Raw genomic sequence first — 57,671 nt, 5'->3', positions numbered from 1 at the left:
CAAAAGACATGTTTCAACCATTAAATGGTGATGAAAAACAATTAAAACAAATACCTAGACCGACAGTTACTTATTGGCAAGATGCATGGAGAAGATTAAAAAACAATAAAGTTGCACTTATATCTCTATTAGTGGTTATATTTATAACTTTGATGGCTATTATTGTACCTATGGTTTCTCAATATACTTACGATAAGAACAACTTACAAACAACTAATTTAAGCCCTTCTGCAGAACACTGGTTTGGTACAGATGCATTAGGAAGAGACTTATTTGTAAGAACTATGTATGGTGCAAGATATTCTCTTATTATAGGATTAGTTGCGGCTGTAATTAACCTATTTATAGGAGTAATTTATGGAGGAATATCTGGATACGTTGGCGGTAGAGTAGATAATATAATGATGAGAATAGTAGATATATTATATGCTATACCTACTACTATATATGTAATTTTACTTATGACAGTAATGTCAAAGCCAGGGCAAGCGGGAAGCGGACTTGGAAGTATAATTCTTGCTATATCAATAACTTATTGGCTTAATATGGCTAGAATAGTAAGAGGTGAAATTCTTCAACTTAAGAGTCAAGAGTTCGTTCTTGCAGCAAAAACTCTTGGTGCATCAGGAAAAAGAATTATATTTAGACATCTAGTTCCAAATGCTATGGGTTCAATAATGGTTACACTTACATTATTAATACCTCAAGCTATATTTACTGAAGCATTCTTAAGCTTTATAGGTTTAGGGGTTGCAGCGCCAAGGGCATCTTTAGGAACATTAGCAAATGATGGTCAAACAGCAATATACACTTATCCGTATCAGTTGTTTTTCCCATCCTTGATTATATGCTTAATAATCTTAGCGTTTAATCTTTTTGGTGATGGACTAAGTGATGCATTGGATCCTAAGAAGAGAAAGTAGGAGGAATTAGATATGGAAAAGATATTAGACGTTAAAGATTTGAGAACCTCTTTCTTCACTCATGTAGGAGAAGTAAAGGCTGTTAGAGGAGTTTCTTTTTCCTTAGCAAAAGGAGAAGCTTTAGGAATAGTTGGAGAATCTGGTTCAGGTAAAAGTGTTACCATGATGAGCATAATGAAATTATTACAAGAAAATGGTAAAGTTGTTGGCGGAGAAGTTAACTTTGATGGTAAAAACATTAAAGATATGCCAGAGAAAGAAATGGAGAAAATTAGAGGAAATGACATAGGGATGATATTCCAAGACCCAATGACAAGTTTGAATCCAGTTTTCACTGTAGGTCAACAATTGACTGAACCATTAATTAAACATAGAAAAATATCAAAAAAAGAAGCTGAGAAGTTAGCTGTTGATATGCTAAATTTAGTTGGAATACCTTCCCCAGAACAAAGAATGAAGCAATATCCTCATGAATTCTCTGGTGGTATGAGACAAAGAGTTATGATAGCGATGGCTTTAATCTGTGATCCTAAGTTCTTAATAGCTGATGAGCCAACTACTGCTTTGGATGTAACAATTCAAGCACAAATACTTGAGCTTATGAAAAAACTTAAAAATGAGTTAGGAACTGCAATTATATTAATTACTCATGATTTAGGAGTAGTTGCAGATGTATGTGATAGAATTAATGTAATGTATGGTGGAATAATAGTTGAATCTGGAGATGTTAGAGACATATTCTATAGAGCAAGACATCCATATACTTGGGGTCTTTTAGGAAGTGTTCCAAATCCAAAGGAAATTATTAGAGAAAAACTTAAACCTATAGAAGGTCAACCACCAGATTTACTTAACCCACCAGTTGGATGTCCTTTTGCAGCAAGATGTGAATATGCAATGAAGTTATGTATAGAAAAACAACCACCACTACTTAAAATTGGTGAGGGACATAGTGCAGCTTGCTGGTTAAATCATCCTGATGCACCTAAAGTTGAAGCACCTATTAAGAAGGGGGAGTAACAAATGAAAGAAAAGAAAACAATTATAGAAGTTAATGAACTAACTAAATACTTCCCTGTAAATAAAGGGATGTTTTCAAAAAAGAGCTATGTAAAAGCTGTTGATAGAGTAAGCTTTAATATAAAAGAAGGCGAAACATTAGGACTAGTTGGAGAATCAGGATGTGGTAAAACTACTACTGGAAGAACGGTTCTAAAGTTATATAAACCAACATCAGGTAATATAATATTTGAAGGGAAAGATATTACAAACCTTTCAGATTCAGAAATGTTACCATATAGAAAAAAAATGCAAATGATTTTCCAAGATCCTTATGCATCATTAAATCCAAGAATGACTGTTGGGGATATAGTTGGGGAAGCTTTAGATATTCATAACTTACTAAAAGGTAATGAAAGAATAGATAGAGTTAGAGATTTATTGAATAAAGTTGGATTGAATGGGGACCATATTAATAGATACCCACATGAGTTCTCAGGTGGTCAAAGACAAAGAATAGGAATAGCTAGAGCTCTAGCTGTTGAACCTAGCTTTATAGTTTGTGATGAACCTATATCTGCTCTTGATGTTTCTATTCAAGCACAGGTTGTTAATATGCTTGAAGAGTTACAAGAAGAGTTAGGAATAACATATTTATTTATAGCTCATGATCTTTCTATGGTTAAACACATATCAACTCATATAGGGGTTATGTATTTAGGAAGATTAGTTGAGAAAGCTGAAAGTAACAAATTGTATGCAGAACCACTACATCCATACACTAAAGCTTTACTTTCTGCTATACCTATTCCAGATCCAGATGCTGCTAAAGCAATGCAAAGGATAGTATTAGAAGGAGACCTTCCTTCACCAATAGATCCACCATCTGGATGTAGATTTAGAACTAGATGTAGGTATGCTATGCCAAAATGTGCAGAAATAGATCCTGAATTAAAGGATGTAGGAAATGAACATTATGTGGCATGTCATCTATATTAATTAATTAAGCGAATAATTGCAAAGCAATTATCATAAATAAAATTTAGAGGGGGAAAAAACATGAAAAATACTAAGCTTAAAAGAATTTTTGCTACAGCTTTAACAGTAGCACTAAGCTTATCTGTTCTTGCTGGTTGTGGTAAAAAAGACTCAGGTTCAACTGCAGCTGCTGAACAAATCGTAAGATATAACTTAGGTGCAAACCCTAAGACACTTGATCCTGCATTAAACTCTGCAGTGGATGGGGCTATAGTTTTAGTTAATGCTTTCGAAGGATTAATGAAACTAGATAACAATGATCAACCAGTTGCTGGAGTAGCTGAAAGCTATGAAATGAGCGCTGATGGCTTAACTTATACATTTAAGTTAAGAAAAGATGCAAAATGGTCTGATGGATCACAAGTTACTGCTGGTGATTTTGAATACGCTTGGAAAAGAGCATTAGATCCAGCTACAGCTGCTGAATATGCTTACCAAATGTATTATCTTAAAAACGGTGAGTCTTACAACACTAATGGTGGAGCTAAGAAAGATGATGTAGGAGTTAAAGCTACAGATGAATCTACACTTGTAGTTACATTAGAAAATCCAACTCCATATTTCTTATCATTAGCTGCATTCCCAACATATTTCCCAGTTAAGAAAGATGTTGTAGAAAAAGATGCTGATTGGGCTAACAAACCAGAAACTTATATCTCAAATGGTGCTTTCAAAATGAAAGAGTTTTTACCAAAAGATTCTATAACTTTTGTTAAAAATGACAACTATTATGGTAAAGCTGACGTTAAGTTAGATACAATCAAATATACACTTGTTGAAGATCAAAACTCAGCTTATGCATCATTAAAAGCTGGAGATTTAGATATGACTGATAGCGTACCTTCAGTTGAAATCGAAGCTGGAAAATCAGAAGGCATAGTTAAGACTTTCCCAAATCTTGGAACTTACTTCTATGTTATAAATGTAGGACCAAACGCTAAAAACATCAATGCTGATGCTGCAAAAGCATTATCTGATGCTAAAGTTAGAAAAGCATTAAACCTTGCTATAAACAGAAAAGACCTAGTATCAATACTTAAAGGCGGTCAAGAGCCAGCATTCTCATTTGTACCAACTGGAATAAATGTTGCAGGTGGAAAAGACTTCGCTAAAACTCAATACTTCAAACCAGAAGGCGATATGGCAGAAGCTAAGAAATTATTAGCTGAAGCTGGATATGCTGATGGAAAAGGACTTCCAACAATTGAAGTTCTATACAACTCAGGTGCTGGTCATGAGCAAGTTGCTCAAGCTGTTCAAGATATGTGGAAAACTAATCTTGGAATCAATGTAGAAATAAAAGCTCAAGAATGGGCTGTATTCCAAACTACAAGAAAACAAAAGAATTACTCAATTGCTAGACATGGTTGGTTAGGTGACTATGTTGACCCAATGACATTCTTAGATATGTGGGTTACAGGTTCAGGACAAAATGATGCTGCTTACAGCAATGCTAAATACGATGAATTAATCGGAAAAGCTAAAACTGAAACTGATGCTGCTAAGAGAGTAGAGTACATGCAAGATGCAGAAGCTCAATTAATGGAAGATATGCCAATCATACCATTATACTACTATACTCAAACTAAGGGTCTAAAACCATATGTAAAAGACGTACACATTTCTCCATTAGGATTTGTTTACTTCCAAACTGCATTTGTTGAAGCTCACTAAGATTAATTAAAAATAGCTGTCGCAAATTATTGCGACAGCTTCTTTTTATGCTTTAGCAAAAAACAAGACTAATAGTTTTAACTACTAGTCTTGTTTTGCTTAAAATTTAAGATTTAAAACATCATCCATATCATATAAGCCTGCTTCAGAAATATTACCCATATATTCACAAGCTTTTAATGCACCTACTGCAAAAACTTCTCTTGAGATAGCTTTGTGAGTTAGTTCAATAACTTCTCCAGCACCAGCAAAAATAACTTCATGATCACCAACAATTCCGCCGCCTCTAACAGCATGTATTCCAATTTCTTTATGCTCTCTCTTAGCAATTCCTTCTCTTCCATGAACAAACTTAGTTTCTTCACTGATGGATTCTTTTATGGTATCTGCTAAAAGAACAGCTGTACCAGATGGCGAGTCTAATTTCTGATTATGATGTTTTTCAACTATTTCTATGTCATAGTTATTATATAAAAATGGAGTTATTTTTCTTAATAGATTATTAATAAGGTTTATACCCACACTCATATTACCTGAGCGGAAAAGAGGAATTAAATTTGATGTTTCATCTATTAAATTCAAATCTTCTTGAGTAAAACCTGTAGAACATATTACAATAGGTTTTTTTGTTTTTTTAGAAAAGTCTAATAAACTTTTTAAAGCAGCTGCAGAAGAGAAATCTAATAGTACATCATAATCTACAGTACAGTCCTCTAAAGAAGTAAATACAGGATAATCTAGTTCATTAGTTTTGAACCTATCAATTCCAGCAACAATCTTTAAAGTATTAAAGTTTAGAGCGGTAGAAGATATAACTTTACCCATTCTACCTGAACAACCATGTAATAAAACTTTAATCATAATCTTCCTCCTATTTCATTAGTTTGTATTTTGATAATACATTTATAAGTGTATTTTTATTGATGTCTTCCATTTCATAAAGAGGAAGTCTTAAATCTCCAACATTCATATTTATTAAGTTTAAAGCTGTTTTTACTGGAATAGGATTTGTTTCAATAAAAAGAGTATTAATTAATTCTAAATATTCAAGTTGAAGATTCATAGAAGCATTAACATTACCGTCAAAATAGTTGGTACAAATGTCGTGAATTACTTTAGGGATAATATTTGATGCTACAGAAATGACACCTTTTCCCCCTAGAGATAATATAGGAACAATTTGATCATCATTTCCTGAGTAAATGTCAATTTTGTCTTTTAGCTTGGAGGCAATTAGAGCAATTTGGCTAATATCACCAGATGCTTCCTTAACTGCCTTGATATTGTCAAGTTCAATTAGTGATTCTAAAGATTTTGGAGTAATGTTCATACCTGTTCTTGATGGAACATTGTAAACAACTATTGGAATTGATACTTCATCATTTATAGCTTTAAAATGATGATAGAGTCCTTTTAGAGAAGTCTTGTTATAATAAGGATTAATTATAAGAAGACCATCGACTCCAATTGATTCAGCCCATTTACTCATATCTATAGAAGTTTTTGTGCTGTTGGTACCTGTGCCAGCTATAACTGGTATACGTCCATTTACAGTATCTACTGTGAATTTTATAGCATCTTTTTTTTCACTTTCGCTCATAGTTGATGCTTCACCAGTAGTTCCACATATTATTATGGCATCTGTTCCTTCAGAAATCTGCCATTCTATTAGTTCTCTTAACTTATGAAAATTTACCCCTGATTCATTAAATGGAGTAACAAGAGCAACGCCTGCACCTGTAAAAATAGACATAAATTAAACCTCCGATTTTATTTTTCTTTTGATATAATTAATTCTGCTATTTGAATAGCGTTTAAAGCGGCTCCTTTTCTTATATTATCAGCAACTACCCATAAGTTTAATCCGTTATCTATGGAGAAATCTCGTCTTATTCTTCCAACATAAACATCATCTTTGCCACTGATTTCTAGAGCCGTAGGATATTGTAACTCTTTAATATTATCATATACAGTTATTCCAGTTGAGTTGCTTAATAAAGAAAATATATCTTCTATCTTAAATTCATTTTCAAGTTCAACGTTTATACTTTCTGAATGAGAATTTAAAACAGGAACTCTTACTGTAGTTGCAGTAATTCTTAAATCTTGATTATGAAGTATTTTTTTAGTTTCTTCGATCATTTTTATTTCCTCTTTAGTGTATCCATTATCTGTGAATACATCGATATGAGGAAGTACATTACCTGCTATAGGATAAGGGAACTTCTTTGGAGCTTCACCTTTTAATCCATCCTCTAAATCTTTAATTCCTTGTATTCCTGCACCAGAAACTGCTTGATAGGTTGAATAAATAATTCTTTTTATTCCATATTTATCATAAAGAGGCTTTAAAGCCACAACTGCTTGAATTGTTGAACAGTTAGGATTTGCTATTATTCCTTTGTTCCAATCTATATCTTCTGGATTTACCTCCGGTACTACTAGTGGCACCTCAGGATTCATTCTCCATGCACTTGAATTATCAATTACTACAGCCCCGTATTTAGAGAAAATTGGAGCAAACTCTAATGAAGTATCTCCGCCAGCTGAAAATAGAGCGAAGTCTATTTTTTTGCCTTTAATATTTTCTTCTCTTGTAGCTTCTACAAGGATATCTTGTCCTTTAAATTTTAATGCTTTACCCTCACTTCTTTCAGAAGCAAACAAGTAAAGTTCTTTCACTGGAAAGTTCCTCTCTTGAAGAATTTCTAAAAACTTTCTGCCTACGTTTCCAGTAGCCCCAACTATTGCCACGTTATACAAAATAATCCCCTCCTAAAAATAAATAAAATGACTTTACTAATCATTATAATCCTAATATAGAGAAAAGTATATTAAATATCAAGGTTTTTGAACAAATAATAGCAATGATATGAATAATTTTTGCCTCTTAAAGAAAAAATATAAAGTGAAATACTTTTTATAGGGGGTTAATTATGAGTAAAACACCTTTGAAAAAAATAATAAAGTCAAAGATTAAAAACAATAAAGAGTTAACTGATGTAGAAAAATTAAGAGAAAAACTAAAATATGAAATTGCAGAAGAACTAGGTTTAAAAGATAAGGTAGATGAATTTGGATGGGGAGGACTTACAGCAGAGGAGACAGGAAGAATAGGCGGAATTATGACCAAACGTAAAAAAACTCTTAAAATTCCAAGTAATAATGAAATATTAGGTAGAAAATAGGTTGACTTATTTAACCGAAATATATAATATGTTTTAGTAAGATTTACTGTGGGGGAACTATATTATGGAATGTTATAAAGATTTATCTTATCTATATGATAAACTTATATATGATGATATAAATTATAAAGAAATATCAAACTACATAATTAATAAATATAAACAATATTCTAGTGAAAATTTATTGTATTTGGATTTAGCTTGTGGTACAGGTAATATATCAGTTCATTTAGCTAAGTATTTTAAAGATACCTTTTTAGTAGACTTATCTGAAGATATGCTTATTGAAGCTAGTGATAAGATGAGGAAGGAAAAAGTTAAGTTTAAAATTTTATGCCAAGATATGACTGAGTTAAATTTAAATAGAAAATTTAATTTAATTACCTGCGTATTGGATTCAACTAACTACATTTTAGAGAAAAACGAGTTAATAAGTTATTTCAGAGGAGTATATAATCATTTAGATAATGGAGGAGTATTTATATTTGATATTAATTCATCTTATAAAATTAAGACGATATTAGGAGATAATATATACTCTTATAATACTGAAGAGATATTTTATACTTGGGAAAACTCTCTAGAAGATGATATTGTTGATATGTATTTAACCTTTTTTGTAAAAGAGGGGGAACTATATAGAAGGTTTGAGGAACATCATACAGAAAGAGCTTATGATGAGAAGGAACTAGAGAGTATACTTAGAGATTCTGGTTTTGAGATCATGGAGAAACATGATGGCTATAGTGATGAACCTGTAAGTGAAAAAAGCGAAAGAATAGTTTATATTGTTAGAAAATAGGAGGATTAACATGGAAGATAGAATTATAAGAGCTACTGCTAAGGGTGGCATGATAAGAATAATTGCTGGAGAAACTACAAATCTTGTTAGTGAAGGTGCAAGATTACATGAGTGTACTCCTACTGCAGCATCAGCCTTAGGAAGAATGCTTAGTGCTGGAGCCCTTATGGGAACTATGTTAAAGTCAGATAAAGAAGTCTTGACAATTCAAATAAAAGGCGGAGGAGAGGCTAAAGGAGTTACTGTCACTGCATATAACGATGGCAGTGTTAAAGGATTTATTGGAAATCCTTTTGTTGATCCACTTTTAAAAGCTAATGGAAAATTAGATGTAGGTGGAGCCATAGGAACTAATGGAAATTTGACAGTTATAAAAGATTTAGGACTTAAAGATCCTTACATAGGACAAGTTCCTATAGCTACAGGAGAAATTGCAGAAGACTTATCATATTACTTTACAGTTTCAGAGCAAACTCCATCAGCAGTTGCATTAGGAGTGCTTGTAGATGTGGATTATAGTATAAAAGCTGCTGGAGGATTTATAATTCAGATGATGCCAGGAGCAGATGAGTTTTTAGCAGATATACTTATGTATAGATTAGAAGAAACACCTTCTGTAACTACAATGATGACTCAAGGAAAAACTATAGAAGATATAATCAAATATATATTTGAAGATATGGACTTAGTTATTCACGAAACATTACATCCTAAGTACAATTGTAATTGTTCGAGAGAGCGTATGGAAAAAGCTTTAATAAGCATAGGTAGAAAAGATTTAACTGAAATATATGAGGAAGGAAAAGAAGAAGAAATTATATGTCACTTCTGTAATACTTCATATAAGTTTACTAATGAAGAGGTTGGGGAACTATTAAAGAGAATATAATCAAAAAGCCAGAAGAAAACAATCCAAGCATTGTTTTCTTCTGGCTTTAATTATTTATGAAGAATAAAAAAACCTATGCTAAAATTCTTAGCATAGGATTCTAATTGGAGGCACCATCCGGATTTGAACCGGAGATAAAGGTTTTGCAGACCTCTGCCTTACCGCTTGGCTATGGCGCCATAAAAACAACTACAAAGCTATTATATGCACTTCAAATTACATTGTCAACAAAAACTATAAAAAAATAGAATAAACTTAAAAAAATATTAATATAAATTACAAAATAATCGAGAAGAAGGATGCGAGTTGGAGTTAGCAAAGATATTGATTTTATCTATAATAGGAGAGGCTATTTGGGAGACACTTAAGATGTTTTGGCAAGAAGGGAAGATATCTAAAGATAGAATAGGCGCTTTAGTAGTCTGTATAATCATTGTGTGGAGTACTGATTTAGATATCATGACAACACTAGGAATTCCAGTGAGGGACAAAATAATAGGAATATTATTAACAGGAATATTGATAAGCAGAGGTTCTAATTTTATTCATGATCTATTTAGTTCAGTAAATAACATAAGTAAAAAGTAAATATAAATAATAAAAGTTGGGAAAGGAAACTTATCCCAACTTTTATTTTATAACATAAAATTATATTCAACAAAAATGTTCTTTATACGTACTATATTATAGAAATTAGTATAAAGTGAAAATTGATCCTCTATCTATTAATGGTCCATTATATAAATATACTGGTTCAACATGATATTTTGTTAAAAACTTTTTAATTTCATTACCTTGAGGGTGAAAATCTAAATTGCCATACAAAGCTAATTTATTTTCCTCAATTAGTCCAGTACAACCGCCTATAAAACCGTAATCCAATCCTGGAAGTTCTATATTTCCTGGATTTATGAGAAGTATGTCAAAGTCATAGGATGATAGTTTGTTATAGATCCCTTTATCAGATGTAATAAGAGCTCTTTCGTTAACTATAACTGTAGAACATTTTGTATAACCTTGATTAACATTAATATTTATTTTATTTTTGGCTAAGTCTAGAAGTTTTTTATCAGAGTTATCTAAAGTGTGGATAAAAAAGTTTTTCATAAACAAACAGTTTAAAGGGATATCAAAAGGATAGTTAGATTTAAGAGAGTTTGTTGAATATTCAAAAGATACATCCAAGTTATTGATTTCATCTATAAAACTTTTATCTATGTCTTTACTTACAATTAATGAAATATCTTGTTCATTAATTAAGGTTAGTTGTATATCTGGATGTCCATTTATGGCAGGATATAAATTGGTGTTTTTAGGCACAAGTATAATTTTATCAACATATTTAGATAAATTTTTATGTTCTTCTACAGAGATTCTATAGTCGACAAAAGCTAGCTTCATAATACTCACTTCCTTATTTGGTAGTCAATTAAAGAATAATATTTTTGAAGTAAATAGGCAACAGTATTGTCGATAAATGAAAATTTATTTACTGTATATGCTACAAAAATTTATACATACTATATGTAAGAAGGGAGTGAAATTCATGCTTGTTCTTTCTTTAGCATATGATGGTGAAATGAATTTTATTCAAGATATACAAGAAGTTAGAGCCCTTTTTAAAGAAAAAAATATTAAAATAGGTGTTTCTGAGAGTCTAGAGGGAAATACACATTTTATAAAAGTGTTTTGCGATGAAGAAAATAATGATAAGATAAAAAACATTGTTCATTTATATATGAGTAATATACTTTATAAATTAGTGGTAGATACCTATAAAAGTAAGGCTTTATTTGAATATTTAACAGATACTTTTTTCTTTTTAAAACATGACGAAATACTTGAAGTAGAAGATAGAATAATGAAAACCCTAAAAGGTGAAGAGATGATAAAGGATGAAAATTCTATATACTGCTGTAATAGAATCAACAATGTAGTTGAGAAAATTAGAGCTTGTATGGAAGAAAATAATAACATCAATATTAATGGATTTATAACTTTTAGAATGAAAGAAATAGCACAAGATATTGAAAGTGTTATAGATAAAATAGTTGAGAAGTATTTAGTTGAAAAAGAGTATAAAGAGTTTATAAAACTTTTAAAATATTTTGTGGATATACAAGAAAGTAAAATAGAAGAAATAAACTTAGTAATAGAGGGAGAAGGTTCATACAAGATTAGAGATGCTTATGGGAATGATATATATTATGACTTTTTAAAAGAAATAGGAGATTTGAAAGTTGGAAGTAAGGTTAATATGGAAGACGTAATTATTAGTGGGCTCATTACAAACTCTCCTAAAAGAATCATAATTCATAAGCAAGAAAATTGTTCAAACAAAGAATTTATTGATACAATAGTAAATGTATTTGGAGAACGAGTATCTTATTGTGATAAATGCTCTGTATGTGTTTCAAGTAAAATAAAAATATAAACAATAAAAACCTTGACAAAACAAAAATATCATAATATAATTTGTTAAGTAAAGAAGAAACAGCCGTTTCTCACCTTACAGCATTGCTAGTTAGGTTATTTATCCCGTAAATATTTTTGTTTGGATAAAAAGGACGGCTATTAAGTCGTCCTTTTATTGTGTTTAGGGATGTATTATCGGAGGTGAATAATATTAATAAAAATTTTGCTGTTAATGAAGAAATAAGAGATAGAGAAATTAGAGTTATTGCAGATGATGGTGAACAACTTGGCGTAATAGCTACTAAAGAAGCTCTAAGGATTGCAGAAGAAAAGGAATTGGATTTAGTTATGATATCTCCAGGAGCAAAACCTCCTGTGTGCAAAATCATGGATTATGGCAAGTACATTTACGAACAATCTAAAAAAGACAAAGAAGCAAAAAAGAAGCAAAAAGTTATTAATTTAAAAGAGATAAGAGTTAGTCCTAAAATCGAAGAACACGACGTTTTAATAAAATCTAATAACGCACGTAAGTTCTTAGAAGAAGGGGACAAAGTAAAAATTACCGTTAGATTCAGAGGAAGAGAAGCAGAATATTCACATGTAGGAAGAAAGATTTTAGATAATTTTTATTCAAGATTAGAAGACTTATGTGTGATAGAAAAAGCAGCAAAGTTAGAAGGGCGTAATATGATAATGATTTTAGCGCCTAAAAAAGCTTAACTTGAGAGGAGGATTTTATCATGCCAAAAATGAAAACTCATAGAGGTGCAGCAAAGAGATTTAGAAAGACTGGAACTGGAAAACTTAAGAGAGCTAAAGCTTTTAAAAGCCATATCTTAACTAAGAAAAGTTCAAAGAGAAAAAGAAACTTAAGAAAAGCTGCATATGTGTCAACAGCACAAGAAAAAGCAATGAAGAAATTATTACCATATCTATAATAGAGTAGATCGTAGGAGGTTAAGAACATGGCAAGAGTTAAAAGAGCTGTCAATGCTCGTAAGAATCATAAGAAAGTCTTAAAACTTGCAAAAGGTTATTATGGTGGAAAAAGCAGATTATTTAGAACAGCTAATGAAACAGTTATAAGAGCATTAAGAAATGCTTACGTTGGTAGAAGATTAAAGAAGAGAGATTTTAGAAGACTTTGGATAGCAAGAATAAATGCTGCTACAAGAATAAATGGTCTTTCTTATTCAAAATTCATGAACGGAATAAAGTTAGCTGGTATTGATATAAATAGAAAAATGTTATCAGAAATCGCAATTAATGATCCTAAAGCATTTACTGAATTAGTAGAAGTTGCTAAAAGTCAAATAAATGCATAACAAAAGAATGTGACTTAGGTCGCATTTTTTTGTTATGTAAGTTTTTTTAGAATTTACTATTTGGTTTTGGAAATAATATTATTTGAGGTGCTTAAAATGTATTATAAATTAACAAGCAAGATTAAATTGAATGCTGTTCAGGTTCTTGTATTAGGTTTTTTTACAGTTATATTTATTGGAGGTATAATTTTATCACTTCCAATAAGTTCAGCAAGTGGAAACAAGACAAGTATTATAGATTCAATATTTACTGCTACAACATCTGTATGTGTAACTGGATTAGTGACAGTGGATACTGGAACTCATTGGAGCTATTTTGGAAAAACTGTAATAATGATTTTAATTGAAATTGGTGGTCTAGGGTTTATGTCTTTTGCAACTTTTGCAGCTATATTAATAGGTAAAAAGATAACTTTAAAAGAAAGGCTTTTGATGCAAGAAGCAATGAACACCATTAATTTTCAAGGAATGGTTAAATTAATAAAATATATTTTTGGATTTACATTTTTAATACAACTAATAGGAGCAATTATACTCTCAACTCAATTTATACCAGAGTATGGAGTTAAAAAAGGGGCTTATTTTGGATTATTTCATTCTGTGTCAGCCTTTTGTAATGCTGGAATTGATATAATAGGAGAGTTTAAGTCTCTTACTGAATATACAAGCAATCCTGTTATTATTATGACTATTAGCTTTTTAATAATAATAGGAGGTCTTGGTTTTACTGTATGGTCTGAAATATATAATACTCGATCTCTAAAGAAATTTTCAACACATTCAAAAATGGTTGTATTAGTTACATTATCTTTATTAATAAGTGGAACTATATTAATGTTTATATTTGAATTTAATAATCCTGGAACTATTAAGAATTTTTCACTTGGAGATAAGATATTGAATTCTTGGTTTGCAGCTGTATCACCTAGAACAGCAGGGTTTAATTCTGTATCAACAGCTGATATGACTGCTGCTGGAGAATTTTTAACAATGATATTAATGTTCATTGGTGGTTCTCCAGGATCTACAGCTGGGGGTATAAAAACAACTACTTTTGGTGTGTTGGTTTTAACTTTCATATGTATTATAAGAGGAAGAGAGGATACAGAAGTATTTGGGAAAAGATTTTCTAAAGATTTAGTTTATAAAGCTTTTGCAGTTTTCTTTATTGGATTTACTATTGTAGTTGGAGGAACTATGATTTTATCAATAACAGAACCTTCAGCAGCCTTTGATTACATATTATATGAAGTTACCTCTGCTTTTGGAACTGTAGGTCTTACTATGGGGCTGACACCAAGCTTGTCATGGATGGGGAAAGTAGTTATAATTATCATCATGTATATAGGTAGAGTAGGACCTATGACGGTAGCATTAGCTTTAGCAAGTGGTAAAGCAAAGCGTGCTATAAAGTATCCTGAGGATAAAATTTTAATTGGGTAGAGGTGTATTATAATGAGTAATAAGCAATTTCTAGTAATAGGACTTGGAAGATTTGGAAGAGCGGTAGCAAAAACATTATTCTCTATGGGGCATGATGTTTTAGCTATAGATATTGATGAAGATATAGTACAGGAGATATCAGATCATGTTACACATGCTGTTCAATTAGATGCTACAGATGAAAGCGCGCTTAAAACTATTGGAATCAATAATTTTGATGTAGCTGTAGTTACAATAGGCTCAAATATTCAAGCTAGTGTAATGATAACCCTTGTTCTTAAAGAATTAGGTATAAAGTTTATAGTTTGTAAGGGAGACAGTGATTTGCATGCTAAGGTTTTATATAAAATAGGTGCAGATAGAGTTATTCAGCCAGAAAAAGATATGGGTACTAGAGTTGCGCATAATTTAGCGTCATCTAATATTTTAGATTATATTGAATTATCTCCAGAGTATAGCATCATTGAAATTGAAGCTCCTAGAGAGTGGTTTAATCACACTTTGAAGGAGTTAAGCTTAAGAAGTAAATATGGGCTTAATGTTATGGCTATTAAGCATAATAGTAAGATTAAAATTTCACTTACAGCTGATGATGTTATTAAAGAAAATGATATAATTGTAGCCATGGGTTCTTCAGAGGAGTTATCAAGACTAGAAAGATTAATATCAAAAATTAAATAATGAGGTGCTTACATTTGATTAAAATAGAAAGTAAAGACAATGCTATATTTAAAGATGCTAAAAAATTAAAAACTAAAAAAGAAAGAAAAACTAGAGGAAGTTTTTTAGTTGAAGGTTTTAGATTTTTATCAGAAGCATTTTATGAAGGATGTAAGGTAGAAGCTATTTTTATAGTTGAAAAGGAAATACACAAATTACATGAATATATAAATGAAGAAAAGTTAGTTAATACCAAAGTGTATGGAATAAGTGAAAATCTCTTATCAGAATTAAGTGATACAGAAACCCCTCAAGGAGTAGTAGGAATTGTTAGTATTAATAATATAAAAAATGTAAATAATACTGATAACTTCTATGTTTTATGTGATATGGTTCAAGATCCCGGAAATCTTGGTACAATAATAAGAACTTCACATGCAGCTGGAGCTTCAGGAGTTATATTAACAAAAGGGACAGTAGACCCATATAATAGTAAGACCTTAAGAGCTACCATGGGCTCCATATTTCATATACCTATTATTGAAGACAATGAGCTTGACTTTATTAAAGAACTCAAAGAAAAAGGATACTCTATTTTAGCAGCATCTTTAGAAGGAGAAAACAACTTTTTTGAAGAAGATTTAACTAACAATCTAGTTATTTGTGTAGGTAATGAAGGCAATGGACTAAGTGATTACATATACTCACTTTCAGATATAAAGGTTAAAATACCAATGCCAGGAAATGCAGAATCTTTAAATGTTTCTACAGCAGCTGGAATTATGATTTATGAGAGAGTTAGACAAAAAAGCCTTATAAATAATAAAATAAGCTAAAAGTATTGTATTTTATTAAAATAATGGTTATAATTCTAAATGTAACTTTATATGGAAAGACTGTGAATGAGAAAGTAGATTTGAAAATCTTTTTAAGGGAGAGAAGGTCATAGACTGAGAGCCTTCTTATAAGAGTTCATTTTGAAGTTCCCTCAGGAGTCCTAATGGTGAAATTTTAGTAGCTATTAGCGGGAAACCGTTATTTGAATTAAGTGAGCTTCGGCTAATTAGGGTGGTACCACGGATACCCCGTCCCTTTATTTGGGACGGGGATTTTTTTATTTATTTTAAGATAAAGAAAGGAGATTTTAATTATGAAAGATAAGCTAATTGAAATAAAGGAAGCAGCATTATCTGAACTTAAGAACATTAATGTTTCTCAAGAGATGGAAACACTTAGAGTAAAATATCTAGGTAAAAAAGGAGAGTTAACTGGAATATTAAGAGGTATGGGAGGATTATCAGCTGAAGAAAGACCTCTTATAGGAAAACTTGCAAACGAAGTTAGAGCTGAGATTGAAGATAAGATAGATGAGATCTTAACAGTAATTAAAGAAAAAGAAAAAAATGCAAAACTTGAAAGTGAAGTTATAGATATAACAATGCCTGGAAAGAAAGCAGTAATAGGAAAGAGACATCCTCTAGATTTAACTTTAGAATCTATGAAGGAAATTTTTATATCTATGGGATTCACTATAGAAGATGGGCCAGAAGTTGAACTTGATTATTATAACTTTGAAGCTTTAAATATACCTAAAAATCATCCAGCTAGAAGCGAGCAAGATACTTTCTACATTAATGATTCTTTAGTGCTTAGAACTCAAACTTCACCAGTACAAATAAGAGTAATGGAGAAACAAACTCCTCCAATTAAGATGATATCACCTGGTAAAGTTTATAGAAGTGATGCAGTTGATGCTACTCACTCACCAATCTTCTATCAAATGGAAGGGTTAGTTATAGACAAGGGAATAACTTTTGCAGACCTTAAGGGAACATTAGAATTATTTGCAAAAAAGATGTTTGGAGATAAGGTTCAAACTAAGTTTAGACCTCACCATTTCCCATTTACTGAACCATCAGCTGAAATGGATGCAACTTGCTTTGTTTGTCAAGGAGAAGGTTGTAGAGTATGTAAGGGTTCAGGTTGGATAGAATTACTTGGTTGTGGAATGGTTCATCCAGATGTTTTAAGAAATTGTGGAATAGACCCAGAGGTTTATAGCGGATTTGCTTTTGGATTTGGTGTAGATAGAATGGTTATGCTTAAGTATGGAATAGATGATATAAGACTTCTATATGAAAGTGATATGAGATTTTTAAATCAATTCTAATTTAGAAAGGAGTAGTTTTAATGAAAGTACCAGTTTATTGGCTAAAGGATTATATAAATATTGATATAGATGGAAAAGAACTTGGAGATAGATTAACTTTATCAGGTTCTAAGGTTGAGGAAGTTATAGTTTCAGGTGATGAGATTAAAAATGTAGTTACAGGAAAACTAGTTAAGATAGAACCTCATCCAGATGCAGAAAAGTTAGTTGTATGTCAGCTTGATGTAGCTCAAGAGGAAGAAGTTCAAATAGTTACTGGAGCTAAAAATATGAAAGAAGGAGATGTTGTTCCAGTTGCACTTCATGGAGCGATACTTCCTAATGACTTAAAGATAAAGAAGGGCAAACTTAGAGGAGTTGTTTCTAATGGAATGATGTGCTCTGAGGAAGAACTAGGAATAGCAGGAGATAAAGAAGTTCATGGACTTATGATATTAGATCCAGCTACACCTCTTGGAAAAGATATAAAAGAAGTTTTAGGGTTAAACAAAGAAACTATAGACTTTGAAATAACTTCAAATAGACCTGACTGTTTAAGTGTTATAGGTATAGCTAGAGAAACTTCTGCAACTTTAGGTAGAGAGTTTAAGATGCCAAGTTTATCTTATACTTCAACTAGTACCAAGAAAATTGAAGATGAACTAAAAGTAACTATTAATGACTCTTTATGTAAAAGATATTTAGCAAGAGGAGTTAAAAATGTTAAAATAGCACAATCACCAGCTTGGATGCAAGAAAGACTTTTAGATGCAGGTGTTAGACCTATAAATAACATAGTTGATATAACAAACTTTGTAATGCTAGAGCTTGGTCAACCAATGCATGCTTTTGATAAAAGAGAGATATCAAGTGGTCATATTGTTATAGAAAGAGCAAAAGAGGGTGAAAAGTTCACAACTCTGGATGAGATAGAAAGAAACCTTGATGACTCTATGCTTTGTATTAAAGATGGAGAAACTACAGTAGCACTTGCTGGAATCATGGGTGGTTTAGACTCAGAAATAAAAGAAGATACTACTGAAGTTATATTTGAGTTTGCAAACTTTGATGGAACTAATATAAGAGTTAACTCTAAAAAGCTTAACTTAAGAACAGAAGCATCTTCAAGATTTGAAAAAGACATAGATCCAAACCTAACATTACTTGCAGCAGATAGAGCTTGTGCATTAGTACAAGAACTTGGATGTGGAGATGTTATGGAAGGAACTTTAGATGTTTATCCAGAGAAAAAAGAAACTCATGAAATGAAAGTTTCTGTAACTTGGGTTAACAAGTTTTTAGGTACCTGTATACCTGCAGAAGATATGAAGACTTACTTAGACAGACTTGAACTAAAAACTACTGTAAGTGGAGATGACCTTGTAATTACAGTACCAACTTTTAGAATAGATATTCATATAAAAGAAGATATAGCAGAAGAGATAGCAAGAATATATGGATACAACAATGTACCAACAACTATAAGCACAAGTACTACAGATAGAGAACCTAAGTACAGAAAAGAAAGACTAGATGATCTTCTTATTGAAACATTATTGTCTTCAGGAGTGAATCAATCAATAAGTTATTCTTTCGTATCTCCAAAGGTATTTGATGAGATTAACTTACCTAAGGATAGTGTGCTTAGAAATGCAGTCAAGATAAAGAATCCACTAGGTGAAGACTACAGTATTATGAGAACTACTACTGTACCATCAATGATGGAATCTTTAAAGAGAAACTACACTAGAAACAATGACTATGTAAGATTATTTGAAATAGGAAGAACTTATTTACCTAATGAAGATGTAAATGCTCTACCAAAAGAGAATAACATATTAACTATAGGTATGTATGGGGATTGCGATTACTTGGACCTTAAGGGTGTAGTTGAAAATATCTTAGATTCTTTAGGAATAACTAAGATATCTTTAGAAAGAGAAAAAGATAATGTTTGTTATCATCCTGGTAAAACAGCTGCTTTAATGGTTGGAAAACAAAAAGCTGGAGTATTTGGAGAAATACATCCTGACCTTTTAGATAACTATGGAATAGATACTTTAGGATATTTAGCTGAACTTAACTTAGATGTTTTATATGAAGCTTCAAACACAATAAAAGCTTATAAACCATTACCAAAGTTCCCAGCAGTAACTAGAGATATAGCACTTTTAGTTGATGACGAAGTTTTAGTTGGAGATATTGAAAGTACTATAGTAAAAGCTGGTGGAAGTTTAGTTGAAAAGGTAAGTTTATTTGATATATACAAAGGTAAGCAAATACCAGAAGGTAAAAAGAGTATAGCTTATGCAATTGCATATAGAGATGAAAATAAAACTTTAACTGATAAAGAAGTTAACAAGGTTCATGATAAGATTTTAAGAAGCTTAGAGTACAAACTTGGAGCTCAACTTAGATAATATCGAAAAAAGACTAAACTATTGATGTAGTTTGGTCTTTTTTTATAAACATTGAAGTCAATTAATAGAAAACTGTGGTGTAAAAAAGGTTACGAACCTAGTTCTACTTTATTCACAGGAAGAAATGTTTGTGTTAAAATTAAGTAAAGACAAATAAGCTAGAGGTGAAATATGAGTTCGGTTGTGGTTAAAGTTAATGGTATAGAGTATAATTTAAAAGGAAGAGAAAATGAAGAATATTTAAAAGGTATTGCAGAATATATAGATAGTAAAATACAAGAACTATGTGAAAAGAATCCAAAACTTAGTTATTCGGCAGCAACTGTATTAGCAGGAATAAATGTAGCTGATGAACTTTTTAAAAGTGACTTACAATGTGAAAAATTAGAGAAAGAGTGTAAAGGTCTAAAAGAGAACTACAAGAAATTAGAAGAAGAGTTTAATATTAAGGTTAAAGAAATAGAAGCTTTAAATGAGAAACTAAAAGAAATGGAAAACACAAATTCTCAAGATTTAATCAAAGAAGTAGAAGATTATAAAAGTCAATTAGATATAATGGAAGAGCAATACAAAAAGACAAAAGAGCAAAACAAGACATTGATGAGTAGAAATAAGGAAGTTAATTTTCAATTGAATAATTATAAATATAAAGTACTTGATTTAGAGAAAAAATATATGGATATTAATTTTAAGCTTGCAAGAGAAAAAAGTGGGCAAAATATATTATTAAATACTAAAAAACATAGATAAATTAAGGAGTTTAGGATACTCCTTTTTTGTCGCATGGATAAAACCACAGGAGAGATGAAGAATGAATAAAGTAGAATTATTAGCTCCAGCTGGCAGTATGGAAAGTTTATATGCTGCCATAAATAACGGAGCCGATGCCGTATACCTTGGAGGAGATAAATTCTCAGCAAGGGCATATGCATCAAATTTTGATAAAGAGAATATGGAGAAGGCAGTAGACTATGCTCATCTATATGGTGTGAAGATATATGTTACAATAAATACTCTAATAAAAGAAGAGGAGATGAATTCTCTCTTAGAATATACCAAGGACCTATATAAGATGGGGATTGATGGTGTTATACTTCAAGACTTAGGAGCCTATAGAAACCTAAAAAGGCTAATTCCTGATTTAGAGATACATGGATCAACTCAAATGACTGTACATAATCCAGAAGGAGCAGTATTCTTAAGTGAAAAAGGTTTTAAGAGAATAGTGTTATCAAGAGAGCTATCTTTAAATGAGATAGAGTACATATCTAAAGATTTAGGAATAGAAACAGAAATATTTGTTCATGGTGCATTATGTGTATGTTATTCAGGCATGTGCTTAATGAGCTCCATGATTGGTGGAAGAAGCGGTAATAGAGGAAGATGTGCTCAAAGCTGCAGACTTCCTTATACCTTAAAATCAACGAATGGTGGAAAAGAGTTTAAAGGATATTTATTAAGCCCTAAGGACATCTGCACAGTTGATGATGTTAAAGAGATATTAAAGACTGGGACTTCTTCATTAAAAATAGAAGGAAGAATGAAGAGACCAGAGTATGTTGCAGGAGTTGTATCTGAGTATAGAAAAGCAATTGATGATAACAAAAATAAAAATGGGGAAAAGCAATTAATGAAGCTTTTTAATAGGGAAGGTTTTTCAAAAGCATATCTTTATAAAAATGAAGGTAAGGATATGATGGCTTATAAATATCCTAAAAACACAGGGGTTTTTGTAGGTAAAGTAGTTGAGAATTCACTTGTCTTATTAGATGATGATATTTCACTTAAGGATGGAATAAGAATAGGTGAAGGTGGGTTTACTGTTGTAAAGATATTACTTGGTGGAAAAGAAGTTGAAAAAGCAAGTAAAGGAGACAAAGTAAAGTTAATTCCTAACCAATATAAAAAAGGTGATGTTCTTTATAAAACATCTGATAATTTACTGCTTAAGAGTTTACAATCAACCTACAACAACATTTATGATAAAAAGGTTGATATATCTTGTGATGTTGAATTCAATTTACATGGGCCCATCATATTAAGAACTAGGTATATGGGAGAGAACTTTGAGGTCTATGGAGAAAATGTTGAAATAGCTAAAAACAAACCTCTATCAAAAGAAAGAATTCAAGAAGCCTTAATGAAGTCTGGAGATACTGCCTTTAAGATAACTAAAGTAGAGTTTAAATCCTATGAAGAAGGCTTTGTACCAGTATCCTCATTAAATAATGTTAGAAGATTACTTATAGAAAAGATTGAAGAAAATGTGAAGCTTAGATATAAAAAAGATATCAAGATATCAGATAAACATGAAAAACAAGAGATTTTAGATGTTGATGGGCCTGATTTACTTTTCATAGCTAATACAAAGGCCCAACTAAAGGCCCTAGTAGATGAAAAGGCCCATGATATAGGTATCAGTATTTACAACAAAAATATCTCAGGTATAAGGTTAAAGGATCTTGATGGTATTGATGGGCCTAATTTATATTTAAAGGTTCCTAATATAATAAAGCAGGAATATAAAGCTTTAGTTAAAGAGATTGAGGAAAATCTACATAGATTTAAAGGAATAATTACGTCTAACTTAGGAATAATTAAGAAATTTCAAAACAGAATATTAATAATAAGTGATTATAAAAGCAACATATTTAATTCTTCAGTGGTGAAATTCTTTAAAGAAAATAATGTATATCCATATTTAAGCCAAGAATTAAATAGAAAAGAAATCATGAATATACTATCTAAAGAAAAAAATATAGGTATGTGTGTTTATGGCAAAACAGAATCTATGATATCAGAATATTGTCCAGTAGGAAGTATTGTTGGAGGAAAATACTCTAATAAAGAATGTTCAGCTCCATGTGTAAATGATGAATTTATGCTTGTTGATAGAATGAATAAGGACTTTAGAGTGTTAACAGATAAATTCTGTAGGGCCTATATATATAACTCTGCCCCTATTAATCTAATTGATGAAATGGAAGAACTTAAAGAAAAAGGTGTATCAAGTTTTAGATTTGATTTCATCGATGAAGGGGAAGAAGAAGTTAAGGAAATATTAAATTATTTAAAAGATAAAACTCCTTTAGAAAATAAAGAATATACCAAAGGTCATTATAGAAGAGGAGTAGAATAAAGGAGAAGTTTAATGAAAGAACGATCTATAAAGATATTAGAATTTCATAAAATAAAAGAACTTGTAAAAGAATATGCAATAACAGCTGGTGCTAAAGAGTTAATAGAAGAGTTAAAGCCTTATGATAATGTTTATGAAATTAAAGAACATATACAAGAGACAAGAGAAGCTTTAAATTTACTTATGACTAAGGGAAATCCTCCTTTTGAAGGGTTTTATGATGTTAGAGATGGAGTATCTAGGGCATTAAAGGGAGGTACTTTGAATGCTCTTCAATTACTTAGAATAGGGAATATGTTAAGATCCTCAAGAAAGTTTCTTGATTATATAAAGAGAAAAGAAGAGGAAGAAGATCATAAGATTATTGAAGAAATATGTGAAGGAATCACTCCTTTAAGAAAACTTGAAGAAAGCATAGAAATTGCTATAGTTGGTGAAGATGAGATATCAGATAGAGCTAGTAGCACTTTAAGTAACATCAGAAGATCCTTAAAGGAAAAGAACTCTTCTGTTAGAGAAAGAATAGGAGGAATAATAAGAGATAACTCTAAGTTCCTTCAAGACAACTTATATAGCGTAAGAGGGGATAGATATGTTATTCCTGTAAAGTCTGAACATAAAGGGCAAGTACCTGGTCTTGTTCATGACCAAAGTTCATCAGGTGCAACATTATTTATAGAACCTATGAGTTTAGTTAATCTAAATAATGAAATTAAAGAACTTATGCTAAAGGAAAAGGCAGAAATAGAAAGAATATTAGCTGCTTTATCTAAAGGAGTTTATAACAATAAGGATGAAGTAAAAAGAAATCTAGATATATTAATTGAGTTAGATTTTATCTTTGCAAAAGCTAAATATGGAAGTTCCATAAACGGTGTTGCACCTATAGTAAATACTGATGGTTCATTTCATATCATAGAAGGAAGACATCCACTCATAAGTTCCAAGATAGTTGTACCATCAACATCATACCTTGGCAAAGAGTTTACTTCCTTAATAATAACTGGTCCAAACACAGGGGGAAAAACTGTAACTTTAAAGACTATAGGGCTTCTACATCTAATGGGTATGAGTGGATTATTAATACCTGCTAGAGATAATTCATCTATAAGTTATTATGAAAATATATTTGCAGATATAGGAGATGAACAAAGTATTGAGCAGAGTTTGTCAACTTTCTCATCTCATATGAAAAATATAGTTGAGATTATGGAAGATGCAAATGAGAAATCCTTAGTGCTTTTTGATGAACTTGGAGCTGGAACAGACCCAACAGAAGGTGCTGCTTTAGCTGTATCAATACTTGAGAGTTTAAGAAAAAGAAACTGCAAAATAGTTGCTACAACTCACTACAGTGAACTTAAAGGATATGCACTTAGAACTATAAATGTAGAAAATGCCTCAGTTGAGTTTGATGTCGAAACTTTAAGACCAACTTACAGACTTTTAATAGGAATTCCAGGTAAGTCAAACGCTTTTGAGATATCTAGAAGACTTGGACTAAGTGATAGTGTAATTAAAGATGCTAAAGAAAGTATATCTTCTGAATCACTTCAGTTTGAAGATCTTATACAAAGTTTGCAAGAAAAGAGCATAAAGGCAGAAGAAGATGCTAGAAGAGCAGAAGTTTTAAAAATAGATGCTCAAAAACTTAAAGAAAAGTATAATAGCAAGTTAGAATCCTTAGAAAAGATGAGAGAAAATGCTTATTCAGAGGCAAGAAGAGAAGCCAAACAGCTTTTAAGAGATGCTAAAGAAGAAGCTGATGAAATCTTAAAAACTATGAGAGAGCTTGAAAGAGATGGTGTATCTTCTACAAACAGAAGAAGACTTGAAGAAGAAAGAAGCAAACTTAGAAACAACTTAGATAAAGCTGAAGCAGAGTTAAACAAGGAAAAGAAGAAAAAAGGAAAAGAGATAGCTGAAGTTAAACTAGGAATGGAAGCTTTTTTACCTTCTTTAAATCAAAAAGTTGTAATAATATCAATGCCAGACAACAAAGGTGAAGTTAAAGTTGAAGCTGGTATTATGAAGATAAATGTTAAACTTAAAGACTTAGTTATAGCAGAAGGAATAAAAGAAGAAAAGAAAAAGTCATCTAAACAAGTTAATCTAAACTTAAAGTCAGTTAGTTCATCTGTGGACTTAAGAGGGTTAGATGCAGAAGAGGCTTGTTATGATGCAGATAAGTATTTAGATGAAGCTTATATGGCAGGCTTAGGAGAAGTATCCTTAATACATGGAAAAGGTACTGGGGTATTAAGAAAAGCTATAAACGACATGTTAAAGAGACATCCTCATGTAAAAAGTTATAGACTAGGTGAGTATGGTGAAGGTGGAACTGGAGTAACAGTAGTTCAACTTAAATAAGCACCTTGTTGTGGTAGACGTATTTCTCGGCGTCAATCTAATCATTTGTTTATAAAAAATTAATGAAACCCTTGAAAAAAGGGTTTCTACAGGAGTAAGGTAGATGATTTTAGTAAGTGCTTGTTTAGCGGGAGTTAATTGCAGATATGATGGTAAAAATACTTACAAAGAAGAACTTCAAAAACTAATTGAATCTGGAAAAGTTGTGTTAGTATGTCCAGAACAATTAGGAGGTCTATCAACACCAAGAAATCCAGCTGAAATAAGAGGAGATTTAGTGATAGACAATAAAGGAAATGATGTCACAGAACAGTTCACAAAAGGGGCCCATGAAACTATGAAGATAGCAAAACTTATGAACTGTAAGGTTGCTATATTAAAAAAGAATTCTCCTTCCTGCGGATTTGGGGAGGTTTATGATGGTACATTTAGTGGTACCAAGAAAAAAGGTAATGGACTAACTGGTGATATTCTTGATAAACATGGAATAAAGGTATTTAATGAAGATAATTTTCATGAAGCAATAAAGGAATATATTTAAAATAAATGATGGGCCTATCAAGTTAATTTGATAGGCCCATCAAAGTTTTTTAAACTCTTATTTCTCTTAGTACATTAATGTGTTCTACATTAGGATCTTCAGTTCCTTGAACATAAAGTCCAGCTCTCTTAAGATCTTTTACATAGTGAACAACTTCTAAGGTTATGATTTCGCCTGGACATAAGACAGGTATTCCTGGTGGATATGCCATTAAAAATTCTGCACTTATTCTTCCTACAGCATCTTCAAGAAGTAAAGTTTCTTTTTTTGAGTTAAATGCAGCTCTAGGATTTACTTTCATCTCTGGGATATCAGGTATATCTAAAAAGTCTGGTTTTATGTTACTTTTTTCTGAATGCTCTTTAGAAATTTCTTTTAAAGCATCTACTAAACTATTTAAAGCTTCCTCAGTGTCTCCAAAAGAACCTACAGCAAGAACATTATAAAGGTCTGATAATTCTACTTGTATATGATATCTTGTAGCTAATATAGTATCTAATTCATAACCTGTTAAACCTAATTCTCTACAATTTACAGTAATCTTAGTTGGGTCAAAGGAAAAAGCACCAGGTTTTCCGAGTATTTCTTCTCCAAAACAATAAAGTCCAGGGATTTTATTTATTTCATCTCTTACTTTTTTGCAACGCTCAACAGTTTTTGCAAGAAGTTCTTTTCCTTCTAAAGCTATTTGTTTTCTTGCACAATCAAGACTTGCCATAAGTATGTATGATGGTGAAGTTGTATGAAGTAAGTTTAAAACTTGTTGAACTCTTTTTGGATTTATAAGTTTACTTTTAACATGTAAAAGTGATCCTTGAGTTAATGAACCTATTATTTTGTGAGTACTTTGAGCACATATATCTGCCCCAGCCTTTAATGATGATAAAGGAAGGGAATCATTAAATCCTAAATGAGGCCCATGAGCTTCATCAACTATCAAAGGTATATCATAGCTATGAACAATATCAGCTATTTTTTTAATGTCAGTAGCAACTCCATAATAAGTTGGATTTATGATTAATACTGCTTTAGCATCAGGATTTTTTCGTAGAGACTCAGCTACAACCTCAGGTGTAACACCATGAGCAACTCCTAACTGTTTATCAAGTTCAGGAGTCATGAATACTGGAACAGCTCCACTTAAGATAATTCCTGAAGTAACAGATTTATGAACGTTACGAGGAATAAGTATTTTGTCCCCATCGCCAACAACAGAAAGAATCATAGCTTGAATAGCGCCAGATGTTCCATGAATAGAGAAAAAGGAAGCATCAGCATCATAAGCATCAGCAACTAACTCTTGTGCTTTCTTTATTGGTCCCGTTGGATGGTGTAGGGAATCAACCATTTTAAAAACAGTTACATCTATTTTAAATGGGTTATCTCCTATAAATTTTTTAAAGTCATTTTCAATGCCATTACCTTTTTTATGACCTGGTACATGAAAGGGAATTGTTTCATTATTGACATATTCCATCAATGCGTCAAATAAGGGTGTTTCATTTTGGTTTAATTTATACATGTATGGACACCTCTTTCGTTTACCTAATAATTTAAAAACACTACTATTATATTTTACCAAAACCCTCATTTCAATAAAAAAATTTTAAAAAGAATAAATATTTTATTCTTGTCAATAATACAGAGGAGGAGGGATAAATATGGAATGTAATAAAAGAATTAAAAGTATTGGACATAGTGGGAGAAAAAGCAGAAAAAATGGTAAAGTACCAGGGGTAATTTACGGTAAAGGTATTGAAAATATGCTCTTTGAAATTTCTGAATTAGAGTTAAATGAGGAAATTTTACACAATGGAGGACATGGATTTGTAAATATCAATTTAGAAGGTGAAAATCATAAAGCACTTATAAAGGAAATACAACGTGATCCACTAACAAGAAAATTAGTACACATTGATTTAGAAAAGATAAGTGGGGATAAGAAGATAACTTCATATGTTCCATTAAACTTTACAGGTGAAGAATCTGTAGGAAAAGCAGGAGCTGTACTTCAAAAAGAAAAAAATGCAGTTAGGGTTGAATGTACTCCAGACAACTTACCAAAATCAATAAATATTGATATAACTAATGGATCAGTTGGTTCAGTATTTAGGTTAAGTGATGTTGAGGTTGGAGAAGAAATTTCAATAATAGATGATTTAAACACAGTTGTAGCAGCTATAAGTTATGAAAGAAATACCGTATCTATGGATATGGCTATCAATGAAGAGCAGATAAAAGAAGAAAAAGAAGATAAAAAGAAAAATTAGTCTATAATAAAAAATGTGGATTATAGTAGTAAAATGCTAATGATTAACATAGGATTCATTAGCATTTTACCTTTTTGTTACCATATAACTTACATAAAAGTGTTTTCATATACTGTAAATTCGTGTATAATGGATTTGCACATTTAAGGAGGGATTTTTGTGGATTACAAAATTAGATATGAGGAATGGTTACAATCCAAAGTTATATCAGAAGAAGTCAAGAATGAACTTAAACAACTTAATGATGAAAAGGAAATAGAAGATAGATTTTATAGAGATCTTGAATTTGGTACAGGTGGATTAAGAGGAGTAATAGGTTACGGAGACAACAGAATGAACATATACACTGTTGGAAAAGCTACTCAAGGATTCGCAAATTATTTATTAGAAAACTTTGATGATAGTAGATCAGTAGCAATAGCTTATGACTCAAGAAATATGTCAGTAGAATTTGCTAAATCAGCAGCTTTAACTTTATGTGGAAACGGTATAAAAGTATATTTGTTTAAAGTGTTAGAGCCAACACCAGTATTATCATTTGCAGTTAGACATTTAAACTGTTCAGGTGGTATAGTAGTAACTGCATCCCATAATCCAAAGCAATATAACGGATATAAAGTGTATGGTCCAGACGGTGGACAAGTAACCGATGGAGATGCAAACAAGATAATAGGATACGTAAAAGATATAAAAGGTTTTGAAGAAATAAAAACTATAAGCGAAGAAGAAGCTTTAGAAAAAGGATTATTAGTATACATTGGAGAAGATGTAGATAAAGCATATATAGATGCAATTAAAAAAGCTACTATAAGAAAAGAATTAGTTAGTGAAAAAGCAAAGGATTTAAATATAATATACACTCCTATACATGGATCAGGAAATATTCCAGTTAGAAGAGTATTAGCTGAACTTGGATATGAAAATGTAAATGTAGTTAAGGAACAAGAACTTCCAGATGGAAACTTCCCAACAGCTCCATATCCAAACCCAGAAGATCCAAAGGTATTTAAATTAGCTTTAGAAATGGCTAAAAAATCAGAACCAGATATAATTTTTGGAACTGACCCTGATTGTGATAGAATAGGGGTAGTGGTAAAGGATAAAACTGGAGATTATAAAGTTTTAACAGGTAATCAAACAGGAATGCTTTTAACACATTATATATTAAGTTCTTTAAGTGAAAGAAATGAAATTCCAGACAATGGAGTAGTTATAAAAACTATAGTAACAACTGAGTCAGCTAATGATATAGCTAAGGCTTATAATGTTGAAATAATGGACACCTTAACTGGATTTAAGTATATTGGAGAAAAAATGACTGCTTTTGAGAAATATAACAGTCATAAATATCTATTTGGATTTGAGGAAAGTTATGGATATTTAATAGGAGACCATGCAAGAGATAAGGATGCTGTTGTAGCTGCAATGCTGATAGCTGAAATGACTCTTTACTATAAAGAAAATGGCATGAGTCTTTATGATGGACTTTTAGCTTTATATGAAAAGTATGGTTACTATAAAGAAGCACTTGAATCTTTTGAACTAACTGGTAAAGAAGGTCAAGAAAAGATAGCTAAGTGTATTGAAAATCTTAGAAGTACTGAGTTTACTGAATTAAATGGAGTTAAGCTTTCATTAAAGGAAGACTATAAATTAAGTACTCAAAAAAATATGCACCTTAATTCTGAAGTAACTCTTGATTTACCTAAATCAAATGTATTAAAATTTATATTTGAGGATGATTCATGGTTTGTAGTAAGACCTTCAGGAACAGAACCTAAAATGAAACTATATATTGCTGTAAAAGGTAATTCTATAGAAAATTCAGAAGAAAACTTAAATAGCTTTAAAGAAGCTGTTAGAGGATTAATTGAAAAAAACTTAAATTAATAAAAAAGCTATCATCCTTCGGTGATGATAGCTTTTAATTCTTATATGGAAAAGGAGAAAATATCTTGGATTATAGAAATTTATTTAAAGAAAAACTATCTAAGCTATTATTTTTAGAATTAAATAAAGAAGGGTTTCTTAAAGCACTTAATATATCAAGCTTAGAACTTAAAAATAAAGAGTTATTTGTACCTATAAACACTACTTATTTAGCTTCAAATATAGAAAATGAAATAAAGATAAAAAATCTTCCTATATATGATTTTATTGAAGGAATGAGTTTTGCCTTAGGAGCAGATGATAAGCTGAAATTTAATGAAGATTATATAATTTTATTAAAAAACATAAAGGACTCAATACCTTGTATAAAAAGTGCAGTAGCAAAAAAGATAAAAGAGAATCTTTTTGATGAGGCTTATATACTATTAAGAGGGTTAACTAATGTAACTAATGAGGAAGAAGTGTGGGAGAAGTTATTTCTTATTGGTGAAACAATAAGGGAACAAGATAAAGGTTTTACAGAAGTATTTAAAGAAGACATAGATAGATACAAAAACCTAAATCTAAACTCTCATAAAGCAAGTATTTATGAAGCTTTGATTTATAATGATGAGGGAAATAATGAAAAAGCCTACGTTTATATAAATGAATATTTAAATTCTGGAGGAGAACCAGAAGAATACATCTTAAGTTTAAAAGCTGAACTTGAAGACACTTTAGATTATGAAAATGGGAAAAAATTAATAGAAGGAAATCCTAAAGAGGCTTTAAAAAAGCTAATTCCTTTACTTGATAGATTTGGTGATAATCCATCTTTATTTTATTATGTAGCTTTATGTTATAGAAAACTTGAAAATTATGAAAAAGCAATCTATTACTTAAATGAAAGTATAGCAATTGATAGTTCAATAGTTGAAACAATAAACGAAATGGGTATAAACTATGCTTCTTTAGAAGACTTTGAAAATGCTATAAAGTATTTTAGAAAAGCCTTTGAAGCAACTAGAGATATAGAGATCTGCACTAATTTAATAATGTGTTATTTAAATTCAGGAGATTTAAAACAAGCAAGATTACATTTAGAAATTGCAGAAAAAATAAACAAAGATGACGAGATTGTAAAAGAAATAAAAGAATACATAAAAAGATTTAATTAAAGGTTACAAGTAGATTACTTTCCTTTTTATAGCTAATCTTTTATGGTAATATTTAAATATAAAAGTTAAGGATGGAGAGTATGTTTATAAATATATTAGGTTTTAAAATCTACAAAAATACAAAAACGGAATTAATTGAGTTGTTAAACAGCTATCCTAAAGTCAACATAATATCAGGGAATCCAGAGGTTTTATTTAACGGATTAAATAATAAAACATTGGGAGATAATTTTAGAAAAGATAGCTCAATTATAATACCTGATGGTGTTGGAACGGTTTTAGCTTCAAAAATACAAGGAACACCAGTTAAAGAAAAAATTCCAGGAATAGAAGTTATGGGTGAAATAATAAAAAAATCTGAAAGAGAAGGAAAAGGAATTTATCTTTTAGGTGCTAAGGAAGAGGTACTGCTTAAATGTAGTGAAAATCTTTTGATAAAATACCCAGAGCTAAACATAGTTGGAATGAAAAATGGTTATTTCAAAAAAGAAGATTCTGACTTAATTGCTGAAGATATCAAATCAAAAAATCCCTACGCCATTTTTATAGCAATGGGATCTCCTAGACAAGAAGAATTTATATCTAAATACATGGATGAGCTTCCTTGTAAAATCTTCATGGGAGTTGGAGGTAGCTTTGATGTTTTTGCAGGTAATGTAAATAGAGCACCTAAGTGGATGATAAGTTTAGGACTTGAGTGGCTTTATAGAGTTAGTAAGGAACCTTGGAGAATAAAAAGATTAGGGGCTATACCTAAGTTTTTGTGGTTGGTCTTAATTAATAGATTTAAGAGATAAATACATAGTATCTTAAAAGTGAGGGTTAATTTAATGAATATTCTATTACAAATTGTACTGATAGTTTATATGATATTTCTTCCACTATTTCCGGGGACATTAAATGGTGAGTATCAGATTATAGAAATGGTTCAATCTGGTTTGTTATTTCTTCTATTTATAAAGTATGTAGCAATTAAAGAAAATAGAAAAGTTTTAAAAGAAAAACTACCAAGAATCTTAAAAGAGCCAACATCTTATCTTTCTATTATTTTACTATTATTGATGGCGGTTTCTGTACTTCAATCTACGAGTATGTTTTTATCTTTAAAAGAAATTTTTAGATTTGGATTGGCAGTAGGCCTTTATTTACTGATTATTTTAGAATTTTCAACTAAAAAAGCTATACATAGACTCATTAAGATGATTTATTATCCTGCTTTTTTAGTTTTATTATATGGAATTTTTCAGCAATTTACAGGACATGGAGTTAGTAGTTATGTAAATGGAGTAACTCCTAGAATTGATTCAACTTTTGGACAACCAAACCTATATGCAGGATATATAATACTATTATTTTATCCCTTATTTTTTGTAGCAATAAAAGAAAAATCAAAAAAACATAAGTATTTTTATTTCTTAGAACTTTTACTTATGTTAGTGAGTATAGTTTATACCTACTCAAGAAATGGATGGCTATCACTTATATTAGGTTGTATTATAGTAAGCATTATATACAACTGGAAACTTCTTTTTCCTCTAATTGCTATGATGATTGGAGCTGTGGCAATACCAGCAGTTCATGAAAGATTTAATGGAGTATTCGTAAATGATGGAAGGGTTAAGATTTGGAAGGTAGCTGTTAAAGCCATAGAAGAGCATCCTATAAGTGGAATTGGAATAGGTAATTTCCAACCTTTCAATAATGAATATATAATACAGCACCCAGAGTTTAATACAGGAGAAAATATACTCCACACTCATAATGTATATCTTAAAATGTTTGCTGAATTGGGAGTAGTAGGTCTTATAGTATTTTTAATATTTAGCATAGTTATAATTGTTAAAGCTGTAAAAGTTGCTAGAAACTTTGATGGTGAATTAAAAAGCATAGCTACAGGTATAGGAGTAACCTTTTTTACTTTTTATCTTGTAAATATGTTTGACAACCTATTATTTGCACCTAAAATAATGAATTATTATTTCATTTTTATAGGAATATTGGTAACTTCAATAATTAATATAAAATCTAATAAACTTAATAGTTAGGATGATTAAATATGAAGGTATTACAAGTTATAAGTGGAAATGATAATGGTGGAGGAGCGCAGCACATTTTAAACTTAGTAAAAGATAATGAGATTTTTAATACTCATTTAGCTATTATAGGAGATGGTGAATTTCATAAAAGATTATTAAGAGAAGATTTGGAATTCTATAAAGTGAATACAGCTTTATTCAATGAAGATTTAGTTCAACTAATAGATAAAGAAAACTATGATATTGTTAACTTCCATGGACCTAAAGCTGTTTATACTTATAGAATGATAAAACATAAAATAAAAGCTATAGCTGTTAATACTCTTCATAGTGATTTTAGATATGATTATTTTCAAAAAAACTATAAGAATAAGTTAAAGACAGAGCTATATAAATATTGCTTAAGTAGTTTTAAACATTATATATGTGTATCTGATAACTTAAAGATTTTAGCACAAAGTAGGTTTAAAGGTAACTTTTATGTCATTTCTAACGGAACGGATGAAACTTTAATTAATAAAGTTTCATCAAAAGAGAGTGTAAGAAAAGAGCTTGGGTTAGATGAAAATGAATTTGTAATTTCTATATGTGCTAGATTATCAGAGATTAAAAACCACAAAAGTTTAATTACTGCTTTTAATGAGTTTTCTAACCTAATTGATAATGTTACCTTACTTATAATTGGGGATGGAGAATTAGAAGATGAATTAAAAAAAGAGGCTAAAACTGATAAAATAAAGTTTTTAGGCTATAAAAAAAATGCAGATGATTATATTAATGCTTCAGATATAAATGCAATTGTATCTTTTTCCGAAGGGGGAATTCCTCCGTTATCTATAATTGAAGGTTTTTTTCTAAAAAAGAGTTGCATAATATCTAACTTCAAAGGTATAGATAAAATTCTTTCTAATGAGATTTGCTATTTTACAAACCCAAATAGTGTTGAAAATATAAAAGATACACTAGTCAAAGTGTATAATGAAAAATATGATTTAATAAGAAAAGGTGAACTTTGTTATGAAGATGCCTTGAATAAGTTTAGCGTAAAAATATTTAGAGAGAATTATAAAAGAGCATATGAAAGTATAATACTAAGTGAAAATTCTAAAAGATAATAATTGAGCAAGTAGAATAATTTACTTGCTCAATTACTATAGAGTGGAGAAAACTATGAAATATAAAAAACTTCTCAATGGATCATTTTTCATTATGATTTTAATTATAGCTTCTAAACTTTTAGGGCTTATAAGAGATTCTTTAATTGCAAAAAGTTTTGGACTATCTTATTTAAATGATATATATATGTTTTCATTAGGAACAACTATGCTATTTATAAGCATAAGTTACGGAATAACATCAGCATTAATTCCTATTCACACTTATATAAAAGAAAATGGTGATATAAAAGAAAGAAATAGATATATAAGCAATGTTATTACTGTAATATCAATAATTACTTTTATAATAGTTGTTCTTGGAATAATAGGAGCAGGAAGTATAGTATCTGTTTTTGCATCTTCATTTAAAGAAGATATAAACATATACAATCAAGCGGTATTACTAGTTAGGGTTATGTTTATATCACTTATTTTTGTAGCAGTTCAAAGCATTTTGACTGCAGTGTTACAATGCCACAATAGATTTATAGCAACTTCATTAATGCCTGTTTTTTCAAATGTTATATATATCTTATATTTAATATTCTTTATTGATAGATATGGATTAAATGGATTTGGAATAGCCACAGTATTAGGTTTCTTATCTATGTTATTAATAAATATACCTGGATTTAGAAAACTTGAATATAAATATAACTTTGTATTTAATTTAAAAGATGAAAATCTTAAAGCTTTAGGAAAATCTATGTTACCTATAGTAATTTGCGCGTCTTTAGTTCAAATAAATGTTTTTATTGTTAGATCTTTTGCAGGAACTTTAGAAACTGGTTCTATTTCATCCTTAGATTATGCAAATAAACTTAATATGTTAGTTTATGAGGTTTTTGCTCAAGCTATAAGTATGGTTGTGTATCCTAAACTATCTTCCTTAGCGAGTAGAAGTGATTACAAAGGATTTAATAAAGAAATAAGTAAGGGGATTAATTTTATATTTTTATTGATGGTACCAGCTGCTTTTGGACTATTAACTTTAAGAATTCCTCTTATATCATTATATTTAGAGAGAGGCGCCTTTGGAAGTAATGAAGTAATTATGACTTCAAGTGCCTTGATTTTTTACATACCTACAATGGTAATATATGGAGTTAGAGATTTGGTTAATAGAGGCTTTTATTCTTTGAAAGAAAGTAAGATACCTATGTATAATGCTGTTCTTAATATAATTTTAAATATAGCATTCTGTTTTATAACAGTAAAGATTTTAGGAGTACAAGGATTAGCTTTATCTAATTCTTTAGCAACTCTGTTATCTACATTAATATTGATATTTAGTTTAAAGAAAAAGGTAAGTAGTTTAGATATATCTACTATAACGAGAACTTTCATTAAGATTTTGATAGCTAGTATAGTAATGGCTGTAGTAGTTAATTTTACAAATATGATATTCTCAAGTTATTTAGGAACCTTTGGAATAAGCAAGTTAATTTCAGTGGTACTTTCAACTTTAACTGGAGTAGTTATATATGTAATTCTTCTTTATGTATTTAAGATTAAAGAATTTTTAGAATATAAAAGATTAATATTCAAGAAATAATAAGGTTAGGGAGTGAAGATATGTTTAAAAATTTAGATTTAGAAACATTTATCGAAGATTTATCGTCAGAAAAACCAACACCAGGAGGTGGAAGTGTAGCTGCTTTAGTTGGAGCTTTAGCCTCAGGATTAAATAACATGGTTTATAGTTTAACTGTTAACAAAAAAGCTTTTAACAATTTAACTGATGAAGAGAAAAGTTTGGTATTGGTTTCTATAGAAAGAACTAAAAACTTAAAAAATGAGTTTTTTAAGGCAATGGAAGAAGATAAAAGTGCTTTTGAAGGTTTAATGAATTCATATAAACTTCCTAAAGGTACTGAGGAAGAAGTAAGATTTAGAAATAAAGAAATAGAAATAAACACAATAAAGGCTTTAGAAGCTCCTCTAAATTTAGCGAGAAAAGCTTTAGAATTATACAAGGAAATTGAAATTGGAGTTAAGTATGGAAATAAAGGAGCTATTTCTGATGCTGGAGTTTCAGCAATTCTTACTCATTCTACAATTGAAAGTGCAATTATGAATGTTAAGATTAATTTAGCTTATTTAACTAATGAAGAATTTAAAGCTTCGGTAAATAATGAAATAGATAATATACTTAAAGAATCAAATGCGAAAAAAGAAATGTTTGTAGATAAGGTATATAGTATTATTGAAGGTTAAAAACTAAATTAACTATAAAAATTAGGTCTTTAGATTTTTTTAGTATCTAAAGACCTAATTTTTTAATATTTATAAATCGTCTAAAGACTTAAAGGTATATCCTTGATTTTTAGCTTCTTTAATAATAGTTTTTAGAACTTCAGTATTTGTTTTAGAGACTGAATGAAGTAACATTATTTCACCAGGATGAAAACCTTCGGTTATCTTTTTTATTGCAAAATCTTCACTAGGTTGTTTTTCTTGAATCCAATCTCTATAAGCAAAACTCCAAAAGATTGTTTTGTAACCTAGTTTTTCAGTTCTAGCTAATGAAAGTTCAGAATATTTTCCCATAGGTGGTCTAAAGTATTTAGGCATCTCTTTTCCTGTTATCTCAGAAAAAAGTTCTTCCACATCTTTAAACTCCTTTTCAAACTTTTTTTCATCTCTTATTGATGCCATTGAAGGATGATGAGAACTATGATTGCCGACTACATGACCTTCTTCAACCATTCTTTTAACTATATCAGGGTAATCTTTTAAATAAGGACGAACGACAAAAAAAGCTGCAGGTACTTGTTCTTCCTTTAATATATCTAGAATTTTAAGGGTATTTCCATTTTCGTATCCTTGATCAAAAGTAAGATATATAACTTTTTCTTTTGTATTACCTAAATAATAGGTAGAATATTTAGAATTAAACTTAGCAGTTTCTTTGGGCGAAGAGGGTATTTGGCCTTTAACATCTGAGTGAAAGTACCAATCATATTCTTTGCTATCAAAATCTTCTGCATTTGTATTAAATGCAAAAATATTCAAACTAATAAAAATTAAACTTAAAACCTTACTTATATTTTTCATTTTATCACCTCAAAAATAGTTTTTGTATTTCTAAAATATTTAGTAGAGTACTTTATTCCAATATTGGTTTTCTTTTATTGAAATAAAAAACTTAATAAAGTATAATTTTAAAGGATAGACAAATGAAAGAAGGGAATGTACATAAATGAAACTTGGAATTGTTGGATTACCTAATGTTGGAAAGAGTACTCTTTTCAATGCTATTACTAAAGCTGGAGCAGAATCAGCTAATTATCCATTCTGTACAATAGAACCGAATGTTGGTGTTGTTGCTGTTCCTGATAAAAGATTAGATGTATTAGAGAAGATATATAATTCAAAAAAGAAGGTTTATACTTCAGTAGAATTTTATGATATAGCTGGTTTAGTTAAAGGAGCTTCAAAAGGAGAAGGATTAGGAAACAAATTCTTATCTCATATAAGAGAAGTTGCAGCTATCTGTCATGTAGTTAGATGTTTTGATGATGAAAATGTTATTCATGTTGAAGGATCTGTTGACCCAATAAGAGATATAGAAACAATTAATCTAGAATTAATATTCTCTGATTTAGAAGTTTTAGAGAGAAGAATGGAAAAAAGCGTGAAGTTAGCTAGATCTGGAGATAAAACAGCTAAAGCAGAATATTCTTTAATGGAAAGAATTAAAGCTCACTTAGAAGATAATAAACCAGTGAGAACTTTAGAAGTTACAGAAGAAGAGGATGAAATTGTAAAATCATTATTTTTAATAACTTCAAAACCTGTGTTATATGTATGTAATATATCTGAAGATGATATGATGAGTGGAAATCTTGAAAATGACTTAGTTAAAAAAGTTCAAGAACATGCTAAAAGTGAAAACTCTGAAACTGTTATTGTAGCAGCTAGATTAGAAGAAGAACTCTCTGGGTTAGAGGAAGAAGAAAAGGCAGAAATGTTAGAAGAGTACGGACTTACTGAGTCTGGCTTAGATAAACTAATTAGAACTAGTTATAAACTTTTAGGGTTAATGAGTTACTTAACTGCTGGAGTTCAAGAAGTAAGAGCTTGGACAATAGTAAATGGAACTAAAGCGCCACAAGCAGCTGGAAAAATTCACTCAGATATAGAAAGAGGTTTTATAAGAGCTGAAATAGTGTCCTTTGATGCCTTAGCAGAATTAGGATCAGAAGCCGCTGCAAAAGAAAAAGGTGTATATAGATTAGAAGGAAAAGAATATGTAATGAAAGATGGAGATGTAGTTAATTTTAGATTTAACGTATAAAATATCTCTGAATTTAAAAGATTGCTATACCAATATACTGGTATAGCAATCTTTTTTTATTGGGAAATTCAGTAAATAAATAATGCGTATTTGTAGAATTATTAAAGAAGTATACTAATTTGTATAATAATAACTTTGACTAATTTAAAAAAATATTAAAAAAACGTTCTAAAATATTGAAGGTTTTTCTAATTTACTATAGAATATATATATCAAGTGGTTAAAAGTGGTGAAAAGTGGTGTAGAATAAATAGAAAGTAGTTTTTGAGGTGTGAAATGTTTATAGGAGAGTATAATCATGGACTAGATGCCAAAAATAGAATGATTATTCCCTCAAAGTTAAGAGAAGAATTAGGCAATAAATTCATCTTAACTAAAGGGCTTGATGGTTGCCTATATGCATACCCTTTAAATGAATGGAAAATACTTGAAGAGAAATTAAAGTCATTGCCACTTACTAATAAAGATGCTAGAGCATTTGTTAGATTTTTCTTTTCTGGAGCCACTGAGATAGAATTAGACAAGCAAGGAAGAGGGTTAATACCACAAAATCTTTTAGAATATGCAAAGATAGAAAAGGAAATAGTAAGTATTGGAGTACTTACTAGAGTAGAAATCTGGAGCAAAGACAAGTGGAATGAATATAATGATGAAAATATAGATTACGACAGTTTGGCAGAAAAAATGAGCGATTTAGGCATTTAAGGAGTGGTATTAATGGAATTTAAACATGTCTCAGTATTGCTTGAGGAATGTATAGAAGCATTAAATATTAAAAAGCAAGGTTATTATGTAGATTGTACAATGGGTGGCGCAGGTCATTCATCGCATATAGTAAGTAATTTAAATAATGATGGAAGACTAATAGGAATTGATCAAGACACAGATGCATTAAATGCAGCTAGGGAGAAGTTAAAAGACTACAACAATGTTATATATGTGCATAACAATTTTCATAATATTTATGATATCTTAGAAGAACTTAATATTGAAAAAGTTGATGGAATACTTATGGATTTAGGGGTTTCATCTTATCAGCTAGATGCTGGTGAAAGAGGATTTAGCTATATGCAAGATGCGCCTCTTGATATGAGAATGAATAGAGATAAGGAGTTTAGTGCCTACGATGTAATCAATGATTACTCAGAAGAGGACTTATATAGAATTATAAAAGACTATGGAGAGGAGAGGTTTAGTAAAAGAATTGCTTCATTTATAGTAAAAAGGCGAAATGAAAAACCTATAGAGACAACTTTAGAGTTGGTTGATATTATCAAAGCGGCTATACCAGTAAAAGCTAGGAGAGATGGTCCTCATCCAGCTAAAAGAACTTTTCAGGCCATAAGGATAGAAGTTAATGGGGAACTTGAAATATTGGATAAAGCAATAGATGATAGTGTTAAAAAATTAAATAGCAATGGAAGATTAGCAATTATAACATTTCATTCATTAGAGGACAGGATTGTTAAAAATAAGTTTAGAGATTTAGGAAATCCTTGTAAATGCCCAAAAGAGTTTCCAATATGTGCGTGTGGGAAAAAGCCAACGGTAAAAGTTTTATCTCGAAAGGCTATAGCACCATCAGATGAGGAAATAGAAGTAAATCCAAGAAGTAGAAGTGCAAAATTGAGAGTTTTAGAGAAGATTTAGGTATAAAAGAATGGGGATGTGAATAAATTGAAATTAGAGGAATATGATTATATAAAAGGTAATACAGCATTAAGTCCAAAAAGAAAACAGACTGAATTTGATTGGGAAAAATATGAGCAGCTAAAGAAAGCCAAAAAACAAAGAAACATAAGAATAAATGAGAAAAGGAAGAAAATCAGAAGCGGAGTTGGGCAAGTAATTACCCTAGTTTTTGCACTTGGATTTGCAACTATAATGAGAGATTCCCAAGTTTATAAAATACAAAACTCCATAGCTGATCTAGATAACAAAATAAATTCAGTAGTAGCAGAAAATGAGGCATTAAATGTTGAGATATTAAAGGCTTCATCTTTATCTAGCATTAAAAACAATGCAGAAAATGGGTTAGGAATGACAACACCAAAAAAAGAAAATGTTATAAAGATAGATTTATCTGAAAACAATTTTTCTTTAAATGAAAATAACTTAAATAAAGATATGAAAAACGGCCTATTTGAAAACATAAAGGATGCACTTTGGTAGGTGCATCTTAGTTTTTGTATTAGTAATAATATGGGGGTTTAGTTGTGAAAAAAAACTATAGAGATAACGCTACAAGTAAAAAAAGAATGAGACTTGTACTAACAGGATTATGTATATTCTTCTTTGTTTTATCCTTAAGGTTATCTTATATAATGATAGGAAAAAGACAAGAGTATTCAGCAAGAGCAATTGAACAATGGACAAGTGAAGTTAAAATTGATGCAAGAAGAGGGAAAATACTAGATAGAAATGGAACAGAACTTGCAGTATCAGCTAATGTATATAGAGTGGACTTTGATTTAAATACAATAAGAAAATATTTAGAAAAAGTGAAAAAAGTAAATGACGATATTGCAAAAGATATAGCGGCGGCAGTAGGTATGGAGACTCCGGATGTTGTAAAGAAACTTGAGACAAAGCTACCTTCTGGGAATCTAGCAGGATCAGCTACATTAATTAGAAGAATTGAAAAAGCAGAAGCAGATAAGGTAAAAGCATTAGGTATAAGTGGAGTAATAGTATCACCAGATACTAAAAGATATTACAGAAATGATAATTTCTTAGCACAAGTACTTGGGGTAACTAATTCTGATGGTCAAGGACTTGGGGGAGTTGAATTACAATATAATAAACAACTTTCAGGGGTACCTGGAATGAGAATAGCAGAACTTGATAGTAGAAGTGAAGAATTACCATATACTGTTTCAAAGTTTACGCCACCAGTAGATGGAAAAGATGTTACATTAACGGTAGATGAAAGCATACAATTCTTTGCAGAAAAAGCTGCTGAAGAAGCTCTTAGTGATAACAAGGCTAAAGCTGTAAGCGTAATTGTAATGAATCCTAAAAATGGTGAAGTGTTAGCAATGGCAAATAAACCAGACTTTAATCCTAACAAGCCTTATGATGGTGCAGAAAGTTTTGAAGGAAATAATTCAAGTGAAAAATTACAAAAGATGTGGAGAAATAGGAGTGTATCAGATTCTTTTGAACCTGGATCTATTTTTAAAGTATTTACTGCACAATCAGCTTTAGAAGATGGTGTAGGTGATGTTGGGGAGTCTTATGTATGTAATGGATCTACTGTTGTTGGTGGAAGAACTATAAAATGCTGGAGAACTTCAGGCCATGGAACTGAAACCTTTGCTGACATTATAAAAAATTCCTGCAACGTTGGATTTATTGAACTAGGAAAAAGAATAGGAAAAGAAAGTTTAACTAAGCATATTGCTGACTTTGGATTTGGAAAGGTAAGTGGAGTAGACTTACCAGGAGAAGCTAAAGGAATAGTAAAGTCTGTAAATAACATTTCAGAAGTTGACCTTGCTACAATAGCATTTGGTCAAACAAATACTGTTAACCCTATCCAATACATGGCAGCATTTAATGCAGTGGCTAATGGTGGAACTTGGATACAACCTCACGTTATGAAACAAGTATCACATAAAGATGAAAATGGAACCGAAATAATAGATGAAAAATTTGAACCAACTACTAGAACAGTAGCTACTACAGAAAAAACAAAAGTTTTAAGATCTTATCTTGAAAGAGTTGTAACTGAAGGATCTGCAAAAAAAGCTTTTGTAGAAGGATATCATATAGGAGGAAAAACTGGAACAGCTCAAAAAGTTAATCCAGCAACAGGAACCTATCAAGGGTATATATCAACATTTGTTGGAATGGCTCCTATTGATGATCCTGAAATAACTGTTATGGTTTCTATTGATGAACCTGGTGGAACTGATTATTATGCAGGTATGATAGCAGCTCCAGTTGCACACACATTATTTAGTGATATATTCAACTATTTAGAAAGTAATGCAGATAATATAGGAGCTGCTAGCTTGGTTAAAGAAGTTGTAATCCCTGAAATAAGAGGACTTAAAGTTCAGGATGCTAAGAAAATGTTAAAAGACTTAAAACTAGATTATGAGATAGATGGAAGTGGAGAGTATGTAACAAAAGTATCTCCAATACCAGGGTATTCAGTTAAAGAAGGAAGTAAATTAAATATTTATACAGGTTCAAGTCAAGAGTATAGTAAGGATATAATAATGCCTAATGTTAAAGGATATAGTAAAGAACAGTCAACTAAATTATTTACTTCATTAGGATTAAAGTATGAATATGAAGGCTTTGGATTAATTAGTGAACAAAGTATTGAACCTGGGGATGTTATTTCAAAAGGAACTACTGTAAAATTAAAATTATCTAATGATACTCAAGATGGAGGATTTTAGCATGTGGTTTACCACATGCTCATCTTTTGTTTAAAATAAGGTTATTATGGAAAGAATACTAGCATAGTATTTTAAGGAGTGTATTTATGTTACTGGAAGATTTATTAAAAGGATTAGACTATAAATTAATCAATGGTGATTTAAAAACTAATGTAAAAGAAATTAGATATGATAATAGAAAAGTTACACCAGGAGATTTATTTGTATGCATAAAAGGCTTTAAGGTTGATGGTCATGAGTTTGCAAAATCAGCTATTGATAACGGAGCAACGATTATAATCACAGAGAAGAAATTAGAGATTAATCATGGAATTACTGAGGTTTTAGTTGAAGATAGTAGAAAAGCTTTAGCTGTAATTAGTTCTAACTATTATGATAATCCTTCATCTAAAATGAAGATAATTGGTGTTACAGGAACTAATGGGAAAACAACAACTGCATTTATGTTAAAATCAATACTTGATAAAGCAGGACATAAAACAGGACTTGTAGGAACTATAGCTAACTATATAGGAAACAAGGTTATAAAAACAGAGAGAACAACTCCTGAGTCATTTGAATTACAAAAGTTATTTAAAGAAATGGTGGATGAAGAAGTTGAATATTGTATTATGGAGGTATCTTCACATTCTTTAGAGCTTAACAGAGTTTATGGAGTAGAATTTTATATAGGTATATTTACTAATTTAACAAGGGATCATTTAGATTTTCATTTAACTTTTGAAAATTATTATAAAGCTAAATATAAGCTGTTCCAGAATTCTAAATTCAAAGTAGTAAATATGGATGATGAATATGGACAAAGGGTTAAAAAAGATCTTATTTCTGAAGGGTCAGAAGGAAATATAATAACATATTCTATAAATAATTCTGGAGATTTTGATGCACGTAATATATCTGTAAATGGAATTTTATCCAACTTTAATGTAATATATAAAGAGGACTCTAAAGATATGGTACTGCAGATACCAGGTGATTATAATATTTATAATGCTTTAGGAGCTATAGCATCAGCAAGGATATTAGATATAACTTGGGAAAATATCATAAATGCATTAAAGGAAACTGTAGTAGCAGGAAGATGTGAAAGAGTTGTTGGGAAGTATCCTAATGATTATGAAATAATAATAGACTATGCACACACACCAGATGGTTTAGAGAATATATTAAAAACTGCAAGGAAATTTACAAACAATAGATTGATTTGCATTTTTGGATGTGGTGGAGATAGAGATAAGCAAAAACGTGGAGAAATGGGACAAATAGCTGTTGAGCTTGCTGACTATAGTATAATAACATCTGATAATCCAAGAACAGAAGATCCTTTACTAATAATTAATGATATAGTTAAAGAACTTAAAAAGAACAATTATGAAGTTGAAGAGAATAGACATACAGCTATTGAAAAAGGAATGAAGATGGCTAAAGATGGTGATGTGCTTATATTAGCAGGAAAAGGACATGAAACCTATCAAGTTTTAAAAGAGAAAACTATAGATTTTGATGAAAGAAAGATAATAAAAGAAATATTAGCTAAGATTTAAGGAGTAAACTATGGAAAAATTAACTTTGGAAGAGATAGTTAAGGCTGTTGATGGAACACTTATAGTTAAAGGAAATATTACTGAATTTGATAAAATCTCAACTGACAGTAGGGAAATTTCTCCTAATAGTATATTTATTGCACTAAATGGCGAGAATTTTAATGGCAATAAATATGCTCCTAATGCTATAACTAGTGGAGCTAAGCTTTGTATAGTAGATGAAGAGATTGAAATTCCAGAGGATAGTGAGTGTTCACTTATAAAGGTAAAGAGCGGAAAAGAAGCTCTGTTAAACTTAGCAGAGTATTATAGAAGTAAATTACCTATAAAGATAATTGGAGTAACAGGTTCTACAGGAAAAACTTCTACAAAAGATTTAATTGGTGCAGCATTATCTAAAAGATTTAAAGTTTTTAAGACAAAAGGAAATTTTAATAATGAAATTGGCGTTCCTCTTATGATATTTTCTCTAGATGAATCTTATGAAGTAGCGGTTTTAGAAATGGGTATGAATAATTTTGGAGAAATACATAACCTAGCTAAGGTTGCAAGACCGGATATTGCAGTAATAACAAACATAGGAATATCTCATATAGAGAATTTAGGTTCTCAAGAAGGTATACTTAAAGCTAAAATGGAAATAACAGATTATTTTACAGAGGAAAATACTTTGATAATAAATGGAGATGATTCATTTTTAACGTCTATTAAAGATAAAGACTATAAGATTGTATCTTGTGGACTAAACGAAAAAGCTTATTTAAAAGCTACAGAAGTAAATCTAATGGAAGAATCTATAGAGTTTATACTTAATAAAGATGACGAAAAACATAAATTTAAAGTTGATGTACCTGGAGAGCATAGTGTGTTAAATTCCTTATTAGCAATAGGATGCGGTGTTGAACTTGGTGTAAGTTATGATGATATAAGTGAGGGATTAAAAAACTTAGCAAGAACTCCTATGAGACTCGAGATTATTAGAAATAAAGAGGGTTATGTAATTATTAACGATTGTTATAACGCATCTCCTCAATCAATGAAATCTGCTTTAGAGGTTCAAAACAATATAAAATGTGATAAAAGGATAGCTGTATTAGGAACCATGTTAGAGCTTGGAGACGAATCCTATTTAGCTCATAAAGAAATTGGTGAATATGCTAAAGAGATAAAGGTTGATGAACTACTAGTAACTGGAGACTTCTCTAAAGCCTATAAAGAAGGTTTTGGAGAAGATACTAAAGTGTTTAATACGAAACTTGAGTTAATCGAGTATTTAAAAGCTAATGTTAGTATAGGTAATAGTATTTTAGTTAAAGCTTCAAGAAGTATGAAATTCGAAGAAATAGTGGATGCCGTTAAATAATATTTACAAAGGAGGTGTCCCGGGGGTAGGGGGACATGAATAAGATTATGGATTTTATAAGTACAGACATGTTAATATCATTGATTTTATCTTTTTTAGTTGCAACGATAATAGGTTCACCTATTATAAAAGGGTTGTATAATTTGAAATTTGGACAAAATATAAGACAGGATGGACCTCAAAGTCATTTAAAGAAAGCTGGAACACCAACTATAGGTGGACTTATCTTTATTACTTCAACGACAATTGTAACATTTATAATGATTAGAGATATAAAAGATGAGGCTTTTGTTGCGTTATTTGCTTTCATAGCTTTTGGGTTTATTGGATTTTTGGATGATATAATTAAAATAGTTAAAAGAAATAATTTAGGATTAAGAGCATATCAAAAAATGATCCTGCTTTTAATTGTTTCAGGTGTATTATCTTATTATAGTTACGTAGAACTTGGTACTAAGATAAATATACCTTTTATAAATACTCAATGGGACTTAGGAGTTTTGTATATACCTTTTGTTATTTTCTATTTTGCTGCAACTACTAATGCAGTTAATCTAACAGATGGATTAGATGGATTAGCTACATCAGTTACTATTTTAGTTATGACATTTTTATCAATAGTAAGTTTCAATTTAGGAAATTATACTTTAACTATATTTTCTATAGTTTTAGCAGGATCACTACTTGGATTCTTAAGATTTAATGCTTTTCCTGCAAGAGTATTTATGGGAGATACGGGTTCTTTGGCATTAGGGGGAGCGGTTGCTACAGTAGCTCTTTTATTAAAGATTCCGTTTATAGTTGTAATAATTGGAGCAATATATGTAATAGAAACCTTGTCAGTTATAATTCAAGTTTCATCTTTTAAGTTAACTGGAAAAAGAGTGTTTAAAATGGCTCCGATTCATCACCACTTTGAACATATGGGGTGGAGCGAAACAAAGATAGTGACGATTTTTTCAATTATAACAGTTATAGTATGTTTTATAGGATTTCTCTCTCTCTAATAATTTATGGAGGATTAATGAATGAAAAAATTTAACTCTAAACTTAAAATGGGTCAAATAGACTATCCCTTATTTTATGTAGTATTTTTTATATTAGCTATTGGAGTAGTAATGGTATATTCTGCTTCAACTTACTATGGTATGTATAGAACAGAATCTCATGATTCTATGTATTTTCTGAAGAGACAGATATTTTTTGCAGCTTTAGGTATAATAGTATTGCTTTTTATGATGGCTTTTGATTATCATAAACTAAAGAAACTAACACCAATCATACTAATAGGCACAGTAATTTTACTTATAGCTGTATTCTTTTTTCCAGAAGTTAATGGGGCACAAAGATGGATTACAGCCGGCCCATTTAGTCTACAACCTTCGGAAATTGCCAAATATGCAGTGGTTTTGTTCTTAGCTTTAAGTCTAGAACAAAAAGGGGAAAGAGTAAAGGGATTAATGTATGGTATGCTGCCTTATTTAGGATTTTCAGGTTTTTTTGCTGGAATGGTATTATTACAAAAGAATCTATCTATTGCATCTGTAATAATGATAGTTACTCTTATTGTATTATTTGTTTCGGGAGCTAGATTAAAGGACTTTGCTGTTATATTACCAGTGTTATTTGCAGGAGCTGTGTTTTTTATATTCTCGGAAGATTATAGAAGACGTAGATTATTAAATTTCTTAAATCCGTGGCAAGACCCCGCTGGGGATGGTTATCAACTTATACAATCATTTTTAGCATTAGGTTCTGGAGGTATAACTGGACTTGGGCTAGGACAGTCAAGACAAAAAACTTTATATATGCCAGAACCACATAATGACTTTATATTTTCTATTATTGGAGAGGAATTAGGGCTTATAGGTTGTCTCTTTATAATAGCTTTATTTGGAATACTTATATGGAGAGGTATAACAATAGCTATAAAGGCTAAAGATACCTATGGTACTTTATTAGCTGTAGGAATAACATCTGTAATAGCAGTTCAAGCAATAATAAATATTGCAGTTGTAACAGGCTCTATGCCAGTTACTGGAGTGCCACTTCCTTTTATAAGCTATGGAGGAAGTTCGTTGGTTATAAATATGACAGCCATGGGGATACTTTTAAATATATCAAGGCAAACTGAAAAATCAGAGGTCTTTTAACTTTGCGAAAGCAAAGTTTTTTTTTGGAAATAATTTAAAATTAATAAAATTGTAATGAAAAAAATGGGTTAAAGTGTTATTATATAGATAAGATTTTTTGTAAGGAGAGCTTAAGTGGAGGCATTAAAATATATAGAGGAGAAAAAAAGACGAAAAAAGATAAAAAAAACTATAGCTTTATTAATGGTATTAATAGGGCTTTTAATACTGTTCTTAATTAAGGCACCAATATTTAACATAAATAATGTTAAAATAGTCAGTAATGATAATGAAGTTGCTTTAAAAGACGATATAGAAAATAAGCTTCAAGGTATAAAGGGACGGAATATTTTTTACGTAAAAAGAAGTTACATAGAATCTATATTTAAAAATGATCCTTATATAAAAGATGTAAAAGTAACTAAAGCCCTTCCTAATAATTTAACTGTTGAAGTAAAAGAAAATAAAAAGGTATTTACAATTGAACAAAATGGTAATTATTATGCACTTGATGAAAATGGAAAGGTTCTTGATAAAAAGTTAGGAGAGGATGAATTAGTTAAATTAGAAGGTATAACTATACAAGATAAAGAAATTGGTGACAAAATAACAGAAGATGAAAAGATATTAGAAATAATTAAAGGTTTTGGAGTTCTTATTAATTCTAATACTTCTAGTATTAAGTTTAGTAAGTTAGATATTAGTAACCTATCAAATATAAGTTTGTATAGTAATGAGGTTCTTATAAAAATAGGTGGAAACTTTGATTTAAGTAGAAAATTAAATTATTCAATTAATATTTTAAAGAATGTTGATATAAAAAAAGGTTACATTGATGTTAGTGTGGAAGGTAATCCCGTTATAAAAGAGGAATAGGAGGTATAGAATGAAAAGACTTTATTCTCAGATAGCAGTTGCAATAGTATGTGCACTTTTAGGGTTTTTCTTATCCTATCAATTTAAATTAATAAGCTCTAGAGAAGAAAAAAACAAACAGCAAAGTACTTATGCAGCTACAGATATATTAAAGGAAGTAGAAAGCTTAAAGGCAGAAAGAGATGAGGTGAAAAAACAAAATGAAGATCTTCAGGCTCAATTAAAGAAAATAGAAGATGAGGCAGCTAAATCAGGTGAAGTTGATTTAAATATAAAAAAGGAACTAGACAATATTAGAATGATCACAGGAACAGTAGATGTAAAAGGTCAAGGTATAATTTTGCGTATAACACCTAAAAATGATTTGTTTTCATCTAATAAAGAAAGTATTGTTGCATTAACAGATTCTGATTTGGTACATATAGTTAATAGTTTGTTCTTTTCCAGAGCTGAAGCAATATCAATTAATGATTATAGAATTACACCTCAAACAGGAATTAAACCTTCAGGAAATATAATTAATATAGGCAGTGAAGGAAAAGTAGATCCTAGGCAGGAGATTATAATAAAAGCTATAGGTAATAAGGAACTCTTAAAGGGCGGATTGCTTTTTGGTGATACTTTAAATATAGGTAATTTGGGAAGTTACAAAAGAGAAATAGAGCAGTCAGATGAAATTGTTATAAAGAAGAGCGTAAAAGGCTTAAATTCAGATTATATAAAACCTGTTAAGTAAAGGAAGTGATTAAATGATAGCATTTATAGGACTTTTAATTGGAGTTGTTATAGGGTTGACGACAAATATAAATATTCCTGATAAATTTTCACCATATATGTCAGTAGCTATTTTAGCATGTTTGGATTCAGTTTTTGGAGCTGTTAGAGCTTCATTATCTAAAAATTTTCAAGCTGATGTATTTATTTCAGGTTTTTTTGGTAATGCAGCATTAGCAGCAGCGTTAGCTTACTTAGGAGATAAACTTGGAATACCAATATACATAGCAGCTGTTATTGTTTTTGGAGGCAGAATTTTTGATAATTTTGCTATTGTAAGAAGATTATTATTAGAAAAAGCGAAATCTCGTTAATGGAGGTTTAAGGATGAAATATAATGAAGCAAGTATTTTTGTTTTTATTGCCTCCATAATAATAGGTGTTTTAATAGCTCTAAATATAAATTTATCATCTACGTCTTCTAATATTCAACTTACGGCAAATGAATATAGTAAGGCAGTAGAAGAACGTAATAAATTAAGACAAGATATTAATGCTTTGGATGATAATAATAATGAAATTGTTAATAAGTTAAATTCGTATACTTCATCTGAGCAGAAAAATGAAAAAATAATTGAAGATTTAAAATCTCAATTTACTTTATATAAAATGATTAGTGGGTTTGAAGATGTTAAGGGATCTGGAATTAAGATAATAATAAAAGATGGTGATTATAGTGGTCTGCCATCTGAATTACAACGACTCAAAGTACTACATGATAATGATATGATAAATGTAGTTAATGATTTAAGAGCAGCTGGAGCAGAAGCAATATCTATAAATGGATATAGAATATACCCATATTCATCAATAATATGCGACTGGGCATTTTTAAACATAGATGAAATAAAGGTTCCGCAACCTTTTGAAGTAGAAATCATAGGGGAACCAAAAGTTCTTCAAGAGTTTATGACAAGTGATAACTCATATATAACCGGCTTAAAAGCAAGGGGAATTGATATTGAAATAAAAGAAGTAAAAGAAATAATAATGAGAGCGAAGAGTAGTACAATAAAACCAGAATTTATGGAACAATACACAAATTAAAAATAAACCTCACCAACAAAAAAGAAATTTTGTTGGTGAGGTTTATTTTAATGAGATTATTAAATTGCTTCAAAAATAATAGAAAATAAAGTCATACTCTTCCAAATAGCTGTGTTTTGTATTATAATTAATTATATGTATTTGAAGGAAATATATATATTTTGGAGAATATATAGAAATAGGAGATGAAGTTTTGAGCATAAAGGAAAATATTCAAAAAATTAAAGAAACTTTAGAAGATGACATAACTCTTATAGCTGTATCTAAAACTAAACCTTTAGAAGCTCTAGAAGAAGCCTATAGCTATGGAATACGTGATTTTGGAGAAAATAAAGTTCAAGAACTTTTAGAAAAGTACGATAACTTTCATAAAGATGTAAAATGGCATCTTATAGGTCATTTACAGACAAATAAAGTTAAGTATATAGTAGATAAGGTTTTTCTTATTCATTCTCTAGATTCTATTAAGTTATTACAGCAAATAGAGAAAATCTATGGAAGTAATGATAAAATAGCAAATGTATTAATTCAAATAAACATAGGGAAAGAAGAAACTAAAGCAGGTATCTTTGAAGAAGAGCTAGATGCTTTAGTAAATGAAATAGAAAAATGTAAATATGTTAAAGCTTTAGGATTAATGGTTATTATACCTAAAGGAGATGAGCAAGAAAATAGAAATTATTTTAAGTCTACTAAAAACATATGGGATAAATTAAAAGAACAGAAGTTCAAAAATATAACAATGAAGCACTTGTCCATGGGAATGAGTAGTGATTATATAACTGCCTTAGAAGAAGGAAGTAATATGATTAGAGTTGGGCAAGGCATTTTTGGGAAAAGATAAAATTTAGGAGGAATTGATATGGCAGCTAAAATGGTTGATAAAGTAAAAGAATTATTTGGTTTTGGAGAATATGAAGATGAATTTGAAGAATTCGAAGATAGTGAAGAATTTTCAGAAGTAGCAATGGATGAAGTTGAACCTGTACTATCAAGTAAAAAGAATAATAAAGTAGTAAATATTCATACTGCTTCTTCTGCAAAGGTTACTATAAAAAAACCAACAGTATATGATGATGCTACTGAGATTTGTGAAGCATTAAAATCAAGAAAGATTGTAGTTATTAATACATCTGCACTTGAAACAAGAATAGCACAAAGATTATTAGACTTTGTATCTGGAGCATGTTTTGCTTTAGCAGGGGAACTACAAGAGATAGAAAGAGGTGTATATATTTTATCACCATCAAATGTTGAAGTAACAAATGAATTAAAAAGCGAACTTTCTTCAAAAGGGATGTTTAACTGGAGTAAATAAAGCTCAGGAGGGCAAATAATATATGATATATACTACACTCTCACTATTTATAAAAGTTATTCAATTTGCAGTATTTGCAGATGTAATACTTTCTTTAATGGAATCTACGGGTTCGCCTGTAAAATATCATTATATAGTTAAAAATTTTACAAAACCAATACTAGAGCCCTTTGAAAAATTGCAAAGTAAACTAAATTTAAATATTCCTGTTGATTTGTCACCTTTTTTAGCTTTAATAGCACTTAATATAATAGAAAAGCTATTAAGATTAATATTTTAATAATGGATAAAAAGGAACTAACTAGAATATTTGAAGGGGAAGAACTCATATTAGCTATAGGATTATTAGAGAAATACAGTCTTTCTAAGGAATATAATATTCCTATGTTCTCACAAAGTTTTTTGACTCCTAATATATGGATGTATTTTACTGAAAGAATATCTAAAGATATTAGTGTAGAACTAAACGGGGGTTTTGAAGACTGCGAAAGAAAAATGATTGCTTTTAATAATCTATATGAGGCTCCTTTCCCTATGAAAATATTAGAGATAACCAACAAATCAAGATTTAGAACCTTGGAACATAAGGATTATTTAGGTGGAATATTATCATTAGGAATAAAACGTGACAAATTAGGAGACTTAATTCTAGACAATGATAAATGTTTTGTAGCTATTTCTGAAGAATTGACAGATTTTTTGATTGATAACTTAGAATTTATTGGGAAAAATCCCTGTGATGTAAAAATAGTTGAGCGTAATGAAGAGTTACCTAGTGTTAAGTTTACAGAAAGCAATATAAATATAGCTTCATTAAGAATAGATTCTGTTGTAGCATCTTTAGCAAATGTTTCAAGAAGTGAAGCAGTAAAACTAATTAATTCAGGGAAGATTTTAGTTAACTATTCTAATAATATAGATAAGAGTTATGAAGTAAAGTTAAATAGTACTATTACTATTAGAGGAAAAGGTAAATTTATTATTTCAGAAATTACCGGGAAAACGAAAAGTGATAAGTTGAAAATAAGAGTAAAAAAATATACATAATGTAGAGGTGATACAGATGAAAATTACTCCAATGGATATTAGCAATAAGGAGTTTAAAAAAGGATTAAGAGGATATAATCCAGAAGAAGTTGATGAGTTTTTAGATGAAATCGTAGATAATTATGAGGAACTTTACAAAGACAATGCCTTATTAAAAGAAAAAGTATCTGCACTTTCAGAAAAAATTGAACATTATGGAAAAATAGAAAATACTATTCAAAACACTTTATTACTAGCTCAAAATGCAGCTGAGCAAGCAAGAAGTTCAGCTAAAAAAGAAGCTGATATGTTAGTTAAAAATGCTAATGATACTGCTCAAAAGATATTAGATAAAGCTCATGCAGATGTAGTTCAAATAAACGATGAGTTTGATAGAATAAAACAAGAGTTCATTAAGTTTAGAGCGAAATTTAGAAACTTCATGAATACTCAATTAGAAACTTTTGATGATTTGGAAAAGGATTTTATTAAAAATTATAATATAACAAATCCATTAGAAGATATAGAAGAAAAAGAAGTAGCAGTAGATTTAAATCTTAATGATGAAGATGAAGAAGAAATAAGTAATGATTTAGATCAAATTAAAAGTTTCTTTGCTAATAAATAAGTGATAAAAAGGCAAAATCTAATAGATTTTGCTTCTTTTAATTTTAATAGTAATATTGAATGTTATAAAAACACCTGATTTTGAAAACAATAGTAATAGTAAGTTATAAACTATTGGAGAGGTGTTGATTAGATGGATAAAAATAAGTTCAATATATATAAAGAAAAATTATTAAAAGAAAAAGATAAAATTAAATTAATAATAGATAATCTAGAGAAAAATGATTTTGGAAGTATTAATATAGAAATGGCTTCAGAAATATCCCATTATGATAACCATCCAGCAGATGCAGCAGGAGATGTGTATGATATGGAAAGAGGTATGGCTCTAAAAAGAAAAGAAGAGGTTTTGTTAGAACAGGTTGAAAACTCCTTAAAATCTTTAGAGAAAGGAAGTTATGGAACCTGTAAATCCTGTGGTGAAGAGATTTCAGAGGAAAGATTAGAGTTTATACCTTATGCAGAATATTGTATAGATTGTCAGAAGTTAATAAGCTCTATAGGGAATCAAGAAAAAAGACCTGTAGAAGAACAGGTTATTGGCACACCATTTTATTATGAGCATTTAAGTAAAGATTACACAGGTTTTGATGAAAAGGATAGTTATCAAGCTGTGGAGAAATTTAATAGGATAGAAGACTTGGAATATTCCGGTGATGATGATATGATGTATGTTGAACCTATAGAAAAGATAAGTAATGAACAATATAAGGCAGGACTACCTGACTAAGAGTATTGTTTTAGTATGAGGAGTAGTATTTTAATGGAAGAGTTAATATTTAAGATAACTTCTGAAGAAGTTAATAAAAGAATAGACAAATATCTATCAGAAGTTATCGAAAATAAGTCTAGAAGTTTTATTCAAGGATTAATAGATAATGATAATATAAAAGTGAATGATAAGTTAATAAAAAGTAATTACAAATTAAAGCTTAATGATATTATAGAAGTAAACTTACCTGAACCTCTTGAGCTTGAGGTTAAAGCAGAAGATATAAAACTGGATATAGTTTACGAAGATCATGATGTTATTGTAGTAAATAAACCTCAAGGGATGGTAGTGCATCCTGCACCAGGTAATTATACAGGAACATTAGTAAATGCATTACTTTATCATTGTAAAGATTTATCAGGTATTAATGGAGTCATTAGACCAGGGATAGTTCATAGGATAGATAAAGATACCTCAGGGATATTGGTAGTTGCAAAAAATGATAATAGCCATAATTTTTTAGCTGCTCAACTAAAAGATCATTCTATGAAAAGAGAATATTATGCTTTAGTTGAAGGAAGAGTAAAAAATGATATTGGAACTATAAATGAAAAGTTAGGAAGAGACCCAAAAGATAGAATAAAAATGGCTATAGTTAAAGAAGGTAGAGAGGCTATAACTCATTATGAAGTTTTAGAAAATTATGATTATACTACTCTTGTTAAATGTAATTTAGAAACTGGGAGAACCCACCAAATTAGAGTTCATATGGCCCACATAGGACATCCGTTAGTAGGGGATCCCGTTTATGGTTATAAAAAATCGAAGTTTAAATTAATGGGGCAGATGCTACATGCTAAAACTTTAGGATTTGTTCATCCAACCACAAAAGAATTCCTAGAGTTTTCTACTGAGTTGCCAAGCTATTTTAAAAATATAATAGAAAAGTTAAGAGGTTAGGGAGAGATGGATATGAAGCTAAAAGCTGAACTACTAGATGAAAATGCTATTAGAAGAAGTTTGGTTAGAATTTCTCACGAGATTATAGAGAAAAATAAAGGTGTAGAGGATGTAGTTTTAGTAGGAATTAAAAGAAGGGGGTATCCTCTAGCACAAAGAATTTCGGAGCAAATAAAAAAGATAGAAGGAGTCACTGTTCCTGTTGGAATGGTAGATATAACTTTATATAGAGATGATTTAATTGAGAATAGTGAAATGCCTTCAGTTGCTAGTAATGACATAGGTATTAGAATTAAGGGTAAAACTGTAATAATAGTAGATGATGTTTTATTTACCTGTAGAACTGCTAGAGCAGCAATAGACGCTATTATGGATTATGAAAGACCAAGTTCAATACAATTAGCTGTATTAATAGATAGAGGACACAAGGAATTACCTATAAGAGCTGACTATGTAGGAAAAAACATACCTACCTCTAAATCAGAAATAGTTGCCGTTAGAATAAATGAAATAGACGATGAAGAGTCAGTTAAAATATTTGAAAAATAGGAAGGAATTAAATAATGTTTTATGATTTAATAGCTACTACTGCCTTTGGACTGGAATCTGTAACAGCTAAGGAGCTAAAAACTTTAGGATATGAAGACTTAAAACTAGAAAATGGGAAAGTTCATTTTCAAGGAGATGAATTAGATATTGCAATAGCTAACATCCATTTGAGAACTGCTGAAAGAGTTTTGATTAAAATGGGTGAATTTACTGCAACTACTTTTGAAGAGTTATTTCAAGGAACAAAAAATATTGAGTGGGGAGACTTTATACCTGAAGACGGTAAGATGCATGTTATAGGTAAGTCTGTAAAATCCACTTTATTTTCTGTTCCTGATTGTCAATCAATTGTTAAAAGAGCTGTTATTAAAGCTATGGAGCAAAAATACAACAGAGAAGTTTTTAGTGAAGATGGACCAGTTTATAAAATAGAAATATCTCTCCTTAAGGATGTAGCTACATTAACTATTGATACATCTGGAGTTGGATTACATAAGAGAGGTTATAGAGAAAGAGCTGGAGAAGCACCTTTAAAAGAAACTTTAGCGGCATCTATGGTTTTACTGTCTAGATGGAGTGGCATGGAAACCTTGATTGACCCTTTCTGTGGGTCAGGAACGATTTTAATAGAAGCGGCAATGATTGCAAGAGATATAGCACCAGGAATAAAGAGAGAGTTTGTAAGTGAAACTTGGCCTAATATACCAAAAGAACTTTGGACTCAAGTAAGGGATGGAGCTAAAAAATCTATAAAGAATAAAGATATTAAGTTATTAGGATATGATATAGATGGAAGACTTCTTGCTACTGCAAGAGAAAATGCAAAACTAGCTGGAGTTTTAGAAAATATAGATTTCCATAGACAAGACTTTAAAGAATTTTCTTTAAATAGGGACTATTCATTTATAATAACTAATCCTCCTTATGGGGAAAGAATTGGTGAGCTTGAAGAGATAAAGATTCTCTATAAAAAACTAGGAGAGCTAAAGAAAAAGATACCATCTCTAGAAATCGAAGTTTTAACATCTTACGAAGATTTCCAAAGAGAATTTGGAGAAAAAGCCAATAAAAATAGAAAGCTTTACAATGGAAGAATAAAATGTTATTTATATCAATATCATAGGAACTAATAGTAAAAGGTCATTGCAATTTTTTTGTAATGACTTTTTCTATTCCATTAAAGGAATCTAATGAGACTTAGGAAGAAGTCACTACAGAGAAGTAGTGTACCTCTATCCTGTAGACGCGCACTGCGGATCTGTAGAAGGCGCTACTCAGCCTTCATTAAATTCCTCTTAGATTATATTCTGTAGGAGCGCTTCTCAGCTCCATTAAATTCCTTCTCTTTCCTAACTCAGCGTCATTAAATTCCTTATCTTGGCTAACGGCATTAAAGTCCTTTAATATTTTTAAAAAGAAAAGTAAAATTAAAAAAAATACTTGTAAATAAATCACGGAAAAGCCAAAATCCCTATTGAAGAATTGAAGAATTGAAGAATTGAAGAATTGAAGAATTGAAGAATTGAAGAATTGAAGAATTGAA

The 57,671-nt window shown here is 30.2% G+C and carries 58 protein-coding genes, 1 tRNA gene and 2 other annotated features (1 of these 61 running past the window's edge); of the genes, 51 read left to right on the top strand and 8 right to left on the bottom strand.

Going from position 1 to position 57,671, the window contains the following annotated elements; all coding sequences use genetic code 11:
- The 4 genes in view from L1S49_RS16885 to L1S49_RS16870 are tightly spaced (at most 60 nt apart) and all read left to right on the top strand, a layout consistent with a single transcriptional unit that may run on beyond the window.
- Positions 1–923 carry the 3' portion of an ABC transporter permease gene (locus L1S49_RS16885; RefSeq protein ID WP_073019868.1) on the top strand. It extends 25 nt beyond the left edge of the window, so 923 of the gene's 948 nt are visible here — the last part of the coding sequence; the start codon falls outside the window, past its left edge; the stop codon is at positions 921–923.
- Between the two features lie 12 nt (positions 924–935).
- Positions 936–1,943: an ABC transporter ATP-binding protein gene (locus L1S49_RS16880; RefSeq protein ID WP_238906591.1), complete on the top strand. Its 1,008-nt coding sequence runs from the start codon at positions 936–938 to the stop codon at positions 1,941–1,943.
- Between the two features lie 3 nt (positions 1,944–1,946).
- Positions 1,947–2,921, top strand: a complete 975-nt coding sequence (locus tag L1S49_RS16875; protein ID WP_238906590.1) for a dipeptide ABC transporter ATP-binding protein — start codon at positions 1,947–1,949, stop codon at positions 2,919–2,921.
- Between the two features lie 60 nt (positions 2,922–2,981).
- Positions 2,982–4,634, top strand: coding sequence for a peptide ABC transporter substrate-binding protein (locus tag L1S49_RS16870; RefSeq protein ID WP_238906589.1), 1,653 nt, complete (start codon positions 2,982–2,984; stop codon positions 4,632–4,634).
- Between the two features lie 99 nt (positions 4,635–4,733).
- On the opposite strand, the gene dapB is transcribed toward L1S49_RS16870, so the two are convergent.
- From dapB to L1S49_RS16855, 3 genes are read right to left on the bottom strand one after another with little or no spacing between them, the layout of a single operon-like run.
- On the bottom strand, positions 4,734–5,495 hold the full coding sequence (dapB, locus tag L1S49_RS16865) for a 4-hydroxy-tetrahydrodipicolinate reductase (RefSeq protein ID WP_073019862.1): 762 nt from the start codon (positions 5,493–5,495) through the stop codon (positions 4,734–4,736).
- Positions 5,496–5,505: 10 nt separating this feature from the next.
- Positions 5,506–6,387 (bottom strand): 4-hydroxy-tetrahydrodipicolinate synthase, encoded by an 882-nt coding sequence (gene dapA / locus L1S49_RS16860; RefSeq protein WP_238906588.1) that lies wholly within the window; start codon positions 6,385–6,387, stop codon positions 5,506–5,508.
- A 17-nt stretch (positions 6,388–6,404) separates the two neighbouring features.
- On the bottom strand, positions 6,405–7,397 hold the full coding sequence (locus tag L1S49_RS16855) for an aspartate-semialdehyde dehydrogenase (protein WP_238906587.1): 993 nt from the start codon (positions 7,395–7,397) through the stop codon (positions 6,405–6,407).
- Between the two features lie 173 nt (positions 7,398–7,570).
- On the opposite strand from L1S49_RS16855, the gene L1S49_RS16850 reads away from it, so the two are divergent.
- The 3 genes from L1S49_RS16850 (at position 7,571) to hslO (ending at position 9,513) form a co-directional block, all read left to right on the top strand.
- Positions 7,571–7,822: a small, acid-soluble spore protein, alpha/beta type gene (locus L1S49_RS16850; RefSeq protein WP_238906586.1), complete on the top strand. Its 252-nt coding sequence runs from the start codon at positions 7,571–7,573 to the stop codon at positions 7,820–7,822.
- A gap of 64 nt (positions 7,823–7,886) precedes the next feature.
- The gene (locus L1S49_RS16845; protein WP_238906585.1) at positions 7,887–8,624 is read left to right on the top strand and encodes a class I SAM-dependent methyltransferase; all 738 of its coding nucleotides are present in this window, start codon (positions 7,887–7,889) and stop codon (positions 8,622–8,624) included.
- Positions 8,625–8,634: 10 nt separating this feature from the next.
- Positions 8,635–9,513, top strand: coding sequence for an Hsp33 family molecular chaperone HslO (hslO, locus tag L1S49_RS16840; protein WP_238906584.1), 879 nt, complete (start codon positions 8,635–8,637; stop codon positions 9,511–9,513).
- Between the two features lie 105 nt (positions 9,514–9,618).
- Here the strand turns inward: hslO and L1S49_RS16835 are convergent.
- A tRNA-Cys gene (locus L1S49_RS16835) sits at positions 9,619–9,692 on the bottom strand.
- A 127-nt stretch (positions 9,693–9,819) separates the two neighbouring features.
- Here L1S49_RS16835 and L1S49_RS16830 point away from each other — a divergent pair.
- Complete coding sequence (locus L1S49_RS16830) at positions 9,820–10,101, top strand: hypothetical protein (protein WP_238906583.1); 282 nt, start codon at positions 9,820–9,822, stop codon at positions 10,099–10,101.
- Between the two features lie 105 nt (positions 10,102–10,206).
- On the opposite strand, the gene L1S49_RS16825 is transcribed toward L1S49_RS16830, so the two are convergent.
- Positions 10,207–10,914, bottom strand: coding sequence for a DUF6873 family GME fold protein (locus L1S49_RS16825; protein ID WP_238906582.1), 708 nt, complete (start codon positions 10,912–10,914; stop codon positions 10,207–10,209).
- Between the two features lie 145 nt (positions 10,915–11,059).
- On the opposite strand from L1S49_RS16825, the gene ytxC reads away from it, so the two are divergent.
- The 13 genes from ytxC to L1S49_RS16760 all read left to right on the top strand — a co-directional run bounded on the left by ytxC (position 11,060) and on the right by L1S49_RS16760 (position 25,978).
- Positions 11,060–11,947 (top strand): putative sporulation protein YtxC, encoded by an 888-nt coding sequence (gene ytxC / locus L1S49_RS16820; protein ID WP_238906581.1) that lies wholly within the window; start codon positions 11,060–11,062, stop codon positions 11,945–11,947.
- 45 nt (positions 11,948–11,992) lie between these two features.
- Positions 11,993–12,110: a sequence feature (ribosomal protein L20 leader region), on the top strand.
- 19 nt (positions 12,111–12,129) lie between these two features.
- A complete protein-coding gene (gene infC, locus L1S49_RS16815; protein WP_238906580.1) occupies positions 12,130–12,651 on the top strand; it encodes a translation initiation factor IF-3 in 522 nt (173 codons plus the stop codon).
- A 20-nt stretch (positions 12,652–12,671) separates the two neighbouring features.
- Entirely contained in the window at positions 12,672–12,869 is a 198-nt protein-coding gene (gene rpmI, locus L1S49_RS16810) for a 50S ribosomal protein L35 (protein WP_021801392.1), read from the top strand.
- Between the two features lie 27 nt (positions 12,870–12,896).
- Entirely contained in the window at positions 12,897–13,256 is a 360-nt protein-coding gene (gene rplT / locus L1S49_RS16805) for a 50S ribosomal protein L20 (RefSeq protein ID WP_021801393.1), read from the top strand.
- Positions 13,257–13,352: 96 nt separating this feature from the next.
- On the top strand, positions 13,353–14,699 hold the full coding sequence (locus L1S49_RS16800) for a TrkH family potassium uptake protein (RefSeq protein ID WP_238906579.1): 1,347 nt from the start codon (positions 13,353–13,355) through the stop codon (positions 14,697–14,699).
- A gap of 12 nt (positions 14,700–14,711) precedes the next feature.
- A complete protein-coding gene (locus tag L1S49_RS16795) occupies positions 14,712–15,380 on the top strand; it encodes a TrkA family potassium uptake protein (protein WP_238906578.1) in 669 nt (222 codons plus the stop codon).
- A gap of 14 nt (positions 15,381–15,394) precedes the next feature.
- Positions 15,395–16,195, top strand: a complete 801-nt coding sequence (locus L1S49_RS16790) for an RNA methyltransferase (RefSeq protein WP_238906577.1) — start codon at positions 15,395–15,397, stop codon at positions 16,193–16,195.
- 53 nt (positions 16,196–16,248) lie between these two features.
- Positions 16,249–16,455, top strand: a binding site (T-box leader).
- Positions 16,456–16,509: 54 nt separating this feature from the next.
- Positions 16,510–17,529, top strand: a complete 1,020-nt coding sequence (pheS, locus tag L1S49_RS16785; RefSeq protein ID WP_238906576.1) for a phenylalanine--tRNA ligase subunit alpha — start codon at positions 16,510–16,512, stop codon at positions 17,527–17,529.
- 20 nt (positions 17,530–17,549) lie between these two features.
- A complete protein-coding gene (pheT, locus tag L1S49_RS16780) occupies positions 17,550–19,928 on the top strand; it encodes a phenylalanine--tRNA ligase subunit beta (RefSeq protein ID WP_238906575.1) in 2,379 nt (792 codons plus the stop codon).
- A 171-nt stretch (positions 19,929–20,099) separates the two neighbouring features.
- Complete coding sequence (locus L1S49_RS16775) at positions 20,100–20,678, top strand: cell division protein ZapA (protein WP_238906574.1); 579 nt, start codon at positions 20,100–20,102, stop codon at positions 20,676–20,678.
- A 61-nt stretch (positions 20,679–20,739) separates the two neighbouring features.
- The gene (locus L1S49_RS16770) at positions 20,740–23,067 is read left to right on the top strand and encodes a U32 family peptidase (protein WP_238906573.1); all 2,328 of its coding nucleotides are present in this window, start codon (positions 20,740–20,742) and stop codon (positions 23,065–23,067) included.
- Positions 23,068–23,079: 12 nt separating this feature from the next.
- Positions 23,080–25,437, top strand: coding sequence for an endonuclease MutS2 (locus L1S49_RS16765; protein ID WP_238906572.1), 2,358 nt, complete (start codon positions 23,080–23,082; stop codon positions 25,435–25,437).
- A 103-nt stretch (positions 25,438–25,540) separates the two neighbouring features.
- A complete protein-coding gene (locus tag L1S49_RS16760; RefSeq protein WP_238906571.1) occupies positions 25,541–25,978 on the top strand; it encodes a DUF523 domain-containing protein in 438 nt (145 codons plus the stop codon).
- 49 nt (positions 25,979–26,027) lie between these two features.
- On the opposite strand, the gene L1S49_RS16755 is transcribed toward L1S49_RS16760, so the two are convergent.
- The gene (locus tag L1S49_RS16755; protein WP_238906570.1) at positions 26,028–27,500 is read right to left on the bottom strand and encodes an aminotransferase class I/II-fold pyridoxal phosphate-dependent enzyme; all 1,473 of its coding nucleotides are present in this window, start codon (positions 27,498–27,500) and stop codon (positions 26,028–26,030) included.
- 139 nt (positions 27,501–27,639) lie between these two features.
- On the opposite strand from L1S49_RS16755, the gene L1S49_RS16750 reads away from it, so the two are divergent.
- The 8 genes from L1S49_RS16750 to L1S49_RS16715 all read left to right on the top strand — a co-directional run bounded on the left by L1S49_RS16750 (position 27,640) and on the right by L1S49_RS16715 (position 36,705).
- The gene (locus L1S49_RS16750; RefSeq protein WP_238906569.1) at positions 27,640–28,248 is read left to right on the top strand and encodes a 50S ribosomal protein L25; all 609 of its coding nucleotides are present in this window, start codon (positions 27,640–27,642) and stop codon (positions 28,246–28,248) included.
- Positions 28,249–28,407: 159 nt separating this feature from the next.
- On the top strand, positions 28,408–30,138 hold the full coding sequence (locus tag L1S49_RS16745) for a phospho-sugar mutase (protein WP_238906568.1): 1,731 nt from the start codon (positions 28,408–28,410) through the stop codon (positions 30,136–30,138).
- Between the two features lie 65 nt (positions 30,139–30,203).
- A complete protein-coding gene (locus tag L1S49_RS16740; RefSeq protein WP_238906567.1) occupies positions 30,204–31,295 on the top strand; it encodes a hypothetical protein in 1,092 nt (363 codons plus the stop codon).
- Between the two features lie 80 nt (positions 31,296–31,375).
- Positions 31,376–32,092 carry a WecB/TagA/CpsF family glycosyltransferase gene (locus L1S49_RS16735; protein WP_238906566.1) on the top strand — a complete coding sequence of 239 codons (717 nt, stop codon included), beginning with the start codon at positions 31,376–31,378 and terminating at the stop codon, positions 32,090–32,092.
- Between the two features lie 33 nt (positions 32,093–32,125).
- Complete coding sequence (locus tag L1S49_RS16730; RefSeq protein WP_238906565.1) at positions 32,126–33,340, top strand: O-antigen ligase family protein; 1,215 nt, start codon at positions 32,126–32,128, stop codon at positions 33,338–33,340.
- Positions 33,341–33,351: 11 nt separating this feature from the next.
- Positions 33,352–34,446, top strand: a complete 1,095-nt coding sequence (locus tag L1S49_RS16725; protein ID WP_238906564.1) for a glycosyltransferase — start codon at positions 33,352–33,354, stop codon at positions 34,444–34,446.
- Between the two features lie 55 nt (positions 34,447–34,501).
- The gene (gene murJ / locus L1S49_RS16720) at positions 34,502–36,043 is read left to right on the top strand and encodes a murein biosynthesis integral membrane protein MurJ (RefSeq protein ID WP_238906563.1); all 1,542 of its coding nucleotides are present in this window, start codon (positions 34,502–34,504) and stop codon (positions 36,041–36,043) included.
- Between the two features lie 20 nt (positions 36,044–36,063).
- Positions 36,064–36,705, top strand: a complete 642-nt coding sequence (locus tag L1S49_RS16715; RefSeq protein WP_238906562.1) for a cyclodeaminase/cyclohydrolase family protein — start codon at positions 36,064–36,066, stop codon at positions 36,703–36,705.
- Between the two features lie 69 nt (positions 36,706–36,774).
- Here L1S49_RS16715 and pdaA read toward each other — a convergent pair whose 3' ends face one another.
- Positions 36,775–37,545, bottom strand: a complete 771-nt coding sequence (pdaA, locus tag L1S49_RS16710; protein ID WP_238906561.1) for a delta-lactam-biosynthetic de-N-acetylase — start codon at positions 37,543–37,545, stop codon at positions 36,775–36,777.
- A 145-nt stretch (positions 37,546–37,690) separates the two neighbouring features.
- On the opposite strand from pdaA, the gene ychF reads away from it, so the two are divergent.
- From ychF to L1S49_RS16600, 22 genes are all read left to right on the top strand, one after another.
- Positions 37,691–38,788, top strand: coding sequence for a redox-regulated ATPase YchF (ychF, locus tag L1S49_RS16705; protein WP_238906559.1), 1,098 nt, complete (start codon positions 37,691–37,693; stop codon positions 38,786–38,788).
- 276 nt (positions 38,789–39,064) lie between these two features.
- Entirely contained in the window at positions 39,065–39,493 is a 429-nt protein-coding gene (gene mraZ, locus L1S49_RS16700) for a division/cell wall cluster transcriptional repressor MraZ (protein WP_021801413.1), read from the top strand.
- Between the two features lie 12 nt (positions 39,494–39,505).
- The gene (gene rsmH / locus L1S49_RS16695) at positions 39,506–40,438 is read left to right on the top strand and encodes a 16S rRNA (cytosine(1402)-N(4))-methyltransferase RsmH (RefSeq protein ID WP_238906557.1); all 933 of its coding nucleotides are present in this window, start codon (positions 39,506–39,508) and stop codon (positions 40,436–40,438) included.
- 27 nt (positions 40,439–40,465) lie between these two features.
- The gene (locus L1S49_RS16690; RefSeq protein WP_238906555.1) at positions 40,466–40,960 is read left to right on the top strand and encodes a cell division protein FtsL; all 495 of its coding nucleotides are present in this window, start codon (positions 40,466–40,468) and stop codon (positions 40,958–40,960) included.
- A gap of 86 nt (positions 40,961–41,046) precedes the next feature.
- Complete coding sequence (locus L1S49_RS16685) at positions 41,047–43,200, top strand: stage V sporulation protein D (RefSeq protein WP_238906598.1); 2,154 nt, start codon at positions 41,047–41,049, stop codon at positions 43,198–43,200.
- An 86-nt stretch (positions 43,201–43,286) separates the two neighbouring features.
- Positions 43,287–44,744, top strand: coding sequence for a UDP-N-acetylmuramoyl-L-alanyl-D-glutamate--2,6-diaminopimelate ligase (locus tag L1S49_RS16680; RefSeq protein ID WP_238906553.1), 1,458 nt, complete (start codon positions 43,287–43,289; stop codon positions 44,742–44,744).
- Between the two features lie 10 nt (positions 44,745–44,754).
- Complete coding sequence (gene murF / locus L1S49_RS16675) at positions 44,755–46,107, top strand: UDP-N-acetylmuramoyl-tripeptide--D-alanyl-D-alanine ligase (RefSeq protein WP_238906551.1); 1,353 nt, start codon at positions 44,755–44,757, stop codon at positions 46,105–46,107.
- A gap of 35 nt (positions 46,108–46,142) precedes the next feature.
- Complete coding sequence (gene mraY, locus L1S49_RS16670; protein WP_238906549.1) at positions 46,143–47,114, top strand: phospho-N-acetylmuramoyl-pentapeptide-transferase; 972 nt, start codon at positions 46,143–46,145, stop codon at positions 47,112–47,114.
- A gap of 21 nt (positions 47,115–47,135) precedes the next feature.
- A complete protein-coding gene (spoVE, locus tag L1S49_RS16665) occupies positions 47,136–48,260 on the top strand; it encodes a stage V sporulation protein E (protein ID WP_238906547.1) in 1,125 nt (374 codons plus the stop codon).
- A gap of 114 nt (positions 48,261–48,374) precedes the next feature.
- Positions 48,375–49,115 carry an FtsQ-type POTRA domain-containing protein gene (locus L1S49_RS16660; protein ID WP_238906545.1) on the top strand — a complete coding sequence of 247 codons (741 nt, stop codon included), beginning with the start codon at positions 48,375–48,377 and terminating at the stop codon, positions 49,113–49,115.
- A 10-nt stretch (positions 49,116–49,125) separates the two neighbouring features.
- Positions 49,126–49,851, top strand: a complete 726-nt coding sequence (locus tag L1S49_RS16655; RefSeq protein WP_238906543.1) for a DUF881 domain-containing protein — start codon at positions 49,126–49,128, stop codon at positions 49,849–49,851.
- A gap of 13 nt (positions 49,852–49,864) precedes the next feature.
- Positions 49,865–50,203, top strand: a complete 339-nt coding sequence (locus L1S49_RS16650) for a small basic family protein (RefSeq protein WP_238906541.1) — start codon at positions 49,865–49,867, stop codon at positions 50,201–50,203.
- 13 nt (positions 50,204–50,216) lie between these two features.
- Positions 50,217–50,936, top strand: a complete 720-nt coding sequence (locus L1S49_RS16645) for a DUF881 domain-containing protein (RefSeq protein WP_238906539.1) — start codon at positions 50,217–50,219, stop codon at positions 50,934–50,936.
- Positions 50,937–51,129: 193 nt separating this feature from the next.
- Positions 51,130–51,780 (top strand): YggS family pyridoxal phosphate-dependent enzyme, encoded by a 651-nt coding sequence (locus tag L1S49_RS16640; RefSeq protein WP_238906537.1) that lies wholly within the window; start codon positions 51,130–51,132, stop codon positions 51,778–51,780.
- Positions 51,781–51,798: 18 nt separating this feature from the next.
- Entirely contained in the window at positions 51,799–52,254 is a 456-nt protein-coding gene (gene sepF / locus L1S49_RS16635; RefSeq protein ID WP_021801426.1) for a cell division protein SepF, read from the top strand.
- A 22-nt stretch (positions 52,255–52,276) separates the two neighbouring features.
- Complete coding sequence (locus L1S49_RS16630) at positions 52,277–52,534, top strand: YggT family protein (RefSeq protein ID WP_238906535.1); 258 nt, start codon at positions 52,277–52,279, stop codon at positions 52,532–52,534.
- 2 nt (positions 52,535–52,536) lie between these two features.
- Positions 52,537–53,301: a YlmH/Sll1252 family protein gene (locus L1S49_RS16625; protein ID WP_238906532.1), complete on the top strand. Its 765-nt coding sequence runs from the start codon at positions 52,537–52,539 to the stop codon at positions 53,299–53,301.
- A 16-nt stretch (positions 53,302–53,317) separates the two neighbouring features.
- Entirely contained in the window at positions 53,318–53,908 is a 591-nt protein-coding gene (locus tag L1S49_RS16620; RefSeq protein WP_073019779.1) for a DivIVA domain-containing protein, read from the top strand.
- Positions 53,909–54,040: 132 nt separating this feature from the next.
- A complete protein-coding gene (locus L1S49_RS16615) occupies positions 54,041–54,637 on the top strand; it encodes a TraR/DksA C4-type zinc finger protein (protein WP_238906531.1) in 597 nt (198 codons plus the stop codon).
- Positions 54,638–54,670: 33 nt separating this feature from the next.
- Positions 54,671–55,579: an RluA family pseudouridine synthase gene (locus tag L1S49_RS16610; protein ID WP_238906529.1), complete on the top strand. Its 909-nt coding sequence runs from the start codon at positions 54,671–54,673 to the stop codon at positions 55,577–55,579.
- 12 nt (positions 55,580–55,591) lie between these two features.
- Positions 55,592–56,128 (top strand): bifunctional pyr operon transcriptional regulator/uracil phosphoribosyltransferase PyrR, encoded by a 537-nt coding sequence (pyrR, locus tag L1S49_RS16605; protein WP_181600722.1) that lies wholly within the window; start codon positions 55,592–55,594, stop codon positions 56,126–56,128.
- A gap of 14 nt (positions 56,129–56,142) precedes the next feature.
- The gene (locus L1S49_RS16600) at positions 56,143–57,258 is read left to right on the top strand and encodes a class I SAM-dependent RNA methyltransferase (RefSeq protein ID WP_238906527.1); all 1,116 of its coding nucleotides are present in this window, start codon (positions 56,143–56,145) and stop codon (positions 57,256–57,258) included.
- A 154-nt stretch (positions 57,259–57,412) separates the two neighbouring features.
- On the opposite strand, the gene L1S49_RS16595 is transcribed toward L1S49_RS16600, so the two are convergent.
- A partial coding sequence (locus L1S49_RS16595) for a hypothetical protein (protein ID WP_238906525.1) occupies positions 57,413–57,671 on the bottom strand: 259 nt, incomplete at its 5' end.

The organism is Clostridium sp. YIM B02506, from assembly GCF_022324845.1.
Classification (GTDB): domain Bacteria; phylum Bacillota; class Clostridia; order Clostridiales; family Clostridiaceae; genus Clostridium_T; species Clostridium_T intestinale.
The sequence above is the reverse complement of the archived record's forward strand: the minus strand, read 5'-3'. Positions and strand labels throughout refer to the sequence as shown.

Coding starts and splice junctions, on each gene's coding strand:
- L1S49_RS16880 (WP_238906591.1), top strand. CDS start 936: ATGGAAAAGATATTAGACGTTAAAGATTTGAGAACCTCTTTCTTCACT.
- L1S49_RS16875 (WP_238906590.1), top strand. CDS start 1,947: ATGAAAGAAAAGAAAACAATTATAGAAGTTAATGAACTAACTAAATAC.
- L1S49_RS16870 (WP_238906589.1), top strand. CDS start 2,982: ATGAAAAATACTAAGCTTAAAAGAATTTTTGCTACAGCTTTAACAGTA.
- dapB (WP_073019862.1), bottom strand. CDS start 5,495: ATGATTAAAGTTTTATTACATGGTTGTTCAGGTAGAATGGGTAAAGTT.
- dapA (WP_238906588.1), bottom strand. CDS start 6,387: ATGTCTATTTTTACAGGTGCAGGCGTTGCTCTTGTTACTCCATTTAAT.
- L1S49_RS16850 (WP_238906586.1), top strand. CDS start 7,571: ATGAGTAAAACACCTTTGAAAAAAATAATAAAGTCAAAGATTAAAAAC.
- L1S49_RS16845 (WP_238906585.1), top strand. CDS start 7,887: ATGGAATGTTATAAAGATTTATCTTATCTATATGATAAACTTATATAT.
- hslO (WP_238906584.1), top strand. CDS start 8,635: ATGGAAGATAGAATTATAAGAGCTACTGCTAAGGGTGGCATGATAAGA.
- L1S49_RS16825 (WP_238906582.1), bottom strand. CDS start 10,914: ATGAAGCTAGCTTTTGTCGACTATAGAATCTCTGTAGAAGAACATAAA.
- ytxC (WP_238906581.1), top strand. CDS start 11,060: ATGCTTGTTCTTTCTTTAGCATATGATGGTGAAATGAATTTTATTCAA.
- rpmI (WP_021801392.1), top strand. CDS start 12,672: ATGCCAAAAATGAAAACTCATAGAGGTGCAGCAAAGAGATTTAGAAAG.
- rplT (WP_021801393.1), top strand. CDS start 12,897: ATGGCAAGAGTTAAAAGAGCTGTCAATGCTCGTAAGAATCATAAGAAA.
- L1S49_RS16800 (WP_238906579.1), top strand. CDS start 13,353: ATGTATTATAAATTAACAAGCAAGATTAAATTGAATGCTGTTCAGGTT.
- L1S49_RS16795 (WP_238906578.1), top strand. CDS start 14,712: ATGAGTAATAAGCAATTTCTAGTAATAGGACTTGGAAGATTTGGAAGA.
- pheS (WP_238906576.1), top strand. CDS start 16,510: ATGAAAGATAAGCTAATTGAAATAAAGGAAGCAGCATTATCTGAACTT.
- pheT (WP_238906575.1), top strand. CDS start 17,550: ATGAAAGTACCAGTTTATTGGCTAAAGGATTATATAAATATTGATATA.
- L1S49_RS16775 (WP_238906574.1), top strand. CDS start 20,100: ATGAGTTCGGTTGTGGTTAAAGTTAATGGTATAGAGTATAATTTAAAA.
- L1S49_RS16770 (WP_238906573.1), top strand. CDS start 20,740: ATGAATAAAGTAGAATTATTAGCTCCAGCTGGCAGTATGGAAAGTTTA.
- L1S49_RS16765 (WP_238906572.1), top strand. CDS start 23,080: ATGAAAGAACGATCTATAAAGATATTAGAATTTCATAAAATAAAAGAA.
- L1S49_RS16760 (WP_238906571.1), top strand. CDS start 25,541: ATGATTTTAGTAAGTGCTTGTTTAGCGGGAGTTAATTGCAGATATGAT.
- L1S49_RS16755 (WP_238906570.1), bottom strand. CDS start 27,500: ATGTATAAATTAAACCAAAATGAAACACCCTTATTTGACGCATTGATG.
- L1S49_RS16750 (WP_238906569.1), top strand. CDS start 27,640: ATGGAATGTAATAAAAGAATTAAAAGTATTGGACATAGTGGGAGAAAA.
- L1S49_RS16735 (WP_238906566.1), top strand. CDS start 31,376: ATGTTTATAAATATATTAGGTTTTAAAATCTACAAAAATACAAAAACG.
- L1S49_RS16730 (WP_238906565.1), top strand. CDS start 32,126: ATGAATATTCTATTACAAATTGTACTGATAGTTTATATGATATTTCTT.
- L1S49_RS16725 (WP_238906564.1), top strand. CDS start 33,352: ATGAAGGTATTACAAGTTATAAGTGGAAATGATAATGGTGGAGGAGCG.
- murJ (WP_238906563.1), top strand. CDS start 34,502: ATGAAATATAAAAAACTTCTCAATGGATCATTTTTCATTATGATTTTA.
- L1S49_RS16715 (WP_238906562.1), top strand. CDS start 36,064: ATGTTTAAAAATTTAGATTTAGAAACATTTATCGAAGATTTATCGTCA.
- pdaA (WP_238906561.1), bottom strand. CDS start 37,545: ATGAAAAATATAAGTAAGGTTTTAAGTTTAATTTTTATTAGTTTGAAT.
- ychF (WP_238906559.1), top strand. CDS start 37,691: ATGAAACTTGGAATTGTTGGATTACCTAATGTTGGAAAGAGTACTCTT.
- mraZ (WP_021801413.1), top strand. CDS start 39,065: ATGTTTATAGGAGAGTATAATCATGGACTAGATGCCAAAAATAGAATG.
- rsmH (WP_238906557.1), top strand. CDS start 39,506: ATGGAATTTAAACATGTCTCAGTATTGCTTGAGGAATGTATAGAAGCA.
- L1S49_RS16685 (WP_238906598.1), top strand. CDS start 41,047: ATGAGACTTGTACTAACAGGATTATGTATATTCTTCTTTGTTTTATCC.
- L1S49_RS16680 (WP_238906553.1), top strand. CDS start 43,287: ATGTTACTGGAAGATTTATTAAAAGGATTAGACTATAAATTAATCAAT.
- murF (WP_238906551.1), top strand. CDS start 44,755: ATGGAAAAATTAACTTTGGAAGAGATAGTTAAGGCTGTTGATGGAACA.
- mraY (WP_238906549.1), top strand. CDS start 46,143: ATGAATAAGATTATGGATTTTATAAGTACAGACATGTTAATATCATTG.
- spoVE (WP_238906547.1), top strand. CDS start 47,136: ATGAAAAAATTTAACTCTAAACTTAAAATGGGTCAAATAGACTATCCC.
- L1S49_RS16655 (WP_238906543.1), top strand. CDS start 49,126: ATGAAAAGACTTTATTCTCAGATAGCAGTTGCAATAGTATGTGCACTT.
- L1S49_RS16650 (WP_238906541.1), top strand. CDS start 49,865: ATGATAGCATTTATAGGACTTTTAATTGGAGTTGTTATAGGGTTGACG.
- L1S49_RS16645 (WP_238906539.1), top strand. CDS start 50,217: ATGAAATATAATGAAGCAAGTATTTTTGTTTTTATTGCCTCCATAATA.
- sepF (WP_021801426.1), top strand. CDS start 51,799: ATGGCAGCTAAAATGGTTGATAAAGTAAAAGAATTATTTGGTTTTGGA.
- L1S49_RS16630 (WP_238906535.1), top strand. CDS start 52,277: ATGATATATACTACACTCTCACTATTTATAAAAGTTATTCAATTTGCA.
- L1S49_RS16625 (WP_238906532.1), top strand. CDS start 52,537: ATGGATAAAAAGGAACTAACTAGAATATTTGAAGGGGAAGAACTCATA.
- L1S49_RS16620 (WP_073019779.1), top strand. CDS start 53,318: ATGAAAATTACTCCAATGGATATTAGCAATAAGGAGTTTAAAAAAGGA.
- L1S49_RS16615 (WP_238906531.1), top strand. CDS start 54,041: ATGGATAAAAATAAGTTCAATATATATAAAGAAAAATTATTAAAAGAA.
- L1S49_RS16610 (WP_238906529.1), top strand. CDS start 54,671: ATGGAAGAGTTAATATTTAAGATAACTTCTGAAGAAGTTAATAAAAGA.
- pyrR (WP_181600722.1), top strand. CDS start 55,592: ATGAAGCTAAAAGCTGAACTACTAGATGAAAATGCTATTAGAAGAAGT.
- L1S49_RS16600 (WP_238906527.1), top strand. CDS start 56,143: ATGTTTTATGATTTAATAGCTACTACTGCCTTTGGACTGGAATCTGTA.